Source organism: Pseudomonas paraversuta, from assembly GCF_904063065.1.
Lineage (GTDB): Bacteria > Pseudomonadota > Gammaproteobacteria > Pseudomonadales > Pseudomonadaceae > Aquipseudomonas > Aquipseudomonas paraversuta.
Genome location: NZ_CAJFCL010000002.1, coordinates 1 through 57,671 on the forward strand (window position 1 = coordinate 1; position 57,671 = coordinate 57,671).

Annotated in this window: 24 protein-coding genes and 1 pseudogene (1 of these 25 running past the window's edge); 18 read left to right on the plus strand and 7 right to left on the minus strand. The window is 64.4% G+C overall.

The genetic code is table 11. The features are described 5' to 3' along the window. Positions 1 to 127: 127 nt before the first annotated feature. Together JQ845_RS03300 and JQ845_RS03305 are read right to left on the minus strand one after the other, a co-directional pair. Positions 128 to 190, minus strand: a pseudogene (locus tag JQ845_RS03300) (urease subunit gamma); the annotation flags it as partial. A 471-nt stretch (positions 191 to 661) separates the two neighbouring features. Continuing rightward, positions 662 to 1,762: an FUSC family protein gene (locus JQ845_RS03305; protein ID WP_003444962.1), complete on the minus strand. Its 1,101-nt coding sequence runs from the start codon at positions 1,760 to 1,762 to the stop codon at positions 662 to 664. Between the two features lie 344 nt (positions 1,763 to 2,106). On the opposite strand from JQ845_RS03305, the gene JQ845_RS03310 reads away from it, so the two are divergent. From JQ845_RS03310 to JQ845_RS03335, 6 genes are all read left to right on the plus strand, one after another. After that, positions 2,107 to 3,015 (plus strand): LysR family transcriptional regulator, encoded by a 909-nt coding sequence (locus tag JQ845_RS03310; RefSeq protein WP_203008281.1) that lies wholly within the window; start codon positions 2,107 to 2,109, stop codon positions 3,013 to 3,015. A 190-nt stretch (positions 3,016 to 3,205) separates the two neighbouring features. After that, positions 3,206 to 4,753 (plus strand): MFS transporter, encoded by a 1,548-nt coding sequence (locus tag JQ845_RS03315; protein WP_003444960.1) that lies wholly within the window; start codon positions 3,206 to 3,208, stop codon positions 4,751 to 4,753. After that, entirely contained in the window at positions 4,750 to 5,814 is a 1,065-nt protein-coding gene (locus JQ845_RS03320; RefSeq protein WP_003444959.1) for an HlyD family secretion protein, read from the plus strand. The genes JQ845_RS03315 and JQ845_RS03320 overlap by 4 nt, the downstream gene beginning before the upstream one ends. Continuing rightward, a complete protein-coding gene (locus JQ845_RS03325) occupies positions 5,811 to 7,241 on the plus strand; it encodes an efflux transporter outer membrane subunit (RefSeq protein WP_203008283.1) in 1,431 nt (476 codons plus the stop codon). Before JQ845_RS03320 ends, JQ845_RS03325 begins: the two co-directional genes overlap by 4 nt. A gap of 898 nt (positions 7,242 to 8,139) precedes the next feature. Further along, positions 8,140 to 9,459 (plus strand): MFS transporter, encoded by a 1,320-nt coding sequence (locus JQ845_RS03330; protein WP_003444956.1) that lies wholly within the window; start codon positions 8,140 to 8,142, stop codon positions 9,457 to 9,459. Positions 9,460 to 9,566: 107 nt separating this feature from the next. Continuing rightward, complete coding sequence (locus JQ845_RS03335; protein ID WP_003444954.1) at positions 9,567 to 9,770, plus strand: MbtH family protein; 204 nt, start codon at positions 9,567 to 9,569, stop codon at positions 9,768 to 9,770. 389 nt (positions 9,771 to 10,159) lie between these two features. On the opposite strand, the gene JQ845_RS03340 is transcribed toward JQ845_RS03335, so the two are convergent. The 4 genes from JQ845_RS03340 to JQ845_RS03355 all read right to left on the minus strand — a co-directional run bounded on the left by JQ845_RS03340 (position 10,160) and on the right by JQ845_RS03355 (position 16,505). Beyond that, positions 10,160 to 12,331 (minus strand): TonB-dependent siderophore receptor, encoded by a 2,172-nt coding sequence (locus JQ845_RS03340; protein WP_203008285.1) that lies wholly within the window; start codon positions 12,329 to 12,331, stop codon positions 10,160 to 10,162. A gap of 100 nt (positions 12,332 to 12,431) precedes the next feature. Further along, on the minus strand, positions 12,432 to 13,451 hold the full coding sequence (locus JQ845_RS03345; protein WP_003444950.1) for a GNAT family N-acetyltransferase: 1,020 nt from the start codon (positions 13,449 to 13,451) through the stop codon (positions 12,432 to 12,434). Between the two features lie 161 nt (positions 13,452 to 13,612). Then, on the minus strand, positions 13,613 to 15,601 hold the full coding sequence (fhuB, locus tag JQ845_RS03350) for a Fe(3+)-hydroxamate ABC transporter permease FhuB (RefSeq protein ID WP_010657198.1): 1,989 nt from the start codon (positions 15,599 to 15,601) through the stop codon (positions 13,613 to 13,615). After that, on the minus strand, positions 15,594 to 16,505 hold the full coding sequence (locus JQ845_RS03355) for an ABC transporter substrate-binding protein (RefSeq protein WP_202210841.1): 912 nt from the start codon (positions 16,503 to 16,505) through the stop codon (positions 15,594 to 15,596). Before JQ845_RS03355 ends, fhuB begins: the two co-directional genes overlap by 8 nt. A 193-nt stretch (positions 16,506 to 16,698) precedes the next feature. Here JQ845_RS03355 and JQ845_RS03360 point away from each other — a divergent pair, with 193 nt between their 5' ends. From JQ845_RS03360 to fhuF, 10 genes are all read left to right on the plus strand, one after another. Next, positions 16,699 to 18,351 (plus strand): cyclic peptide export ABC transporter, encoded by a 1,653-nt coding sequence (locus JQ845_RS03360; RefSeq protein ID WP_010657196.1) that lies wholly within the window; start codon positions 16,699 to 16,701, stop codon positions 18,349 to 18,351. Positions 18,352 to 20,115: 1,764 nt separating this feature from the next. Beyond that, entirely contained in the window at positions 20,116 to 20,874 is a 759-nt protein-coding gene (locus tag JQ845_RS03365) for a thioesterase II family protein (RefSeq protein ID WP_127196411.1), read from the plus strand. A gap of 39 nt (positions 20,875 to 20,913) precedes the next feature. After that, a complete protein-coding gene (locus JQ845_RS03370; RefSeq protein WP_003444936.1) occupies positions 20,914 to 21,894 on the plus strand; it encodes a TauD/TfdA family dioxygenase in 981 nt (326 codons plus the stop codon). Positions 21,895 to 21,943: 49 nt separating this feature from the next. Next, positions 21,944 to 26,416 carry a condensation domain-containing protein gene (locus JQ845_RS03375; RefSeq protein ID WP_203008295.1) on the plus strand — a complete coding sequence of 1,491 codons (4,473 nt, stop codon included), beginning with the start codon at positions 21,944 to 21,946 and terminating at the stop codon, positions 26,414 to 26,416. 10 nt (positions 26,417 to 26,426) lie between these two features. Next, on the plus strand, positions 26,427 to 29,573 hold the full coding sequence (locus tag JQ845_RS03380) for a non-ribosomal peptide synthetase (RefSeq protein WP_203008297.1): 3,147 nt from the start codon (positions 26,427 to 26,429) through the stop codon (positions 29,571 to 29,573). Between the two features lie 48 nt (positions 29,574 to 29,621). Continuing rightward, positions 29,622 to 37,346, plus strand: coding sequence for a non-ribosomal peptide synthetase (locus tag JQ845_RS03385; RefSeq protein ID WP_203008299.1), 7,725 nt, complete (start codon positions 29,622 to 29,624; stop codon positions 37,344 to 37,346). Beyond that, positions 37,343 to 49,657: a non-ribosomal peptide synthetase gene (locus JQ845_RS03390; RefSeq protein WP_203008300.1), complete on the plus strand. Its 12,315-nt coding sequence runs from the start codon at positions 37,343 to 37,345 to the stop codon at positions 49,655 to 49,657. Before JQ845_RS03385 ends, JQ845_RS03390 begins: the two co-directional genes overlap by 4 nt. A 1-nt stretch (position 49,658) precedes the next feature. Next, the gene (locus JQ845_RS03395) at positions 49,659 to 53,717 is read left to right on the plus strand and encodes a non-ribosomal peptide synthetase (protein WP_203008302.1); all 4,059 of its coding nucleotides are present in this window, start codon (positions 49,659 to 49,661) and stop codon (positions 53,715 to 53,717) included. A gap of 73 nt (positions 53,718 to 53,790) precedes the next feature. Then, complete coding sequence (locus JQ845_RS03400; RefSeq protein ID WP_203008305.1) at positions 53,791 to 55,140, plus strand: lysine N(6)-hydroxylase/L-ornithine N(5)-oxygenase family protein; 1,350 nt, start codon at positions 53,791 to 53,793, stop codon at positions 55,138 to 55,140. Positions 55,141 to 55,225: 85 nt separating this feature from the next. Continuing rightward, positions 55,226 to 55,990: a siderophore-iron reductase FhuF gene (fhuF, locus tag JQ845_RS03405; protein WP_203008308.1), complete on the plus strand. Its 765-nt coding sequence runs from the start codon at positions 55,226 to 55,228 to the stop codon at positions 55,988 to 55,990. Positions 55,991 to 56,005: 15 nt separating this feature from the next. Here fhuF and JQ845_RS03410 read toward each other — a convergent pair whose 3' ends face one another. Then, on the minus strand, positions 56,006 to 56,773 hold the full coding sequence (locus tag JQ845_RS03410; RefSeq protein WP_003444899.1) for an ATP-binding cassette domain-containing protein: 768 nt from the start codon (positions 56,771 to 56,773) through the stop codon (positions 56,006 to 56,008). A gap of 187 nt (positions 56,774 to 56,960) precedes the next feature. Between JQ845_RS03410 and JQ845_RS03415 the strand changes: the two genes are divergently transcribed. After that, entirely contained in the window at positions 56,961 to 57,455 is a 495-nt protein-coding gene (locus JQ845_RS03415; RefSeq protein ID WP_010657397.1) for a sigma-70 family RNA polymerase sigma factor, read from the plus strand. Positions 57,456 to 57,478: 23 nt separating this feature from the next. After that, on the plus strand, positions 57,479 to 57,671 hold the beginning of the coding sequence (locus JQ845_RS03420) for a FecR family protein (protein WP_203008311.1). It continues 779 nt past the right edge of the window; the window shows 193 of its 972 coding nt (coding positions 1-193); its start codon is at positions 57,479 to 57,481; its stop codon lies off the right edge, out of view.

Here is a 57,671-nt window from a genome sequence, read left to right on the forward strand (position 1 = left end):
GAGCACGAGGTCGGCAGCCTCGCGTTTGAATTCAGCGGAAAAGGTACGGCGTTGTTTGGTCATCTGACACCTCGATCTGGCGAGTATTCTCGCCTAAAAGGGTGTCCGGTTTCATTAGACCACTACACAATGCCACGTCCGACAAGGTGTAAATCATCAGTTTGTCGATTTCTCTCGGGGTGAGCTGCATAAGCCCTCCTATCTACAGTGCGGTAAAAAATTTAAGTTCTGGAGTGCCGGTCGGGCAGAGGTGCAGGCAAAAACGCTGCGCACGTTGAACGCTTGCGAAGGTGGGTAAAAGGTGTGGCGGGGTGGCGAATGCGAGATTTGTTTTCATGGGGCTCAACCGTTCAAATCCTTGTCAGACGGGCGCGAACAGAGCCTAGACCATAATTTTCGACTGGCCAGAAGCTTGAGGAGGGGGGGCAGATATTGATAGAAGTCTGGTTGACTTCTTATAACTATTTAAAAAACAGAGGGTTACGAAGGTATTGGCGAGATTTCAAGTGCCTTTGGTACCCGATAACCCATTGTTTTGAGTGAAGAATTATTAATCTTTAGTGCGATATGTCATTTAAATGAGTCATGGGTTGCTGAAAAATAGCGGGCGGATCGCCTGTTAGCCTCCAGATAGACGATTGCGCACCCAGAGTGCCTGGCGCTATTTATGGGCTTGAAGGGGATTTTTCAGCAACAGATGCCGATGGCCTTTTTGGTAAAGCGCAGCATGCAGCTGGTCGTTGAGATCGGTCAGTTGCCGGAGCATTTGCAGACTCAGCCAGACAAAGGCATAAAACTGGGTTTCGTTGACCTTGCCATCGATGCACTTGAGCACCAGCTCTTTCAAGTCGTTGGCTTTCTGGCGCAGTTCACCGCTGATCTGGTTATCCGAAACACCGTTGCACAGCTTGTCCTGCAGCGACTCGAGGGCCTGCGGGATCAAGCGATTAAGGTCACGCAGGGCGGGCTCGCTCTCAATCAGCTTATGCCCTTCATGGGACGCCCAGTAGGCATCAATCATCAGGCTCATGGTGGTGAACAAATTGCGGTGCAGGGTCTGCATGGAGTTGAAAACTTCGGGCTTCAAATTGCTTTCGTTGCTGGCCGCCGACACGTAATTGCGTAGCTTGACCACTGTGTCCAGCTCGTCTTTCAACTTGTCATCCAGATTGGGCCGTTCCAGCACCAGCGGGGAGAAGTACGCTTCATACAACTCGCTGAGTTTGCCCAGGCTTTCGCTGAATTTGATTCGCATGTCGGTATACGCCCGTTGCGGATAAATACTGGTGAAGAGCATGGCCAGTACCGAACCTGCCAGTACATAAAGACTGCGGGTGATTGCCGACTCCATGTCGTTGGGCGGTGCGCAACTGACCACCGCCAGGGTGGCGCCGATCAACAGGGCCATATAGGGGTGTTTACCCAGGGTCAGGTAACCGGCGATAAACATCGTGACCGCGCTCCACGCCAGCATCGCGGGAAACGAGTAGAGCTCCATGTACAGCCCCGCCAGCCCGGACAGCGCACCAATGACGGTGCCGAAGGTGCGCTGTACGGCACGGGAAGACACATTGCCCCAGTAAGGTTGGGGCCCCATCACGATCAGCATGGTGATCAGGGCGTAAGACGCGCCGTCGAGTTTGAAATAGCGGATGGCAACGAAGGTGGTCAGAAAGGCGAGGCTGATTCGCGCGGCATGAATCCAGCGGCTGTATTTACAGAGCAGCCGCTCCAGTTTCGAAATTTTATTGCCTAGCTGCATAAAGCCCCCAAACCCTGTAATGGAATGCGCACGGAGCGTAGTTCAGGAACAGTCAGGCCACCACCGGCAACGGGGTTGCCATGGCGCGATAAGAGGGGGGGATTCGGGGGAAGCGTTGTGGCGTGGTTCAAGAAATAAAAAAGGCCATTACCATCATGGGGATCCGGTAATGGCCAAAAATCTCAACCAAAGAGAGCGTCAGGCCTCGGCCTGACGGGAAACAATGTATCAATCTTTAACTTAGTTAGCTACCTAACAAGTGGCGATACAGTTTTACCTGTCATGCAACAATGCAGAATTGCCCGTCTAGCGATCCGGCGCGTTAAACGCTACCCTTTGGCCCCATGCAAATACCTGACTTGAATCCGCTGGTTGCCCTGAATGTCTTGCTCGAAGAGGGCTCGGTAGTGGGCGCCGCCCGGCGCATGAACCTGAGTGCTCCGGCCATGAGCCGCACCTTGACCCGCATTCGCGATGCCTTGAACGACCCGATTCTGGTGCGTTCGGGACGTGGCCTGGTGCCCACCCCCCGGGCGCTGGAATTGCGCGAGCAGGTGCGGGGCGTGGTGGAGTTGGCCCACGGTGTCTTCACCCAGAGCCAGGACAGTGATCTGCGCCTGCTGGAGCGCACCTTCAGCATTCGCGCCAATGACGTGTTTTTCGGTGTGTACGGGGGTGCCTTGCGTCAGCAAATGGCCCTGGAGATGCCCAAGGCGTCGCTGCGGGTAGTACCTGAAGGCTTCACCGATGATGAAGCCTTGAGCGAAGGGCGCATTGACCTGGCCATCTGTGCCACCAACAAATTCAGTTCAGACATCAAGGTCCAGCGGCTGTTTACCTGCCCCTTTGTGGGGCTGGCGCGGGAAGGTCATCCGATCTTCGATCAGCCCATCACCGCGCAACGCTTTATCGCCTTTGACCACATCAGCGTTTCGCGCCGGGGCCGGGCTCGCGGGCCGATTGATACGGTGCTGGCCGAGCAGGGGCTGGAGCGCCGGGTGTCCTTTACCACGCCCACTTTTTACTCGGCGATTTTTGCCCTGGCCGGCGCGGATTTGATCTTGCCGCTGATGCCCCAGGTCTTGCTCAAAACCCTGGCCCCAATGGGCTTGAAACTGCGTCCTTTTGAATTGCCGATCCCCCTGCAACCGGTTGAAATCTTTCAAGCCTGGCACCCGCGTCTGGACAACGACCATGCCCACCGCTGGCTGCGCCGCACCCTCAAGACGTTCTGCGATAACGCCGTGGCCTGAGAGATCCTCGCTTCAGGCACACGCTTGCTCTCGATCTGGCTGTGGATTGCGTCCGACGCACTCCATAGTTAGCTATTTATCAATTTTTATAGCATTGCCTGCTGGTTAAACTTTTCGTCATCTAAAAGACGGAGTCAGCCATGTATTGGCGTTTTAAACGTGGGCGTCATTTGGCGCCGGAGGGCGGGGCATGACCTCGCTGACCGCCGGTTCCACGATTGCCGCGATGTCAGCCAAATCCCCCCCTGCCAATGCTGCTTTTGGCCTGCGGATTTTTACCGGGCTGGTAGGGGTATTGCTGGCGGTGCTGGTCTCGGGGTTCAACGAGAACGTGACCAAGGTGGCAATGCCCGATATCCGTGGCGCCATGGGCATTGGCTATGACGAGGGCACCTGGTTGCTGGCGGTGTACAGCGCCACGTCGATCAGCGCCATGGCGTTTGCACCCTGGTGTGCTGCGACATTCTCCCTGCGCCGTTTCACCCTGTGTGCCATAGGTGCCTTTTTGCTGCTGGGCATCCTCTGTCCGTTTGCCCCTAACGTTGATGTACTGATGGTGCTGCGCACTTTGCAGGGGTTTGCCGGTGGCGCGTTGCCGCCCATGCTGATGTCGGTGGCGCTACGGTTTTTACCGCCGGGCATTCGCCTATACGGCTTGGGCAGCTATGCGCTGACCGCAACCTTCGGCCCCAGCTTCGGTACGCCACTGTCCGCATGGTGGGTGGAATATGCCGGCTGGCAATGGGCGTTCTGGCAGATTGTGCCGCTAAGCCTGCTGGCAATGGGCTGTGTGGCCTGGGGTCTGCCGCAGGACCCGCTGCGCCTTGAGCGCTTCAAACAGTTTGACTGGCGCGGCCTGCTCCTGGGGTTGCCGGGCCTGATCATGCTGGTTCTGGCGCTGGAACTGGGCCAGCGCCTGAACTGGTTGGAGTCGCCGATGATCCGGTTTTTCATCTTCGGCGGCGGCACGCTGCTGGTGCTGTTCTTTATCAACGAATGGTTTCATCCACTGCCGTTCTTCAAGTTGCAATTGCTGAAAATCCGCAATCTGGCCCACGCCTTGCTGACCCTGGGCGGGGTGCTGTTTGTATTGCTGGCAGTGATCAAGATTCCCTCCAGCTATCTGGCCCAGATCCAGGGCTATCGCCCGCTGGAAACCGCTCCGGTGATGTTGCTGGTGGCGCTGCCGCAATTGCTTGCGCTGCCGCTGGTGGTTGCCCTGTGCAACCTGCGCCGGGTTGATTGCCGCTGGGTTCTGGCCATAGGTCTCGGGTTGTTGGCACTGGCCTGTGGCATCGGTTCACAAGTGACGGCGGCGTGGAGCCGGGAGAACTTCTACCCGTTGCAGGCGATTCAAATCATCGCCCAGCCGATGGCAGTGATTCCTTTGTTGATGTTGGCCACCGGTGGCCTGAACCCGGCCGACGGGCCGTTTGCCTCGGCCTGGTTCAATACCGTCAAAGGCTTTTCGGCAACGGCCGCGGGCAGCCTTCTTGGGGTGTTGACGCTCAACCGCGAGCACTTCCACTCGACGATGCTGATCGATCGCCTGGGTAACTCGCCGCTGGTGGCTGGCAGTACAGATCTGGCACACCGGATACACCAGCAGGCGGTGGTCCTGACCTCTTCAGACCTCTATCTGTACATGGCCGGTCTGGCGCTGTTGTTAATTGTATTAATTCCTTTTGGCCCGACGCGGATCTATCCGCCGGGCACAGCTGTTGGAGCCGTGAAATGACCACAACAATCGGGCGCAAGCCCTGGGTACTGGGCAGTGCGGGCCTGGTGGCGATAGTCGTGCTGTACGGGCTATGGCAACTTATCTTTGCTACCAGCACAGTACAAAGCACCAATGATGCCTTTGTCAGTGCCGACTACACCTTGATCGCGCCAAAAGTCGCAGGCTTTATCGATGAGGTGCTGGTGCAAGACAACCAGCCGGTCAAGGCAGGTCAGTTGCTGGTACGCATTGATCCCCAGGACTACCAGACCAATCTGCAAGCAACCCGGGCCAATGTGGCGACGGCCCAGGCACAACTGGCCAACGCGCTGGCCATGCTCGAGCGTCAGCGTTCGCTGATCGAGCAGGCCAGTGCCACGGTTGACGCTGATCTGGCCCAGGTTGAGTTTGCCCGGCATGAATTGCAGCGCTATGAACATCTGGCCGGGCAGGGCGCGGGCACGCTGCAAAACTCGCAGCAGGCAAAAAACCGCTCACAGATCGCCCGTGCCGAACTGGCTCAACACCGTGCTGCGCTGGAGGCTGCCCGCCAGCAAACCCGGGTGCTGGTGGCGCAAACCACTGCTGCCCGGGCTTCGGTACAGCATGCCGAAGCCTTGCAGGCCCGGGCCGAGCTGGACTTGTCCCACACCCGCCTGGTGGCGCCCTTCGATGGCGTAGTGGGCCGGCGCAGCGTGCGCCTGGGTGCCTATGTAAAACCGGGTGACTCAGTGCTGGCGGTGGTGCCATTGGCCCAGGCGTATGTGGTCGCCAACTTTCTGGAGCGCCAACTGACCCACGTCAGCCCGGGGCAACGGGTCACGATCAAGGTCGACAGCTTTCCCGGCGAAACCCTGCTCGGTGTCGTCGACAGTATTGCGCCGGCCACAGGGGTAACGTTTTCGGCCATTGCCCCGGACAACGCCACTGGCAACTTCACCAAGGTGGCGCAGCGCATTGCGGTGAAAGTCACTCTGGACCAGGGACAGTTGTCAGCCGGGCGGCTGCGTCTGGGAATGTCGGTGGATGCGTCCATCGACACCACAGCCACTGCCAATGAACAGGTCAGTGTGCGATGAAGCCTGGTTTTCTGGTCTGCGCTGTGGCCTGTTACAGCGCGCTGGCTTTGAGTGGTTGTGTACTGGGGCCGGATTTTCAGGCCCCCGTGCCGCAACTGGCTGAGCGTTGGGCTCCGGTGGCAAGTGAGCAGGGTCATAGCCGCACCGTCGAGTCTGCGGTAGACCCGCGCTGGTGGGACAGTTTTGGCGATGCGCAATTATCGGCCCTGGTGCAAGAAGCACAGCAGAGCAACTTCGATGTGCAGCTGGCTGCCAGCCGGCTTGAGCAGAGCCGGGCCATTCGCCGGCAAATCGCGGCTGACAGCCTGCCTGCGGTTGACGGGTCCCTGGCTTACAGCCGTAGCCGCAATAGTCAGCAGGGTTTGAACGACCCCTCGGGCCATAGTGGCAAACAGGCGTTCAACCTGTGGAATGGCGGGTTGGGGCTCAGTTGGGAAGCCGACTTGTGGGGCCGGGTCAAACGCTCTGTGGAAGCGGCCGATGCTTCTGTGCAGATGGCCGAAGAAGACCGCCATGGCGTGCAGTTACTGGTGATCGTGCAGACCGCACAGCACTATATCCAGTTGCGAGCCACCCAGCAGGCACTGGCAGTGGTGCAGCAGAACCTGCAGATTGCCCGGCGAAGCCTGGAGTTGACCCGTTTGCAGGTAAAAGAGGGGGTGGCCACCGACCTCGAAGTGTCCGAAGCGGCGGCCCAGGTGGCAGAAATCGAAGCGCGAACGGCGCCTTTGCAACAGCACAGCGCGCAGTTGATCAACGCCCTCAGCTTGCTGCTGGCCCGAGAGCCGCGGGCGATGGCACAGCAACTGAGCGAACCCCAGGCGGTTCCGGCCTTTGGGGCTGATGTACCGGTCGGTCTGCCCAGTGAACTGGCGCAGCGGCGTCCTGATATCCGCCGTGCCGAGGCCCGTCTGCATGGGGCTACAGCCTCGATCGGGATGGCCCGGGCGGATTTTTATCCGCGTATCACCTTGTCCGGCAGCCTCGGGTTTCAGGCGCTGCAACTGTCGGATCTGGGCAGTTGGGGTTCGCGCAGTTTTGCCTTTGGACCGAGCTTGAGCGTACCGCTGTTCGAGGGCGGACGTTTGCAAGGGGCGTTGCAATTGCAGGAAGGACGCCAGCAAGAAGCGGCCATTGCCTATCGCAAAACCGTGTTGCGGGCCTGGCACGAAGTGGACGACGCGATGGTTGCCTATCAGGCCGGTCAGCGCCGGCGCGACAGCCTCACACAGGCGGTGGAGCATAGTCAGCATGCACTGGACAGTGTTCATCAACAGTACGCCCAGGGCACGGTGGATTTTCTGAACGTATTGACCGTACAAAATGCATTGCTGGCCAACCAGGCCGCGCTGGTCGAGAGCACGGCCCAGGTGTCGTTGTCATTGGTGGATGTATACGCCGCGCTGGGCGGAGGCTGGCAGGGATAGCATGCAGCCTGGGCAGCCATCGCCGGCAAGCCGGCTCCCACGGGGCGTATTGGCCCATGGCTTGTGTGCACTTGTGGGAGCTGGCTTGCCAGCGATGCAGTCGCCCGGGTTTGTCTGAAGCATCGCCGGCAAGCCGGCTCCCACATGGGCATATTGGTGCATTGGCCCATGGTTTGTGTGCGCTTGTGGGAGCTGGCTTGCCAGCGATGCAGTCGCCCGGGTGTGTCTGATGCATCGCCGGCAAGCCGGCTCCCACATGGGCATATTGGCGCATTGGCCCATGGCTTGTGTGCAGTTGTGGGAGCTGGCTTGTCAGCGATGCAGGCGCTGCGGTGTGTCTGAAGCATCGCCGGCAAGCCGGCTCCCACATGGGCATATTGGTGCATTGGCCAAGGGCTTGTGTGCACTTGTGGGAGCTGGCTTGCCAGCGATGCAGGCGCCCGGGTTTGTCTGAAGCATCGCCGGCAAGCCGGCTGCCACAGGGGCATATTGGTGCATTGGCGCAGGGCTTGTGTGCAGTTGTGGGAGCTGGCTTGCCAGCGATGCAGGCACCCGGGTTTGTCTGAAGCAGCACCGGCAAGCCGGCTCCCACATGGGCATATTGGTGCATTGGCCAAGGGCTTGTGTGCACTTGTGGGAGCTGGCTTGCCAGCGATGCAGGCACCCGGGTTTGTCTGAAGCAGCCCCGGCAAGCCGGCTCCCACATGGGCGTATTGGTGCATTGGCGCAGCGCTTGTGTGCAGTTGTGGGAGCTGGCTTGCCAGCGATGCAGGCACCCGGGTTTGTCTGAAGCAGCACCGGCAAGCCGGCTGCCACAGAACAGGGGCAGATTTGCTATGCTCGCGCCCTCGACTTCAAGCGCCAACATAGGCGCGTCCAGTTCACATTGAGCGTAATTATGTCTGCCGATACCCAAGCCACAACGGTGCGTTTTTCCCGTTCCGACTACCGAACCCTGGGGCTGGCAGCTCTGGGCGGGGCGCTGGAGATCTACGATTTCATCATTTTCGTGTTCTTTGCCCTGACCCTCAGTCAACTGTTTTTCCCGCCGGACATGCCTGAATGGCTGCGCTTGCTGCAAAGCTTCGGCATTTTCGTGACCGGCTATCTGGCACGTCCGCTGGGCGGAATCCTGATGGCGCACTTTGCCGACCATCTGGGGCGCAAGCGGGTGTTCAGCCTCAGCATTCTGATGATGGCACTGCCGTGTCTGCTGATCGGCATCATGCCCACTTATGCCGATATCGGTTATTTCGCGCCGCTGATCCTGTTGGCCCTGCGCATCCTGCAGGGGGCGGCAGTCGGCGGCGAGGTGCCCAGCGCCTGGGTGTTTGTCGCCGAACACGCGCCGGCCGGGCGCCGGGGCTTTGCCCTGGGCTTTTTGCAGGCCGGGTTGACCTTCGGTTATCTGATCGGCGCCTTGACCGCGACACTGCTGGCACAACTCTTTACCCCGGCAGAAATTCTCGACTACGCCTGGCGTTTCCCGTTCCTGCTCGGCGGTGTGTTTGGTGTGATTGGCGTGTGGTTGCGCCGCTGGCTCAGTGAAACCCCGGTATTTCTGGCTTTGCGCGAACGCAAAGAGGGCCGGGCAGAGTTCCCGCTGCGCACCGTATTGCGCGATCACCGGGCGTCATTGCTGCCGGCGGCATTGCTCACCTGCGTGCTGACCAGTGCCGTGGTGGTGTTTGTGGTGATCACCCCGACCGTGATGCAGCAGCGCTTTGGCATGACGGCCAGCCATACCTTTGCCCTGAGCAGTCTGGGCATCGTGTTTTTGAATATCGGTTGTGTACTGGCCGGGCTGATCGTCGACCGCATTGGCGTATGGCGCAGCATCGTGCTCTACAGCGTGCTGCTGCCGCTGGGCATTGGCCTGCTGTACGCCAGTCTGGTGGGTCAATGGGCCTTGCCCGGCCTGGCATACGCCTTCGCCGGTCTGACCTGCGGAATTGTCGGGGTGGTGCCTTCGGTCATGGTCGGCCTGTTTCCGGCGCCGATCCGCGTCTCGGGGATTTCCTTCACCTACAACATTGCCTACGCATTGTGGGCCAGTACCACGCCGTTGCTGCTGATTGCGCTGATGCCGTGGAGCGCCTGGGTGTGCGTGATGTTCTGCGCGATGATGGGCCTGGTCGGGGTATTGACGGCCCGTCGTTATGGCCTCAACCGTGACAATCTGGTTGAGCGGCGCCTGGTGGCCAAGGCTGAAATGTAACGGGGCGAATGGGGGCGGGACTAATTTCAGGGCTGTGTCGAGCGTCTTCCATGGGCAGGCCTGTGTTTGTGACACCGGTCTGCCCAACTATCTGCAGGAGACAACCGATGGCATTTGACCGTGAAGACACGCAGTTTCTGGTGGTGATCAATGGGGAGCAACAATACTCGATCTGGCCCGAGTTCAAGGCCGTGCCGCAAGGCTGGTCAGCGGTAGGCGTCGCGGCCTCCAGGGCCGAGTGCCTGGCATACATCGAAGCCAACTGGACCGACATGCGCCCGGCCAGCCTGCGCGAAGCGATGCAGGCCTGACGCTGGACCGACACAGCTCGCGAGCAAGCTCGCTCCTACAAATAACAACGCCGCTGACCCGAAACGGACCGCGGCGTTTTTGCACATCCAACACCCGGCCCCCCTGTAGGAGCGAGCTTGTCTCGCGAGCTTTTCAGCAAAGAACAACGCCGCAGCCCCCCGAAACGGGCCGCGGCGTTTTTGCACATCCAACACCCGATCCTCCTGTAGGAGCGAGCTTGCTCGCGAGCTTTTCAACAAAGAACAACGCCGCCGCCCCCCGAAACGGACCGCGGCGTTTTTGCATATCCAACACCCGATCCTCCTGTAGGAGCGAGCTTGTCTCGCGAGCTTTGCCATACGCACACAGCTCGCGAGCAAGCTCGCTCCTACAGAATGCGGTACCTCGTTTACCAGCGGTAATTGACCGAACCGATCAACGTGCGCTCGTCGCCATAACGGCAAGAAACGTTGCAGAACAGGTACTTCTCATTGGACAGGTTTTGCGCCTTCATGGCCACGGTCCAGTTGTCGTCGACTTCGTAGCTGACTTTTGCGTCGAACAGGGTGTAGGCGTCAACCTTTTCGTCCAGGTCCGAGCTGGAGGTGCGGCTGGTGCCCATGTAGCGGGCGCCACCGCCGAGCACGACCTTGGGCAGACCCAGGGCGCTCAGGCGATAGTCGGCCCACAGGCTGGCCATGTGGTAAGGCACGCCGTCGATGCGGGTACCGACCCGGCTGGCCACGGAGTCTTCGGTAATCTTGGCATCGGTGTAGGTATAGGAGGCGGTGGTGCTGAGGTTGGCGGTGATCTCGGCTTTTGCCTCCAGCTCGACACCCCGGGAGCGGGTCTCACCGAACTGCACGGTGTTGCCGGTGAGGTCGGTGCTCAGGGAGTTTTTCTGCTTGAGGTCGTACACCGCGGCGGTCAACAGCGCATTCATGCCTGGCGGGGTGTAGCGCACACCCATTTCGTACTGTTCGCCTTCGGTTGGCTCGAACGAGGTGTCGGCGTTGGCGTTGAACACGTTGGCCGGCAAGAACGACTGGCTCCAGCTGATGTAGGGCGCCAGGCCGTTGTCTGCTTCATACACCAGGCCTATGCGGCCAGTGGCTTTCTTGTCTTCCCGTGGCGTGCGCTTGCCGGTGGCATTGGCATAGGTTCGGCTCTCGGCCCAGTCCTGGCGACCGCCCAGGACCAGAATCCACTTGTCGTCGAACTTGATCTGATCCTGGAGGTAAAGACCGGTCTGCGAACTGTGCAGGTCCGATCCGCTATCGGCCGAGGTAATGGTGGTCGGTGCGTCGTACACCGGTGCGTCCGGGTTGAATAGCGAAGTGGCGCCAGCGTAGCGATGCGAGTCGTAGGTCTTGTGGTAGTAATCCACCCCGGCCAGCAGAGTGTGCTGCCAGCGGCCGCTGTTGAGGGTCCATTGCACGTTATTGTCGCTGGTCCAGCCTTCGGAGTGCTCACGGCGGATGCTCGCCCTGCGGGCCAGCAGTCCCTGATTGCGCAAGGCGGCGCTGCCGGTATCGGCAATTTGCATGTAGTCCCAGCTAAGGTTTGCATCGAAGTGGCGCAGCGAATGCAGGACTTTCAGGTCAGGGGTGAAGCTGTGTTCGAACAGGTAGCCGATGGTGGTCGAGTAGTTGTTGTAGTGATCGAAGCCGCGCTCGCCGGTGAACAAATCGCGGTCGACCTTGGGGTAAAGGGTGCTGGATGACGTCGTCAGGTCGTAGTCCAGCGGCGGCGCGAAGCTGGTGCGGGTTTCCTGGTAGCTGGCGAGGAAGGTCAGCGAGGTGTCCTCGTCCGGACGCCAGGTGAAGGCCGGCGCGATGTAGCGACGGTCATCGGGAGCGTCGACGGTCTGGGTGTCACTGTCGCGCCACAGGCCCGTGAGGCGGTAGGAAAACTGCCCCTGGTCGTCCAGCGGGCCGCCCAGGTCGAAGCTGTACTGCTTGCGCGCATGGCTGCCGTATTCGACGTTGACTTCATGCAGCGGGACATCGGTCGGGCGCTTGGTGATGGTGTTGATCAGGCCGCCCGGCGACAGTTGGCCGTACAGCACTGAAGACGCGCCCTTGACCACTTCCACGCGCTCCAGGCCGTAGGGTTCGATGCCGCCGTCATACACGCTGCCTTGCAGTTTCATGCCGTCGCGCAGAATACCGCCGGTGCCCGAGCCCACGTTGAAGCCACGGATCACGAAGTCATCGCCCACGCGGCTGAAACCCCCCGGCTGGGTAATCACCCCCGGGGTGAAGCTCAGGACTTCGGCCAGGGTATCGGCCTTGCGTTGGTCCATTTCATCGCGGGTGATGATCGACACCGACTGCGGGATTTCCTTGATCGCCGCGTCGGTTTTGCTGGCGCTGGTGCTGCGCATCGCCACCGGGCCACTGACATGGCCGGTGGGGTTCTCGACGGCTTTGGCATTGATGCTGGTTTCTTCCAGCATCAGCGCGCCCCCGGGCGCTGCGGTAGCGGGTTGCTCGGCGGCGAAGGCGGTGCTCAGTGGCAGGCCACTGAGACACAGGGCCAGCACCAAGGGATGGTAGGCGAAGAGGTTTTTTGCGTGCATGGAGGTTCCGGAGTGAGAAGTGATTATTTTTTTAGTTGATTAAGGGCAGGTCGCGCGCTACCCGATCCCCATCAGGCAGCGTGCGGCCAAATGCGATGGATCAGGGGTGGTAGTCGTCGAAGAACGTCTCGCGTTCAAGGCGCAGCAGGGCGGCTTTCTTGTGGGGCAGGGTGATGGTCTTGAGCCTGCCGAAACCCTGGGACTCAAGGAAACCGATCTGCCGGGTATGGTCGATCCGCGGTTCGCCGAGGATGCGCTGGGTGCGCGGCTCGTCGATGAACATGTAGTGCATCAGCGAGCGGAACCAGCCCTTGAGCTTGCCGGCGCTCTGGTGCTTGCTCTCGCCGACCACCACGTGCCAGCCACGGTCGTGGTCCTGTGCATCGTAATAGGGGGCGATGCGGTCTTCCTTGCACCAGTAGATCTCGAAATAGGCAAACGGCTCGTCGTTGTAGCTGCCGATCAGTGGCAGCACCCGCGGGTCATCCAGCATCTGTTGCAGGTACGCGGCATGTTCATCCAGGCTGCCGGTCTGCTCCCAGAAGAACGCGACCTGCTCCAGGTTCATCCAGCGGTTGAAACGCTCCAGGTCCAGACCGATGTCCACGGTGCGCAAGCTGAAGGTGGTGTTCAGGCCGGGCAGTTCGCGGCGATAGACCTCGCCGTGGGGAATGGGTGGCCGCTGCGGGTGGCGCTTTTCCCCGCTGAAGGTGTAGCGCAGCGGCATGCCGGCGGCGGAACTGGTAGTAAGCCAGGGCAGCGGGTGTTGCCAGAAACTGCTGCGCGAGCAGGCCAGGCGTGCGGTATGGCCATCATGACCGAGCAGGGTGTCGAACACCCCCTGGCGTATGGCATCCCGTGCGCGGTCGAGGGAGAGCGGGGCACTGACTTCCAGCAGCGGGACGCGGGACGAATTGCAGAAGACCTGGCCCAGCAGTGCCAGCAGACCACTGACCGGGAACGCTTCGGGCAGGCTTTCCAGTTGCACATGGGCATCCTGGCGGCGGAAATACACCGGGGCAACACCCTCGATGGTCAGGCTGGCGTTACCATCGTCCGCCACCCGGGCGATCACGCTGCGGCCGTCAGCCAGAAGAAGGGTGAAGTTAGGCGTGGTCATGATGCTTCTCCGTTAGTGTTTTCTCGCGTATGCCGGCCCGAAAACAACTGACCGGCAGTGGCCGGCGCAGTTGGTGCAGGCGAAGCTTAGGTAAAACTGTAACGAATGGGAATCAGAACTATTTAGATTTTATTTCTTGACGGATTCTGTCCTGCTCCGGATCAGCGCTTGCGCGCCAGCAACCACATGAAATACGGGCCGCCGATGAAGGTGGCGAACATCCCGGCGGGGATCTGCCACGGGAACACCAGGTTGCGCCCCAGCCAGTCGGCCAGCACCAGCAGCGTGCCGCCCAGCAGGGCCGAAAGCAGCAATTGTGCGACCGGCCGTTGTGCGCCCAGCAGGCGCGCCATGTGCGGCGCGATCAGGCCGACGAAACTCAGCGGCCCGACCACCAGGGTGGCCGCCGCGGTCATCACCGCGGTCAGCAGCAACAACAGCAGACGGCTGCCGCCCAGGGAAATCCCCAGCGCCCGGGTGCGTTCGGCGCCCAGCGGCATGATCGCCAGCCAGCGGTTGCACAACGGCGTGACCAGCAGGAACAGCGCGGCCAGGGCGCAGATGATCACTGCCTGGCTGGCGTCTATGCGATAGGTTGAGCCGGTCATCCAGCTGAGCATCAGCAGTACCCGGGAATCGCCGCTGACCATGAACAGCGCGGCAAAGGCGTTGAGCAATGTGCTCAGGGCCACGCCGGTGAGCAGCATGCGGTCGGGGGCGAAGGCGCTGCGCCAGCTCAGGGCGACGATGGCCAGCAAGGCGAGCAGGGCGCCAAAGGTGGCCGCCAGCAACAACAGCAAAGGGCTGAAGCCGGGCACCAGCAGCAGGGCAAAAATGCCGCCCAGTGCGGCACCGGAACTCACCCCGAGCATCTCCGGACTGGCCATGGGGTTACCGGTCATGCGTTGCATCAAGGTCCCGGCCAGGGCCAGCAGGATGCCGGCGCCAAAGGCCGCGGCAACCCGGGGCGCGCGCCATGGCAGCAGGGCGTCGAACTCGGCGCCGCTGCTGAAATACCAGCCATCCGGCCCGCGGCCCCAGGTCAGCGCAAGGAACAGGGCAATGGCCAGCACTGCGAGCAATATCCAGCTGGTGCGTTTGAGCCGGGCGACCTGAGCGGTTGCGCGGGCGGCTGGCGGGTTGAGGCGGGTTTCATGCAGGCGGCTCAGCAGCACCAGCAGCAGTGGCGCACCAAGGAACGCAGTGAGGATGCCGGTGGGGATCTCGCCCCCCAGCAGCGGCGCCAACGCCTGAACCACCTGGTCGGCCAATAGCAGCAGCAAGGCCCCGAACAAGGGTGCCCAGAGCAAACGCTGGCGCAGGGTGCGGGCGCCGGCCAGGCGGGCCAGGGCGGGAGCGGCCAGGCCGACAAAACCTATCACCCCGACACTGGCGATGGCGCTGGCACTCAAGGCCACGGCCACGGCCAGGGCCATCAGGCGCAGGCGGTTGGGCGACAGGCCCAGGCTGCCGGCCGCTGCATCGTTGAGGCCCAGCAGTTGCAGCGGCCGGGCCAGCAGTGCGGCGAGCAGTGCAGCCACCCCAAGGCGTGGCGCCAGATGATACACATCCTGCCAGCTGTTCTGGTTCAGCGAGCCCGATTGCCAGATGAACAGATTGCTCAAGACTTCATGGTTGGCCAGCACCAGCAAGGTGCTCAGGGTCCCGCAATACAGGTTGATGATCAGCCCCGAGAGAATCAGCGCCACCGGCGACAGGCGCCGGCTCCAGGCCAGGCCCAGCACCGCGAGCATGCCCAGGGCGGCGCCGGCCAGGGCCACGCCTTCCTGGCCGCCGTCCAGCAGGCCCGGGGCATAGATTGCGCAGGCGGAAAGGGCCAGGTAGGCACCGGAAGCCACGCCCAGGGTGGTCGGTTCGGCAATGGGGTTGCGCAGCACTTGCTGGAATATCACCCCGGCCAGGGCCAGGGCCGCGCCCACCAGCAGGCTGATCACCAGCCGTGGCAAAAAGCTGTAGCGCACCAGCAGGGCGGGCAGATCCTCGGGTGACGCCGGGCCGATGGCAGTGCTCCATGAAACATGGGCCAACAGCGAATTGCCCTGGTGGACGCTCAGGGCCAGGGCGATCAATAGCAGGCCGAGGGCCAGCCAGACCGGTTGCCGGCGCAGGGGTGAAGTGGGTTCAGGCACGGTTGGATTCCATGGCGAGCAGTTGTTCGGTGATGGACAGGGCCAGGCGCTGCGCGGTCAGCAACCCGCCACTGGGGTAGAACCGTGGCAGCCCCAGGGCGCGGCCTTCGTGGATCATCGGCAAAGCGCGCCAGATCGGACTGTTGTCCAGCCGGCGCTGGGCGGCCAGAGCTTCGCGGGGGTTGGTGTAATACAGCAGCGATGCGTCGGGTTGCTCAAGCAGTGTCTCGATGCCCACCGCGGGGCTGCCGCCCCAGGCATTGGTGCGGCCCTGATAGGCATTGCGCAGACCCAGGCGCTCGAGTACGGCCTGATACATGCCCTTGGCACCGAACAGCAACAGGTGGCGACCGTCCGGGTTGAGGCGCGCGATGTACACCGGGCGCTGGCTGACCGGTGCCAGCCTGACGCGCAACTGCTCGAGCAGGCGGTCGGTCTGTTCCAGCAATGCCTGTGCCTCGGCGCGCCGGTTCACCAGAGCGCCGAGCTCCAGCACTACCTGGCCGGCATTGCGATAGGGCTGGGCGTTCGCGCTATAGATATCGAAGCTGCGCAACGGCGCGATACGCGAGAGCAAGGTGCCTTCCAGCTGCCAGGAGGTGCCGATGATCAGCTCCGGCGCCAGGCGTTGCAGGTACTCCAGATTGGGCTCGATGCTCGGGCCCAGATCCAGCACATCGTCGGGCAATTCCGGGCTGGCGACGAACTCGCGATAATACCCGGCGTTGACCACCGCCCGGGGCGCCACGCCGAGGCCGAGCAGGCTTTCGGTAAGGGCAGGCTCGAAACTGACAATATCGACTTTCGGCAGTGTCGGATCGCCAGCGCGGACCACAGGCAAGCCGCACAGCGCGACCGGCAACAATGCGAGGCCGGTCAGGGCCCGACGGCGGGTAATGGGCATTGCAACAGACTCCGAAGCAGACAGGTCGCCCTCAGGCGAGAATGAGAGTCTATAGCAACAGCACCTAATTCCCAATACCTGCAATAATGCCGCGTCCTAAAGAATCCGCCACAGGCTTCGTCTATTCCGGGAACCCAATTTATCGATGGCGGCGGCGTGACGGCCTGCGCCAGCCGACCCCCAAGGAGACACCATGTCATTGTTCGGTATGCTGGTTCGCACCTCGCACACACGGCTGGCCGTGGCCATTGGCGCGAGCCTGGTCTGCGGTCTGGCCAACGTGTTGCTGGTGGCGCTGATCAACCAGGCCCTGAATGCTCCACTGGACGGCCTGGCCAGCTATGCGCTGCCCTTCGTGCTGGTGATAGCCCTGGTGATGGGCAGCCAGGTGCTGTCCAGGGCGTTGTTCGCCTACCTCAGTCAACAAGGCCTGGCCACCCTGCGCATGCACATTTCACGGCACGTGGTTGCGGCGCCCCTGCGCGGGCTGGAAAAGGCTGGACGCGGACGTATCCAAGCGGCCCTGGCCGACGACACCACCACCTTGTCGAACTTCTTTACCGGCTTCCCGATGCTGGTGACCAGTGCCGTGGTGGTGCTCGGTTGCCTGGGCTACCTGGCATACCTGTCGTGGGTGATATTTCTGGTTTCGGTGTTGGCCATCGGCCTTGGCTCCCTGGGCTACCACCTGTGCCATTCCCACATGCTGCAGTACTTCCGCAAGGCCGGTGCCAGCCAGGACGAACTCTTCGGTCATTTCGACGCCATGGTCTCGGGGGCCAAGGAACTCAAACTCAACCGCTCCAAGGCCCGGCGTTTTCTCGATGAAGTGCTGGTCAGCGCTGTCGAGCAAGTGCGCCGCAACCGGGCCAAGGGCCTGATGCTGTTCGCCATTACCGGTGGCTGGGGGCGTTTGCTGTTTCTGGTGCTGATTGGTGTGGTGCTGTTCCTGCGCCTGTGGGTGCCTTCCGACACGGCGGTGATCACCGGCTACGTGATGGTTTTCTTGTACATGATGGGCCCTCTGGAAGGCGTGCTGCTGAACCTGCCGCAGATGAGTCAGGCACGGGTCGCCAGCGCACGGATTGAAGCGACCCTTGCGCAACTGGAAGCCGAAGCCCGCTCGCAAACGCCGGCGCCTGCGGTGCAGGCCAAGGGCGTGACCCTGGAACTGGATGGTCTGACCCATGGTTATTTCAGTGAGCGCGAGGATGAAGTTTTTACCCTTGGCCCGGTCACGCTGACCCTCAAGCCTGGCGAGATTACCTTCCTGGTCGGAGGCAACGGCAGCGGCAAGACCACCCTGGCCAAGCTGATTGCCGGCCTGTACGTGCCGGAAAGTGGCGAAGTGCGGGTCGATGGCCGACCTGTGGCGGCGGACGGGCGGGACGATTATCGCCAGCTGTTTTCGGCGGTATTCTCGGACTTCCACCTGTTCGACACCCTGCTCGAAGCGCCGGATTCCAGCCTCGACAGCCAGGCATCTGATTGGCTGGCCAAGCTGCACCTGGAGCACAAAGTCAGCGTCAGCAATGGTTCGTTTTCCACCCGTGAACTGTCCCAGGGCCAGCGCAAGCGCCTGGCGTTGATCGTTGCCTGTCTCGAAGGGCGGCCGGTGATCATCTTTGACGAATGGGCGGCAGACCAGGACCCGGCGTTCCGTGAAGTGTTCTATTGCGAACTGCTGCCTGAGTTGCGGGCCCAGGGTAAGACGTTGCTGGTCATCTCCCACGATGACCGTTATTTCCATCTGGCCGATCAGTTGATCAAGCTTGAGCGTGGGCAGATTGTCAGCTCAGGTAGTCGCCAGTCGAGTCCTGCGGTGTGTCAGGTACACCGCGGGTGAGGGGGTTACGGGCGTTGCCCGATCGCAGCTTCGTAGGGCTCGTCAACGACTGCACAATGTTCCCGAAGAGTCCGGTAGTCGCTGTTTTGATGTTTGCTTTTTGCTTTTGAAAACGATGTCCCTGCAGCCACTCGATAGTCGAAACGACGCGGATGCCCATCACAGAAGGCCGAACGCAGGTGCTGTTGTGGGGGTGGCGAGGCAGGACGCCGAGCCAGCCGTGCCGGGCCATGGATGGCCCGTCACGGCGTGCCCCCACAACAGTGCCGGAGTGAGGGCGCCGGGCGAGCCTAGGCGAGCTCGGCCGTATGGTAGGGCGCAGACTTTTTGGTTCCTTTTGGGGCGTTTGCCAAAAGGGACTCGCTGTAAGAGCGAAACCGATATTTCAGTTAAACGCCTGTAACGGATATGTACGCGGTACTGCAGTTAAAACTGAGCGTACATATCCATTCTATGTATCACGGCTTTTTACGGGTTTCGCCCTTACGGCGAGTCCCTTTTGTCAAACAGCCACAAAAGGAACCAAAAAGGCCTTGCCCCAGCGTACGGCCTTCGCTGCGCTCAGGTTCCCTCGCTCCGGTCCTGCTCCGTGGCCACGCCGTGACGGGCCATCCATGGCCTAACACGGCTCTCCCGGCATCCATGCCGGGAGGACCACTACGCAGAACCTCCGCTCGGCCTCCCGAAGGGGCTTGAAGATCAAGATCAAGATCAAAATCAAAAGCAGATCAAAAGCAGATCAGAAGCAGATCAAAAACGACCTTGTAGGCGCTGTTTTGATTTTTGCTTTTAAAAACGATGTCCCTGCCGCCACTCGATAGTCGAAACGACGCGGATGCCCATCACAGAAGGCCGAACGCAGGTGCTGTTGTGGGGGTGGCGAGGCAGGACGCCGAGCCAGCCGTGCCGGGCCATGGATGGCCCGTCACGGCGTGCCCCCACAACAGTGCCGGAGTGAGGGCACCGGGCGAGCCTAGGCGAGCTCGGCCGTATGGTAGGGCGCAGACCTTTTGGTTCCTTTTGGGGCGTTTGCCAAAAGGGACTCGCCGTAAGGGCGAAACCCGTAAAAAGCCGTGATACATAGAATGGATATGTACGCTCAGTTCTAACTGCGGTACCGCGTACATATCCGTTACAGGCGTTTAACTGAAATATCGGTTTCGCTCTTACAGCGAGTCCCTTTTGTCAAACAGCCACAAAAGGAACCAAAAAGGCCTTGCCCCAGCGTACGGCCTTCGCTGCGCTCAGGTCCCCTCGCTCCGGTCCTGCTCCGTGGCCACGCCGTGACGGGCCATCCATGGCCCAACACGGCTCTCCCGGCATCCATGCCGGGAGGACCACTACGCAGAACCTCCGCTCGGCCTCCCGAAGGGGCTTGAAGATCAAGATCAAAATCAAAAGCAGATCAAAAACGACCTTGTAGGCACTTCGGCGTTTGCCAAAAGTGCCTCGCCGTAAGGGCGAAACCCGTAAATCGCCGTTGTGCATTGAACGGATATGTACCTAGTTCAAGCAACTGGAATACCGCGTACATATCCGTTCCAGACGTTTAACTGAAATACCGCGGTTTGAGGGGTTGCGGGCTTTGCCCGATCGCCGCCTCGCACAGCTCGCCAGCAACTACAGACCAGGCCAGGTCTGGTGCCCTGCAAATAACAATATTTATCAAAGACAGTTAATTCCCCAGGTATTTCTTTCGTTCTTATTAGCAGTGTTCCAGGCAAGGCCGGCCCGGCTTGTCGACTGCTTTTAAGGAGATCCGCAGTGTCCGTCGCCCCCGATCGCATCCGCCTGTTCTGCTTCGCCTGTTCCGGCGCGAGTGCCATGGCCTTCGCCCCGTGGCGGGCTGTATTGCCGGCATGGCTCGATGTGCAGCCGGTCGAACTGCCCGGCCACGGGGGCCGTGGCGATGAACCGTTGCAGGTGGATATGCCCGTCCTCGCCGCCAGCCTGGCGGCCGAACTGGCGCCGATGATCAACGGCCCTTACCTGATGCTCGGCCATAGCGTCGGCGGCGTGGTGGCCCTGGAGGTGGCCCACGCCCTGGTCGCTCTGGGGCTCGAACCGCCCGAAGCCCTGATCGCCGTGGCCAGTACCGCCCCCGGGCAGCGCGACGGTAATCCCGATGCGCAACCCATGACCGATGCCGAACTGATCGCCGAGTTGCTTCGCCTCGACGGTACACCCCGGGCAGTACTCGACGATCCGCAATTGCTGGCCATGGTGCTGCCGGTGCTGCGCGCGGATTTCCTCCTCGGTGACCGCTATCAGCCGCCGCGCCGTGGGCCTTTGCCTTGCGCCCTGCATGTGTTCGGCGGGCGTGACGACAGTGTCGCCGTCAGTGCCCTGGCGGCCTGGGAAGCCGAATGCAGCGGGCCGTTCCATTTGCAGATCTGCGACGGCGGGCACTTTTTCCTGCATCGCCAGCGCGCCGACTTCCTCCAGCGCCTGCTCGCGCTGTGCCTGGATTTACGCCAGCAGGCATCGCGTCTCTCGCTCCCTTCATTGCGCGCCCTGGGTTGATCCGGGTCGTACCGCCGTCCTTTTTTCGCGGAGTCTTCCATGCTTGATTCACGCTTCGATATCCGGCCCCTGCGCCATGCCGATACCCCCTTGCCGCTGCTGATTGAAGCCCGCGAGCCCGGTCTTGAACTGGCGGTCTGCCTGCCCGCGCTGCGGGCGCTGATCGAGCAGCAACTGCTGGTCGCCGGTGGCGTATTGCTGCGCGGCTTCGAGGTGCAGACCGCCGAGCGCTTTCGCTCTTTCGCCACCGGCTTCGGTTCGGACCTGCTGACCTACGAGTTCGGTTCCACGCCGCGCAGCAACGTCACCGCCGGCATCTACACCTCTACCGAATATCCGCCGCACCAGCACATCCCGCTGCATAACGAACAGGCCTACACCCGGGACTGGCCAATGAAAATCTGGTTCTTCTGCCAGCAGGCATCTCCCGTAGGCGGTGCCACGCCGATTGGTGACAGCCGGGCAATTTATCGCCGGGTCGGTGAACAGATTCGCCAGCGCTTCGCCAGCAAAGGCCTGATGTACACCCGCAACTACGGCAACGGCCTGGACGTGTCCTGGGAGCAGGTATTCAACACCCAGGACCGCGCTGTCGTGCACGCCTACTGCGAGGCCCACGGCATCAGCCTGGAGTGGAAAGACGACGGCGGCCTGCGCACGCGCCAGGTTTGCCAGGCGGTGGCCACCCATCCGCGCACCGGCGACGCGGTGTGGTTCAACCAGGCGCACCTGTTCCACGTTTCCAACTTGCCCGAGGAGGTGCGCGAAACCCTGCTCGATCTGGTGGAGGAAGAGGACTTGCCGCGCAACGTCTATTACGGCGACGGCAGCCCGCTGGAAGAAAGCCTGCTGGAGGACATTCGCGGCGTGATGCAACAGGAACAGGTCGAATTTTCCTGGCAGGACAATGACGTGCTGATGCTCGACAACATGCTCACCGCCCACGGTCGCGCACCGTTTCAGGGGCCACGCAAAGTGGTGGTGGCCATGGCCGAACCCCACGGCGCCGACGTGCGCTGAGTACCCCTCGATTTTTTTCTGACTTTTTGCGATTGCAGGAGGACGCCCCATGGCCATCCCACATCAGCCTCAACCCCAATCCCTGATCGAGATGCTGGCGCAGCGCGCCGAGCAGCAAGGCGATCAACTGGCCCTGCGCTTTCTCGGTGACGGTAACCAGACCACCGAGCTGTACACCTACGCCCAGCTGGATGCCCGGGTCCGGCACCTGGCCGCCTGCCTCGGGCAGCACGCCGGGGAGGGCGACCGGGTGCTCCTGCTGCTGACCAACGGCCCGGACTACATAGTGGCCTTTTTCGCATGCCTGTATGCCGGGCTGATCGCGGTGCCGGCCTATCCGCCGGAGCGCAATCGCCAGTTCCACACCGAACGCCTGCAAGGCATGGCCATGGATGCCGAGCCCTCGTTGATTCTCTGCGAGCATGCTGCCCTCGACGCTTCCCGGTTGCTGCGTGACGGCCTGACCCTGGCGTCCTTGCCGGCCCTGGCCAGCGTCCAGGATCTTGAAGCGCAAGCGCCCCGGGCCTGGCAACCCCGTGCCGTGCCGGGCGATGCCATCGCCATGCTGCAATACACCTCCGGCTCCACCTCCGAACCCAAGGGCGTCGAAGTCACCCACGCCAACCTGCTGGACAATCAGTGCCTGTTGCAAATGGGCTTTGGCACCCGCCCGGGGGATGTCTTTGTCAGCTGGCTGCCGCTGTACCACGACATGGGCCTGATCGGCGGCATGCTGCAACCTATCTATGCCGGGGTGCCGCTGGTGTTGCTGACCACCCAGCACTTCCTCGCCCGGCCGGCGCGCTGGCTGGAAGCTATCCACCGCTACGGCGGCACCCTCAGCGGCGGCCCTGACTTTGCCTTCCGCCTGTGTACCGAGAGCGTGCGCGACAGCCTGCTTGCCGAGCTCGACCTGAGCCAGTGGCGGGTTGCGTTTTGCGGTTCCGAACCGGTGCGGGCCGACACCCTGGCCGACTTCGTTGAGCGCTTCTCGCCGGCAGGGCTGGCGGCAACCACCGTACATCCATGCTACGGCCTGGCTGAAGCGACCCTGATGGTCACCAGCAACACCCGTGGCGGCCCGTACTACACCCTGCATGTGGACCATGAGCAATTGGCGCTGGGCCGGGTGGTCCCTGACCCGCACGGCAGCGAAATGGTCAGCAGCGGCGGTTTGCTGTTCGATGATCAGGTGCGCCTGATGGACCCGCAGACCCTGCAACCGGTGGCTGAAAACAGCGTGGGTGAAATCTGGGTGCGCGGGCCCAGTGTGGCCCGTGGCTACTGGCGCAACCCCGAGGCCACCGCCCGTACCTTCCTCGACCTGCCCGACGGCCGCTGGCTGCGTAGCGGCGACCTGGCGTTCCTGCATCAGGGCGGTCTGTTCATCACCTCGCGGGCCAAGGATGTGATCATCATTCGCGGCCAGAACCGTTACCCGCAAGACATCGAAAAAGCCGTGGAGCAGGGCGTCGAAGCGGTGCGCAAGGGCCGTGTCGCAGCGTTTCCGGTGCAGGTCGACGGGCGCGAGTGCATTGGCATCGCCGCCGAGATCGGGCGCAGTGTGCAAAAGAAATTCGACCCTCAAGTATTGATCGAAGCCATCGACCGGGTGGTCAGTGAAACCCAGCAGGAACCGGCCAGCGTCATTGCCCTGCTCGAGCCGGCGGCCTTGCCCAAGACCACCAGCGGCAAGCTGCAACGCTCGGCCTGCCGCCAGCGTCTGGAGACCGGTGAACTGGGCGCGTATCACGTCTATCGCCGGCCCGTATTGAGCCGCAGTGGGGCCGCGCCGGCAGGTGCCGCGCCCCTGGGCCACACCGAACAGCGTCTGGCGGCGATCTGGTCCGAGGTGCTGGAAGGCGCCGAGATCAGCCGCGACGACATCTTTCTCGCCGTAGGCGGGCATTCCCTCGCCGCCGTGCAAGTCCTGGCGCGGGTGCGCACCGAGTTCAACGTCGAATTGCCCCTGAGCGCGCTGTTTGCCGCCAGCCCCCTGGCCCGGCTGGCGGCCATGGTTGACGCTGCACCACGTCTGGCCGCCGGCGTACCCTTGCAGGCGCTGCATGTCAGCGGCCCGCAGGCCATGTCGCCGGTGCAACGCAGCCTGTGGCTGGCCCAGCAGCTGGGCGGGGAGCAGGCCGGGGCGGCCTACAACATGGTTGCCCAGTTGCGTCTGTGTGGCGAGCTGCGGGTGGACGCCCTGCAAGCGGCATTGGCCGGTGTGCTGCAACGCCAGGCGAGTTTGCGCAGTGCCTTTGTGCCGGGCCCGGATGGCGTGGCCCTGGTGCACTGTGCGGGTCAGGTGGAACTGGCCTTGCCGGTGCTTGACCTCAGTGGTCTGCGCGATGGCGAACAAACCACCGCCCTGGCGGTGGCCGAGGCCGAAGCGGCGGGGCAGCCGTTCGACCTGCAGCGCGCGCCACTGTTACGCGCCACCCTGCTGCGCCTGGGCGCTCAGGAATATCGCTTGCTGTTGAGCATGCATCACCTGATCGGCGATGGCTGGTCGTTCGGCGTGCTGGTCCAGGAACTGGGCGCGGGGTATCAGGCGCAACTGGCCGGCAGCCAGTCGGCGCTGGCGCCGTTGAGTATTCAGTACAGCGACTATGCGGCCTGGCAGAACGCCCGGGCCGGCAGTGCCGAGCGCCAGCGCGAACGCGATTTCTGGGCCGACTATCTGCAAGGCGCCCCGCAGCAACTGGCCTTGCCCACTGACCGTGCGCGTCCCTCGGCCCCGCACACTGGCGGGGCCAGCGTGGCCTTCCAGCTCGACGCCGAACAGGTCGGGCGTCTCGAAGCCCTGGGCCGTGCCCACGGCGCCAGCCTGTTCATGGTCCTGCGGGGGGCTTTCGACTGGCTGCTGCATCGCCTCACCGGCCAGGACGATTTGATCTATGGCACCGATATCGCCGGTCGACCGCGAACCGAGCTGGAACAGCTCATCGGCTTCTTCGTCAACATCGTGCCGCTGCGCGCCCGGGTGCGCCCGCAGCAATCGTTCAACCAATGGCTGGCCCGGGTCAGCGAGGATTCATTGAGCCTGTTCGAACAGGCGGACTTGCCCTTCGAACAGATCGTCGATGCCAGCGCCGTGCCCCGCCAGCGCAACCCGCTGGTGCAGGCGCTGTTCGTGCTGCACAGCATGCCCCGGGGTCAGTTCGCGGTGCCGGGGCTGAGTGCCGAACTGCTGGCCGCGCCCGCCCAGACCTCGAAGTTCGACATGGCCCTGTTCCTGACGCCCAACCCCCGGGGGCTGGGCGGCGAGTGGGTATTCGCCACGGCGATCCTCGATGAGGCGCGGGTGCGCTGCTGGGTCGAGGCCTGGGTCGATCTGCTGGGTCAAATCCTCGCCGACCCCGAGCGTTCCCTCGACAGCCTGACCCTCGGCGCCTTGCAGCCCGCGGTTGCAGCGCCGGTCAGCGGGCGCTCGCGGCTGGAGGCCAGGCGCGACAAGCTGAAGTCCTTTGCCCGTCCGAGCACGCCGCCGGTGGCGGAGGCTGCCGTGCGCTGCACGCCGCTGAATGCCGGCTGCGAGTTGCCGCTGGTGATCGAGCCAGTCAGTGCCGATCTCGACCCCTGCGTGTGGGCCAGCCTCAACCGAGAGTTCATTGAAACCAGCCTGCGCCGGCATGCCGGCCTGCTGTTCCGTGGCTTCGGCCTGAGCACCGCGCAAGACTTCGAAGCCTTCGCCGAGGCCATCCAGCCGGGCCTGTATGGCGCCTATGGCGACTTGCCGAAGAAAGAGGGCGGGCGCAATACCTACCGCTCCACGCCATACCCCGAGCGGCAGATGATCCTGTTCCACAACGAAAGCGCGCACCTGCGACGCTGGCCGCGCAAGCAGTGGTTCTTCTGCGAGCAGCCATCGCCGGTGGGCGGTGCCACACCTATCGTCGACTGCCGGGCGATGTACCGCGCCTTGCCGGCCGCGCTGGCCGAGACCTTCGAACGCAAGGGACTGTTGTATGTGCGCACCTTCACCCCGGGCTTCGATGTGGACTGGCGCGACTTCTACAAAACCGAGCAGCGTGCCGTGGTCGAGGCCACCTGCCGCGAGCAGGGCGTGGCGTTCGAATGGCTGGCCAATGGCGGCCTGCAGACCCGCACCCCTTGCCCGGCAGTGATCCGCCACCCCTACACCGGGGAAAAGTCCTTTTTCAACCAGGTCCAGCTGCACCACGACTATTGCCTGCAAGCCGACGTGCGCCGCGACCTGCTGGGCATAGTCGGTGCCGGGTACATGCCGCGGCAGGTGTATTTCGGTGATGGCACGCCCATCGATGACCTGGTCATGGAACAACTGGGCCAGCTCTACGAAGCCTGCGCGGTGCGCTTCGACTGGCAGCGCGGGGATGTGGTGATGCTCGACAACATGCTGGTGGCCCACGCCCGGGACCCGTTCGAAGGCCCGCGGCGGATCGTCGTGGCCATGGGCGAAATGACCGACCGTAGCGTGTTCGATGACGCTGCCCAAGACAACGAAGAGCGCTCGGGCCAATCGGCCGGGCTGCCTGTTTAAGGACACTGTGATGAATGATTTGAGTCTTGATTTGACCGCACCACAGACCCTGGCCCTGAGCCCCGAGCAGCGTGCCTGCCTGCTCGGCCATGATCCGGCCCGGGCTGACGCCGGCAGCCATCGACTGCGCCTGGCGCTGACTGCGGCACAGGTGCCGGCGGACATCCAGGCGGCCCTGCAAGGCTATTCGGCGAGCCAGCCGATTCTCGCCGCCTGCTGGCTGCAAGTACCGGGGTTGCGTGGTTGGCGTCAGGCCTTGCCCAATCAGGGTGGGGCAATACGCTGGGTCGGGCTGGACACCCAGGCAGCGGCCTTGAACCTGGCCCCGGACGAGGTGCTGGCGGTCAGCCAGCGTACCCTGGCCAACGGCGGGGTCGAGCTGGAATTCGTTGCCGCTGCCCTGGCCCTGGACCCACCGAGCCTGGAGCAACTGGTGGCTGAGGTATTGGCGCTGGCCAATGGTGAGGCGCCGACCTTCAACGAAGTGGGCTACGAACACTATGTGCAATGGCGCCAGGACATGGCCGCCGATGCAGACGCTGCCCAGGGCCGTGCCTATTGGCAACACGCCGGGGTTGATCCGGCCCGGGGTGACGCCCTGCATCTGGGCCTGCGCGGCAACCCGCAGCCCTCAGGGGCGCTGCGTCAGACCCTGCAGCTGGAAGTGCCGCTGTCGGATCTGGGTGGCGCCCTGGCCCTGGCCGACTTCCTCGGCCAGCCTCTGGACTTGGTGCTGCAAGGCTTGTGGTGGGTGCTGCTGGGGCGCCTGAGCGGTCAGCGCGGTTTTGTCGCTGGCTGGTTGCATGATTGCCGCAGCGACTACGACCACTTCGAGAACACCCTGGGGGTGTTCGAAAAAATCCTGCCGTTGCGGGTCGAGCTGGACCCGGCGCGCCATCTCGGCGAATGGTTGCAACAGGCCGAAGAACGCCTGGGGGATCATCTGGGCTGGCAGGAGTACTGCCCGATCGAGGCGCCCACCAGCGCCGCGCCGCTGCTGGCGGGGTTTGTCTTTGAACAGGCGCACATCGATCCACGCCAGGTGCTTGCCTATCCGCACCGGGGGGCCTTCGAATTGTTGTTGAGTGCCCGGGTCCGGGGCCAGACCCTGTTCCTGAATATCCAGGCCAATGGCGCGGCCTACAGCGCCGCCAGTATCGAGGTGCTGCTGGAACAGTACCGCACCCTGCTGCAACAGCTGCCGGGTGATGGCGCCGTGACCCTCGACGACCTGGAGCCGGTGGGCGCCCGGGAGCGCCAGCGGCTGTCGGGCCTGGCCCCGCAGCAGCCGGTGCAGAGCAATGAGGGGCTGGCGCAGTGTCTGGCCCGGCATGCCCGGCAAACCCCGCAGGCCATGGCCCTCAGCGATGGCCGGCAGCAGCTGGATTATGCCGGCTTGCAGCAGACCGTCACACGCATGGCCGGCTGGTTGCAAGGGCAGGGTGTCGGCGTGGGGCAATGCGTGGCCATCGAGACCGAGCGCTCGTTGCAAGGGGTGCTGCATATCCTTGCGGTGCTGGTGGCCGGGGCTTACTACTTGCCGCTGGAACCGGCCTGGCCGGCGGAGCGCCGTCACGATCTGTTGACCCGCGCCGAACCGGCACTGGTGCTGTGCGATCCGGCGTCCAGCAGTGCTCGCGGCCCCTGGCCGAGCGCCAGTCTGGAGCAGGCGGGCAGGGATGCCGAATTGCCGTTCCAGGCACCGCAACTGACTGACCGGCACCTGGCGTACCTGCTATTTACGTCCGGCTCGACCGGGGCACCCAAGGGCGTGCTTGTGGAGCACGGCGCGCTGGGCAACTACGCCCGCTCGGCCAGCGCAGCCCTCGGTCTGCAAGCCGGCATGCGCCTGGCACTCACCAGTCCGCTAAGCGTCGACCTGGGCCACACCTTGCTGTTCGGCGCCTGGCAGGTCGGCGCCGGGCTGGTCATCGCCGCCGCGGAGGATCTTGTGGATGGCGCGGCATTCAGCCGCTTTTTGCTTCGGGAACGACCGGACGTGGCGAAATTCGTGCCTTCGCACCTGGCGGCCTTGCTCGAAGGACATACCCCGCCGTTGCCCGAAACCCTGATCCTGGGGGGCGAAGCCACGCCGCAACGTCTGGTGGAGCAACTGTTCAAGCGGGCGCCGGGCTTGCGCCTGTTCAACCACTACGGCCCCACCGAAACCACGGTCGGGGTGATGTTTCACCCCCTGCGGGCCGACGCCCCGGACCGCGATGAGCGGGTGCCCCTGAGCCGTATCCTTGACGGCAATCGCGTGTACCTGCTGGACCAGCGCCTGCGACTGGTACCCACCGGTGCCCTGGGTGAGCTGTACATCGGCGGAGCCCAGCTATGCCGTGGCTACCTGGGGCAAGCCAGTGCCGAGTGCTTTATCGAGGATCCGTTCCTGGCGGGGCAGCGTCTGTATCGCTCCGGCGACCTGGGCCGTTATCGGGCCGAAGGCGGCCTGCAACTGGTTGGCCGTCAGGACCAGCAGGTCAAGTTGCGCGGCCAGCGCATCGAGCTGGGTGAAATCGAGGCGGCGCTGCTGGCCTTGCCCGGGGTCGAACAGGCTGTGGCCCGGCTGTGGTCGCCCGGCGATGGCGCGGCCAGCCTGATCGCCTATGTGGTGCTCAACGAGGATGCCGCTGAGGGTGCCCTGGAACAGTTGCCCCGGGCCCTGGCCGCGCGCCTGCCTGAAGCCCTGTGCCCGGCGCGCTTGCTGGCCATGCCGAGCCTGCCCCGTCTGGCCAACGGCAAGGTCGATCGCTCTGCCTTGCCCGATCCGGGCCAGCAGGTACCCCGGCAACCGGTACGGGCCCCCACCAGCGAACTGCAAGCCTGCCTGCGCGATGCCATGGCCGAATTGCTGGAGTGCCCGCCGGACACTTTGGGGGTGGACCACGACTTCTTTGAGGCCGGTGGCCACTCACTGCTGGTGATCAAGCTGGTGGCACGCCTGCGAACGATGTTCAAGCTCGAAGTCGCCCCCGGGCTGGTGTTCGATCATCCCAGTGCCGCCGGTCTGGCCGAGGCCCTCGGTGAACTTGCAGAGCCCCTGCGCCTGGAAAAGATCGCTCGCCTGCGGCGCGAGCTCGACAGTCTCAGCGATCAACAACGCGCCGAGCTACTGGCCCAGGCCCGCGCCGCCCGGGGCCTGACGACCCACTGAAAACAGGCCGGCTGAGGCCGGCTTTTTTTATTCCGCACTGGATTGACCATGACCGATATCGACCGCGACCTATTGCTTGCCCTGTTACTTGATGATGACGCGCCAGCCGCACCCGTCGGGCCGGGCCGGCGCACCGAGCCGGGGCCGGCGCCGCTGTCATTCGCCCAGCGCCGCTTGTGGTTTCTCCAGCAGTACGAAGTACAGAGCCCGGCCTATAACTCGGCCCGGGCGCTGCGGATTCAGGGCCGGCCGGATGTCGGGGCCCTGGAGGCCGCCTTGCGCCGCCTGATCGAGCGCCATGCCAGCCTGCGCACCCGCTTCGTGCTGGTGGATGAGCAGCCGCTGCAGGTCATCGAACCCGCTTTGGATTTTCATCTTGAATGCGTGACCCTGGCGGCCGGCGCCGACCTGCAAGCCGAACTGCGCCAGCGGGTTGCCGTGCCGTTTGACCTCGGTTGCGCACCGTTGCTGCGGGCCAGCCTGTTGTGCGACGGCGAGGGGGCGGTGTTGCTGTTGTGCCTGCACCACATCGTTGCCGATGCCTGGTCCAACCCGTTGCTGATCGCCGACCTGGGCCGGGCCTATGCCGCGGCTCTGGACGGCAATGACCGGCCGTTGCCGGGTTTGTCCCTGGAGTACGCCGACTACGCGACCTGGCAGCGCCAGCACTTTGCTGGCCAGGGCGCTGCTGCAGGCCAGGGCTACTGGCGCCAGTACCTGGGCCAGGAGGTGCCGGTGCTGGAATTGCCCAGCGACCGCCCGCGCAGCGCAGCGCCACGGTTGCAGGCTGCGCGCCATGATCTCCGGCTGCCGGACGCTGTGGCCCGGGCGCTGCGTGAATGGTGCCGGGCGCAACATTGCTCGCCCTTCGTGCTACTGCTGGGGGCCTGGCAAGTACTGCTGGCGCGCTACAGCGGCCAGCGCGATTTCGCGGTCGGTGTGCCCAACGCCGCACGCAGCCATGCCCAGGTCCAGGAGATTGTCGGGTTCTTCGTCAACACCCAGGTCTATCGCGCCCGGCTCGATCCGCAACTGACCACCCGCGAGCTGTGCAGCCGCCTGCGGGATGAAAGCCGGATTGCCCTGGAACACTCGGACTTTCCCTTCGAGTGCGTGCTGGACGGTCTCAACCTGACCCGCGACCTGCGCCACACGGCGCTGTTCCAGGTGCTGTTCAACTTCCGCCACTCACGGGACGCCCAGCCCTTGCAGTTGCCGGGGCTGGAGGTGGAGGTGCTGGATGTCGAGCTGGAAAGCGCGCGTTTCGACCTGACCCTGGATGTTATCGCCGGCCCAGACGCCATCGATTGTCGTCTGGAGTATGTGACTGAGCTCTACGACGCCCCGACCATTGAGCGCCTCGGCCAGCACCTGTGCCAGCTGCTGCAGGGCATGCTCGCAGCGCCCGACCGTCCGGTGTTCAGCCTGCCGTTGCTGGACGCTGGCGAGCAGGCGCAGCTCGCTACATGGAACGCGACAGCGAGCCGCTACCCCGAGTACCCGAACCTTCCTGCCCTGATTGCGCAACAGGTGCGTGCCACCCCCGATGCCCTGGCACTGGTGTATGGCCACACGCAACTGAGCTATGGCGAGCTGGATGCCCGGGCCAATCAGCTGGCCCACTGGCTGCAAGGCCAGGGCATTGCTCCGGACGTGCCGGTGGCGGTGTGCGCCGAGCGCTCGGTGGAATTGGTGGTGGCGCTGTTGGGGGTGATCAAGGCCGGTGGCGCGTACCTGCCCCTGGACCCGGATCTGCCCCTTGAGCGTCTGCAAGGGATGCTGGCCGACAGTGGCAGCCCGTTGTTGCTGACCCAGAAATACTTACTGGAGAAGTGGTCCGGCGCTACCGATGTACCGGTACATGCACTGGGAAACCTGGCGCTGGCGACCCAGCCGCAGACCGCGCCCCGGGTCGATATCGCCCCGGAAAACCTGGTGTACTGCCTGTATACCTCGGGTTCCACCGGCAAGCCCAAGGCCGTCGGTAATCGCCATGCCGGGTTGCTCAATCGCCTGCAATGGATGCAGGACGAATACGGATTAAATGCCAGCGACCGGGTGCTGCAAAAAACCCCCTATAGCTTCGATGTCTCGGTCTGGGAGTTCTTCTGGCCGCTGCTCAGCGGCGCGGCACTGGTGATGGCGCCGCCGGGTGCCCACCGTGATCCACAGGCCTTGCGTGAACTGATCGTCGCGCACGGCATCACCACGCTGCACTTCGTGCCGTCGATGTTGCAGGCCTTTGTGTCTGCCGGCGAACTGCCCCTTTGCACCTCACTGAAGCGGATCATTTGCAGCGGTGAAGCCTTGCCGGCCGAGTTGCAGCGTCAGGTGCTGGGACAAACCGCCAGCCAGTTGCATAACCTCTACGGCCCGACCGAAGCGGCCATCGACGTCACTTTCTGGGCCTGCCGCCAAGACGGCAACAGCGTGCCCATTGGCCGCCCGATCGCCAATACGCAAATCCATATTCTCGATGCCGAGCTCAATCCTGTGCCGGTGGGAGTGGCAGGTGAGCTGTACATCGCCGGAGTCAATCTGGCCCGGGGTTATCTGGGTCGTCCCGGGTTGACCGCCGAGCGCTTTGTCGCCAATCCCTACGGCGCTCCCGGGGAGCGCATGTACCGCAGTGGCGACCTGGCACGCTGGCGCGCCGACGGTGCCATCGATTACCTGGGCCGTCTCGATCATCAGGTCAAATTGCGCGGCCTGCGTATCGAACTGGGGGAGATTGAAGCGCTGTTGCTGAGCCATGCCAATGTTCAGGAAAGCGTGGTCATAGCCCGGGACGACAAGCTGATCGGCTACTGGGTGGGCGCTGCCATCGAGGAGGATGCCCTCAAGGCCCATCTGGCCCGCCACCTTCCTGAATACATGGTGCCGTGGCGTTTGCTGCAGTTGGAGGCGATGCCGCTGTCGGCCAACGGCAAGCTGGATCGCAAGCAGTTGCCGCAACCCCAGGGGCAGGTGACCGAAGACTATGTGGCACCCGCCAGCGAAATCCAGCAGACCCTGGCGACCATCTGGGGCGAGGTGCTGGGTCAGGAACAGGTCGGGATCAGCGACAATTTCTTCGAGCTGGGGGGCGATTCCATTCTGTCCCTGCAAGTGATCAGCCGGATGCGCCGCGCCGGTTGGCAGCTCAATCCGCGGGACCTGTTCGAGCATCAAACCATCGCTGCCCTGGCCCGTGTCGCTGTGCCTCTGGAGCAGGCCAGCGCTGACAGCGGTCCGGTTCAGGGCGCGGCCCCGGTCACCCCGATTCAGGCGCATTTTTTCGCCCAGGCGGTGCCGGTTGCGGGCCACTGGAACCAGGCATTATTGCTGCGCCCGCTGCACAGCCTGGAGCCTGCTGCTCTGGATGAGGCACTGACCGCGCTGTTCGCCCACCACGATGCTTTGCGCCTGCAGTTCCGGCAGCTGGACGGGCAGTGGAGCGCCAGTCATGGCACCGACGCCCCCGGGTTGCTGGAGTGCTTGACCCTGAGCCGGCCTGAGGCGATCAGCGCCGTATGCGAAGCGGCCCAGCGCGGTTTTCAATTGGGTCAGGGGCCTTTGTTCAAGGCAGTGCTGATGCAACTGGGCGATGGCCAGCAACGGCTGTTGCTGGTGGCCCATCACCTGGTGGTGGATGGCGTGTCCTGGCGCATCCTGCTCGAAGATCTGGCACAGCTTTATACCCAGGCGCTGGCCGGTTCAGCGCTGCATCTGGCTGCGCGTACCAGCAGCTTCAAGGCCTGGGGCGAGCACCTGGCAAGCTGGCAGCGCCAAGGGCTGGGCGACAGCGAGCTGGCCTACTGGCAAGCGTATGCCGAGACCACGGCAACCCCGTTGCGGGTGCCGCGCCCCCAAGGCAGCCGTGCCCTCGGCGCGACGGCCCGGGTGCAGGTGCAGCTCGACCCGGCGCGGACCCGCGCCTTGCTGGGGACGGCCCACGCGGCCTATCGCACGCGGATCGACGAACTGCTGCTGGCCGCGCTGGCCCGTACCCTGTGCCAATGGAGTGGTCAGCCGGCACTGGACATCCTCCTGGAAAGTCACGGCCGCACACCGGGGCCCGATGCCCCGACCCAACTGGACCTGAGCCGCAGCGTCGGCTGGTTCACCGCCCTGTACCCGTTGCGCCTGGCCCCCGGCAGCCGCGCACCCGGTGAAGCGATCAAGGCGATCAAGGAACAAGTGCGCCAGGTGCCCGGCCAGGGCCTGGGCTACGGCGTGTTGCGCTATCTGGGCGAGGACGATCTGGCCCGCCGGCTGGCGTGCCGCACGGCGCCGCAAATCACCTTCAACTATCTGGGGCAGTTCGACCCGGGCCGCCTGGCCGACGGCCTGTTCGACCTGGCCGGAGAACACCTCGGTGCGTCCCTGGACCCGAGTGCCGATGCCGACAGCGAATGGGTGATCACCGGTCAAGTGCGCGACGGCTGCCTGCAACTGAGCTGGCGCTATGGCTGCGAGCGTTTCGACAGCGAGCTGGTGCAAGGTCTGGCCGAGGACTACCTGGCGAGCCTGGGCACGCTGATCGACCATTGCCTGAGCCCCGGCGCTGCCGGGGTCACACCCTCGGACTTCCCGCTGGCGAGCATCAGTCAGGCGCAACTGGACGCACTGCCGGTGGCCGCCGCCGACCTCGAAGACCTTTACCCCTTGTCACCGCTGCAACAGGGCATGCTGTTTCATGCCCTGCAAGGCGCCGCGGGCAGTGCCTATGTCAATCAGGTCTGCGTGCCGCTGAGCGATGTCGATGGCCTGCGCTTCGCCGCAGCCTGGGAGCGGGTCAGCCATGAGCACGGGATCCTGCGGGCCGGTTTCGCCTGGGAAGGCGACTTGCCCCAGCCCCTGCAATGGATCCACCGCCAGTTACCTTCGCCGGTGCGCCATCTTGACTGGCGCGAACGCGGCGCCGAACAGGCGCGCCTGGAACTGGCCGAACTGGCCGATGCCGAGCGCGATCAGGGCTTCGACCTGCGCCGGCCACCGCTGCAACGGGTGTTGCTGGTGCGTCTGGGCGAAAGCGCCTACCAATTGATCTGGACCCGCCATCACATCCTGCTCGATGGCTGGGCCACGGCGCGCCTGATCGAAGAAGTGCTGTTGCATTACCGCGGTCAGACGCCCGCGGCGGGGGCCAGCCGCTACCGCGATTACCTGGCCTGGCTGGGCCGTCAGGATGGCGCGTCGAGCCAGCAATTCTGGAGCCAGCAACTGTGCGAGCTGGAGCAACCGACCCTGCTGGCCGATGCCTTGCCGGCGGTACCGGCCCGCAGCGGGCATGGTGACCTGCGCCTGCAACTGGCCCCGGACGTGACCTCGGCGCTGGGGGTGTTTGCCCGACGCGAGCGGGTGACCCTCAACACCTTGCTGCAAGGTGCCTGGAGCCTGTTGTTGCAGCGCTACAGCGGGCAGCGCAGCGTGGCTTTCGGCGCCACTGTGGCCGGTCGCCCGACCGCCCTGGCCGATGCCGAGCGCGTGCTGGGGCTGTTTATCAATACCTTGCCGATCATTCAGGCGCCCGGGCCGCAGCGCTTGCTGGGGGACTGGCTGCGGGATTTGCAATCGCTGAACCTGGCGGTACGTGAGCATGAACATACGCCGCTGTTCGATATCCAGCGTTGGGCCGGGCAGGGTGGCCGGGCGCTGTTCGACACTGTGCTGGTGTTCGAGAACTACCCGGTGGACAGCGCCCTGCGCAGCGGCAGCGGCGTGCAATTCGGCCAGGTGATTTCGCGGGAAACCACCCATTACCCCTTGACTGTGGTGATCCACGCGGGTGACACCCTGGACCTGCAATTGAGTTACCTGTTGAGTGCCTTCGACCCTGCCAGCGTGGCGCGCCTCGGTGAGCATTTGCAGAACCTGCTGCTGGCCATGGCGGCCGAGGCGCAGGGGCCGTCAAAGGTGCGCCTTGGCCAGTTGCAGATGCTCGATAACGCAGAACAGCAGCGGCTCTCGCAGTGGAACGCGACCCGGTTCAACTATGCGCAGTACCCGAGCCTGCCAGCCTTGATTGCCGAACAGGTGCGCGCCACCCCCGATGCCCTGGCGCTGGTGTATGGCGACACGCAACTGAGCTATGGCGAACTGGATGCCCGGGCCAATCAACTGGCCCACTGGCTGCAAACTCAGGGCGTAGGCCCGGATGTACCGGTGGCGGTGTGTGCCGAACGCTCCGTGGAGCTGGTGGTGGCACTGCTGGGGGTGATCAAGGCCGGTGGCGCGTACTTGCCGCTGGACCCTGATCACCCGCGGGAACGCCTGCAAAGCATGTTGACTGACAGTGGCAGCCCGTTGTTGCTGACCCAGGCACACCTGCTGGACAGCTGGTCCGGTGCTGCCGGTGTACCGGTGCATGCGCTGGAAAACCTGGCGCTGGCGACTCAGCCGCAGACTGCACCCAAGGTCGATATCAACCCGGAAAACCTAGTGTACTGCCTGTATACCTCGGGCTCCACCGGCAAGCCCAAGGCTGTCGGTAACCGCCACGCCGGGTTGCTCAATCGCCTGCAATGGATGCAGGACGAATACGGATTAAATGCCAGCGACCGGGTGCTGCAAAAAACCCCCTACAGCTTCGACGTCTCGGTCTGGGAGTTCTTCTGGCCGCTGCTCAGCGGCGCGGCACTGGTGATGGCACCGCCGGATGCCCACCGTGATCCACGGGCCTTGCGCGAACTGATCGTCGAGCACGGCATCACCACGCTGCACTTCGTGCCGTCGATGTTGCAGGCCTTTGTGTCTGCCGGCGAACTGCCCCTTTGTACTTCGCTGAAACGGATCATTTGCAGCGGCGAAGCCTTGCCGGCCGAGTTGCAGCGTCAGGTGTTGGGACAAACCGCCAGCCAGTTGCACAACCTTTACGGCCCGACCGAAGCGGCCATCGACGTCACCTCCTGGGCCTGTCGCGAAGACGGCAACAGCGTGCCGATCGGGCGTCCGATCGCCAACACGCAAATCCATATCCTCGATGCCGATCTCAATCCTGTGCCGGTGGGGGTGGCGGGCGAGCTGTACATCGCCGGGGTCAATCTGGCCCGGGGCTATCAGGGCCGTCCGGCACTGACTGCCGAACGCTTTGTCGCCAACCCCTACGGCGCTCCCGGCGAGCGCATGTACCGCAGTGGCGACCTGGCACGCTGGCGTGCCGACGGTGCCATCGACTACCTGGGTCGTCTCGATCATCAGGTCAAGTTGCGCGGCCAGCGAATCGAGCTGGGCGAAATCGAGGCAGTGTTGCTGGCCCATGCTGCGGTGCACGAATGCGTGGTGATAGCCCGGGACAATCAGCTGCTCGGCTACTGGGTCGGCACCGACGCCGACGAAGCCGCGCTTAAATTTCATCTGGGTCAGCACGTTCCTGAATACATGGTGCCGTGGCGACTGCTGCAATTGCCGGCGATGCCGCTCTCGGCCAACGGCAAGCTGGATCGCAAGCAGTTGCCGCAGGTCGAGGCGCAAGCCGCTGCCACTGGCTATGTCGAGCCCCGCAATGACGCCGAGCGCGCCCTGGCCAGAATCTGGTCCGAGGTGCTGGGTGTGGAGCGGGTCGGTGTGACGGATGACTTTTTCGAGCTGGGCGGGCACTCGCTGCTGGCGACCCGCCTGGCCTCGCAGATTCGCCACCAGTTAGGCGTACAGATTCACCTCGGCGCGGTGTTCGAAACACCGACGGTCGAGGCGCTTGCTCGGCACCTGGAGCACATTCCGGCGCACGCCCCCGAAGATGAGGTGGACGCCATGACCCAATTGCTGAATGAACTGGAGCGCATTGAATGAATGACCTGAGCCAAGCCCGAGGCCCCAGCCACCGTGACGATCCGTTGCGCCCGCTGGCCGAACGGCTCAATGCTCTTCCAGGGGAAAAGCAGCGGCTGTTCCTGCAACAGCTGCGGGAAAAAGGCATCGATGCCCGGCGTCTGCCAATAGTCCCGGCACCTGCCGGGGCTGCGGGTGCGCTGTCCTACAGCCAGCACCGGCTGTGGCTGCTGTGGCAACTGGAACCGACCTCAAGCGCTTATCACATTACCGGCGGGCTGCAACTCACCGGGGAACTCAACGAGGCGGCGCTGGACGCTGCCCTGGCCGATATCGTCGCCCGCCACGCAGTACTGCGCAGCGACTTTCCCGAAGAGGGCGGCGAGCCCCGGGTGCGGGTACATGACGCCGCTGAGTGCGGGCTGGTGTTCGCTCGCGAAGACCTCAGCGAATTGTCGCCCCGGGCCCGGGACGCAGCCTTGATGCGCCTGGCCCAGGATCAGGCGCGACAACCCTTCGACCTCACCCTGGGGCCTTTGCTGCGCCTGTGTCTGGTGCGTTGCGCCGAGCAGCGTCACGCCTTGCTGGTGACCCTGCATCACATCGTTGCCGACGGTGTGTCGATGGAGCTGTTTGTCCAGGAAATGGCCAGCGGTTATGCCCGTCACCTGGGGGGCGACGCCAGCCCTTTGCCCGACCTCGATGTGCAATACAGCGACTATGCGCGCTGGCAGCGGCTGTGGCTGGAGTCCGGCGAGAGCGAGCAGCAACTGGCCTATTGGCGCGAACGCCTGGGCAGTGAGGAACCGGTGCTGGAGTTGCCGGTGGACCACCTGCGTCCCGGCTTGCCCAGCTACCGCGGGGCGCGGGTCGGCAAGACCTTGCCCGATGCCACCAGCAGCCGCTTGCGCCAGTTCGCCCGGGAGCAACAGGCCACGCCGTTCATGGTTCTGCTGGCCGCCTACGGTGTGTGGCTCAGCCGTCTGTGCGGCCAGGGGCAATTGCGGGTCGGGATCCCGGTGGCCAATCGTCAGGCGCAAGCGACCCAGGGTTTGATCGGTTGCTTCGTCAACACTCAGGTCTGGCCGCTGCAGATCTCGCGCCGCCAATCCTTTATCGATCAGCTCAAGGCTGTGCGTGAGCAAGCGTTGCAGGCCCAGGCCCATCAGGACCTGCCTTTCGAACAATTGGTCGAAGCGCTGCAACCCCAGCGCAGCCTTGGCCGCAACCCGCTGTTCCAGGTGCTGTACAACCACTTGCAGCGCGGCGACAGCCAGTTGCAGGCGGGCGGGCTGGTGTTCGAGCGCCTGGAGCAGGCTGCCGAAACCGCTCAGCTGGACCTGGCCCTGACCACCGAGGAAAACCCTCAGGGTCAGATTACGGCCACCTTCAGTTACGCCACCGACCTGTTCGAAGCGTCCACCGTGCACGCCTGGCACACGCATTTTCTGTACCTGCTCGAGCAATTGCTGGAGCAGCCGCAACGCGCGCTGCATGAACTGCAGCCGCTGACAGCGGCGGAGCAACAGCAACTGACAGGCTGGAATGCCACCCGCGAAGACTATCCGCAGTACCCGAGCCTGCCAGCCCTGATCGCCGAACAGGTGCGTGCCACCCCCGATGCCCTGGCACTGGTGTATGGCGACACGCAACTGAGCTATGGCGAGCTGGATGCTCGGGCCAATCAACTGGCCCACTGGCTGCAAGGCCAGGGCATTGGTCCGGACGTACCGGTGGCGGTGTGCGCCGAGCGTTCCGTGGAACTGGTAGTCGCGTTATTGGGGGTGATCAAGGCCGGTGGCGCGTACCTGCCACTGGACCCGGATCTGCCCCTTGAGCGTCTGCAAGGGATGCTGGCCGACAGTGGCAGCCCGTTGTTGCTGACCCAGAATCACTTACTGGAGAAGTGGTCCGGCGCTGCCGATGTAGCGGTGCATGCACTGGAAAACCTGGCGCTGGCGACCCAGCCGCAGACTGCACCCAAGGTCGATATCAACCCGGAAAACCTGGTGTACTGCCTGTACACCTCGGGCTCCACCGGCAAGCCCAAGGCCGTCGGTAACCGCCACGTAGGGTTGCTCAACCGCCTGCAATGGATGCAGGCCGAATACGGATTAAATGCCAGCGACCGGGTGCTGCAAAAAACCCCCTACAGCTTCGACGTCTCGGTCTGGGAGTTCTTCTGGCCGCTGCTCAGCGGCGCGACACTGGTGATGGCGCCACCGGGTGCCCACCGTGATCCACAGGCCTTGCGTGAACTGATTGTCGCGCACGGCATCACCACGCTGCACTTCGTGCCGTCGATGTTGCAGGCCTTTGTGTCTGCCGGCGAACTGCCCCTTTGCACCTCACTGAAGCGGATCATTTGCAGCGGTGAAGCTTTGCCGGCCGAGTTGCAGCGTCAGGTGTTGGGGCAAACCGCCAGCGAGTTGCACAACCTCTACGGTCCGACCGAAGCGGCCATCGACGTCACCTCCTGGGCCTGTCGCGAAGACGGCAACAGCGTGCCCATTGGCCGCCCGATCGCCAATACGCAAATCCATATTCTTGATCCCGATCTCAATCCGCTGCCGGTGGGCGTGGCTGGCGAGCTGTACATCGCCGGGGTCAATCTGGCCCGGGGTTATCAGGGGCGTCCTGCGCTGACCGCCGAACGCTTTGTCGCCAATCCCTACGGCGCTCCCGGGGAGCGCATGTACCGCAGTGGCGATTTGGCGCGCTGGCGCGCCGATGGCGCCATCGATTACCTGGGCCGTCTCGATCATCAGGTCAAATTGCGTGGTCTGCGTATTGAACTGGGGGAGATTGAAGCGCTGTTGCTGAGCCACGCCAATGTTCAGGAAAGCGTGGTCATAGCCCGGGACGACAAGCTGATCGGCTACTGGGTGGGCGCTGCCATCGAGGAAGAAGCACTCAAGGCCCATCTGGCCCGCCACCTCCCGGAATACATGGTGCCGTGGCGTCTGCTGCAATTGCCGGCGATGCCGCTGTCGGCCAACGGCAAGCTGGATCGCAAGCAGTTGCCGCAACCCCAGGGGCAGGTGACCGAAGACTATGTGGCACCCGGCAGCGAAATCGAACAGACCCTGGCGACCATCTGGGCCGAGGTGCTGGGCCAGGATCAGGTAGGGCTTGGCGACAACTTCTTCGAACTGGGCGGCGACTCCATCCTGTCCCTGCAAGTGATCAGCCGGGTGCGTCAGGCCGGCTGGCAACTGAGCCCCCGGGACCTGTTCCTGCACCCGACACTGGCGGCCCTGGCCCGGGCGGCGCGCTGCGTGACCCAGGGTGGCGAGCTGCAGCAGGCGGTAACGGTCGGCCCGGCGCCACTGACACCGATCCAGCAGTATTTTTTCGGCCAGGATATCCCGCAGCGTCAGCACTGGAACCAGTCGGCGTTATTGCGTCCGTTGCAGGCGCTGCAGGTCGAACCCCTGCGCGCCAGCCTGGCGGCCTTGGCCCAACAGCATGCCAGCCTGCGCCTGCGCTACGAACAGGACGCCATGGGCGTCTGGCAACAAGGCTACAGCGAGCACTGCGCCGAGGACTGGCTGGTGGAAGTGGATGCCCCGGACGCCGAGGTGTTCCTGCGCGAGGCCGAGCGCTTGCAGACCAGCCTGGATCTGGGCCGCGGCCCTCTGCTGCGGGCCGCCTTGCTGACCCTGGGGGATGGCAGCCAGCGCCTGCTGATCGTGGTTCATCACCTGGTGGTGGACGGCGTGTCCTGGCGTGTCCTGGTGGAAGATTTGCAGCAGGCCTATCGCCAGCTGACGGCCGGCCAGAGCGTGACCCTGGCACCGGTGGGCGCCAGCTTCGCCCAGTGGGGCCAGCGTTTGCAGGCATTCGCCGCCAGCCCGGCGCTGCTCGATGAACTGCACTACTGGTGCGCGCAGACCGCAGGGCAGCCGCTAATGGCTTTGGGCTGTGAAGGCCAGGCCGTGGAGCGCCGCCTGCGCCTGCCGGCGGAACTGACCCGGCGTTTGCAAAAAGAGGCGCCGGCGGCCTATCGCACGCGTCTGGATGAATTGTTGCTGGTGGCCCTGGCCCGGGTCCTGTGCCGCCAGAGCGCACAGGACGGCCTGAGCGTCGAGCTCGAAGGCCATGGCCGCGATGCGTTGCCCGCACCTTTCGGCGAAGGCCTGGATATCGAGCGCAGCGTCGGCTGGTTCACCAGCCTGTACCCGGTGCGTCTGAGCCCGGGCCCGGGGGATCTGGGCTCGGCGATCAAGGCGATCAAGGAACAACTGCGTCAGGTGCCGAACAAGGGCATCGGCTACGGCGCGTTACGCTATCTCGGCCCGGCGTCTGCCCGGGCATTGCTTGAGGCACAGCCGCGGCCACAGGTGATGTTCAACTACCTGGGGCAGTACGACACCAGCCTCGATGGCCAGCGCCTGTTTGCCCTGGCCGGCGAACCCCAGGGCCGCCAGCGCGACGATGCTGCACCGCTGAGCCATGCCTTGACCCTCAACGCCCGCCTGGTGGAAGGCCAGTTGCAATTCGACGGCCGCGCCGATGCCCGGCACTACAGCGCTGCGCAGCTGGAAGCCCTGCTGGACGACCTGCGCGCCGAGCTGAGCTTGCTTGGCGCCTATTGTCTGATCCCGGAAAACGCCGCGCTGACCCCGGCCGATGTGCCGCTGGCGGGCTTGAGCCAGGCCCGGCTCGACGCTTTGCCCCTGGCGGCCCGCGATGTCGAGGACCTGTACCCGCTGTCGCCGCTGCAACAGGGGCTGCTGTTCCACAGCCTGCAAGGGGATGCCCGGTCGGCCTACGTCAACCAGATCGACGTGGTGCTCGAAGGCCTCGACCTGCAACGCTTCCTGCAGGCCTGGGAAACCACGGTTGAGCAACACGCGACCTTGCGCAGCCTGTTCCTCTGGGAAAGCGGGCTCGATACGCCGTTGCAAGCTGTATTGCGCCGTGGCCCGGCCGTAGCGCAATTGCACGACGCCCGCGGGCTCAGCCAGCAAGAGCTGGATGATTGGGCCCGCCGCGAACGCGCCGAAGGTTTCGTGCTGGACCGCTTGCCGCTGCAACGGGTGCAGTTGCTACGTCTGGACGCCACTCGCTGCCGGATGATCTGGACCTTCCACCACATCCTGCTGGACGGCTGGAGCAGCGCGCGACTGATCGGCGAAGTGCTGCAACATTACGCCGGTGAACGGCCGCGGGCACCCCGCAGCCAGTATCGCGACTACATCGCCTGGCTCGGCGCCCAGGATGAACAGGCGGCCGAGGCCTGGTGGCAAGGGCGTCTGGCAACCCTGGATGGCCCGACCTTGCTGGCCCAGAGCCTGCCGCCCCGGGACACCCGGGACCTTGCTCAGGCCCTCGGTCACGGGGTGATCCGTGGCGGTCTGTCGGCGCCAGACAGCCAGCGCCTGCGCCAGTTTGCCCGGCGCCAGCGGGTGACCCTCAATACCCTGGTGCAGGGCGCATGGATTCTGCTGCTGCAAACCTACACCGGCCAGTCCCGGGTGGTGTTCGGCACCACGGTCTCGGGCCGTCCTGCGGCCCTGGATGATGCCGAAGCGGTGGTGGGCCTGTTTATCAATACCGTGCCGGTGATCGCTGGCGGTGCTCCGGCACAGCCGGTGGGCGACTGGTTGCGCGAGCTGCAGGCCAGCAGTGCCGATGCCGGCGAGTTCGAGCACACTCCGCTGGCCGATATCCAACGTTGGGCGGGGCTCAGCGGCCAAAGCCTGTTCGACAGCCTGCTGGTGTTCGAGAACTACCCGGTCGATCACGCCATGCGCCAGCGCAGCGGCGTGCGTATCGAAGCCTCCAGCACCCTTGAAGCCACCCACTATCCGTTGTCCCTGGCGATCTTCGCCGGCGAGACCCTGGACATCACCTTTGGCTACCGCCGTGATGCGTTCGCCCCGGAGCGGGTCGAGGCCCTGGCCGGACACCTGCAGCAGCTGTTGCTTGGCCTGTGTGCCGATGCGCTGCAGCCGTTGGCCGCACTCAGCCCGCTGAGCGCGGGCGAACAGGCTCAACTCATGGCCTGGAGCCGCTCGGACTACGCGGCCCCGGCCTTCACCAGTGTCCAGCAGCGTATTGCTGCCCACGCTGCGGCCGATCCGCAACGCATTGCGCTGATTTGCGAGGGGCAGCAGTTGAGCCGTGGCGAACTGGAGGCACAGGCCAACCGCCTGGCCCATGCCTTGATCGCCCGTGGTATCGGACCCGAGGTTCGGGTCGGGGTCGCTTTGCAGCGTTCCAACCGCCTGCTGGTGGCGTTGCTGGCAGTGGCCAAGGCCGGTGCGGCTTTCGTCCCCCTGGCTCTGGATTACCCGCGCGAACGTCTGGGCTTCGTCCTGGCCGACAGCGGCATGAGCCTGTTGCTCACCGAGGGGATGGCCCTGGATCGCCTGCCGCAAACCCCGGGTCTGGCCATGCTCGACCTCGACCGACTGGATCTGGACAGCTACAGCGATCAGGCGCCCGGGGTTCAGGTGCATGCCCAGAATCTCGCGTACCTGATCTACACCTCCGGCTCCAGCGGCACGCCCAAAGGCGTGGCCGTGGCCCATGGCCCGTTGGCCATGCACTGTGATGCCACTGCGCCGCTGTACGACATGAGCGCCGAATCCCGGGAGTTCCACTTTATCTCCTTTGCTTTCGACGGTGCCCATGAGCGCTGGCTGACTGCACTGACCTGCGGTGCCAGCCTGGTGCTGCGCGACGAAGAACTGTGGTCTGCGGCGCGCACCCTGCAGACCCTGGAAGAGCAGCAGGTCACCAACGCCGGCTTCCCGCCGGTGTATCTGACCCAACTGGCCGCCGAAGCCCGGGCCCGGGGCCGTGCCCCGGCGCTGGATCTGTACTCCTTCGGCGGTGAAGCCATGCCCCAGGCCAATTTCGAGCTGATCCGCCAGACCCTGGCGCCGCGCACCCTGATCAATGGCTATGGCCCCACTGAAACCGTGGTCACCCCCCTGGTGTGGAAAGTGCCGGCCAGTCAGGCCTGCCTGTCGGCCTACGCACCCATCGGCCGTCCTGTCGGCGACCGGCGTGCCTACATTCTCGACGCGCGCCTGCAGCCGGTGCCGGCCGGGGTCAGTGGCGAGCTGTACCTGGGCGGCAGCGGTCTGGCCCGGGAATATCACCGCCACCCGGCCATGAGCGCCGAGCGCTTCATGCCTGACCCGTTCGGCGCACCGGGGGCGCGCATGTACCGCACCGGTGACCGGGTGTTGTGGGGCGTCGACGGGGTGATCGAATACGTCGGCCGCATCGATCAGCAAATCAAGATCCGTGGTTATCGCATCGAACCCGGGGAGGTCGAGGCGCATATCCAGCAACACCCGCAGGTGCAGACGTGCGTGGTGCTGGCCTTGCCTTCACCCACCGGCCCGCGACTGGTCGCCTATGGCGTGGCCAGCAGCCCGGCCGCCGAGCCGGGCCTGGAAGCGCGGGTCAAGCAGGCCCTGGCCGGGCATTTGCCGGACTACATGATTCCGGCCCGGCTGATCTGGCTGGAGCAGTTGCCGGTGACGCCGAACGGCAAGCTCGACCGGGCGGCCTTGCCGACCCCGGACTGGCAGGTGCAGGACGGCGAATTCGTCGCCCCCCTGGGCGAAGTGGAAACCGTGCTGGCCGGGATCTGGCAGCAGTTGCTGGGTACGGCGCGGGTCGGCGCCAGCGACAACTTTTTTGAATTGGGCGGCGACTCCATTGTTTCCCTGCAACTGGTGGGGCGTGCCCGTCAGGCCGGGGTGCTGTTGACCCCCAAGGATGTTTTCGAGCAACAGACCATTCGTGCTCTGGCCCAGGTGGCCAGGGTTGCGCCAAGTGTGGCCCGGGTCCAGGGCCCGGTGACCGGGCCGGCGGCCCTGACGCCGATCCAGGCCTGGTTCTTCGACAGCCCGATCACGGTTCGCCAGCACTGGAACCAGTCGGTATTGCTGCAACCGCGGGAAAACCTCGACCCGCTGCTGCTGGAGCGCGCCCTGCAAGCGCTGCTGGCCCAGCACGATGCCTTGCGCCTGCGCTTTACCCGGGACGCCCAGGGGGTGTGGCAGCAAAGTCACGCCGACACGGCGGCGGTACCCCTTGAACAGGTACGGGTCAGCGCCCCGGCGCAACTGGCCAGCGTTTGCAGCATTGTTCAGGCCGGCTTGAACCTGAGTGAAGGCCCGCTGTTGCGCGGTCTGTTACTGGACACCGGAGATGGCCAGCGGCTGTTGCTGGCCGCCCATCACCTGGTGGTGGACGGCGTGTCCTGGCGCATTCTGCTGGAAGACTTGCAGCGCGCTTATGGCCAGCTGCAGGCCGGCCAGACGCTGGATCTTGGCAACAAAAGCAGTGCTTTCCAGCGCTGGGGCGAAGTGCTGCAGGCCGAGGTACCAGCACGTCTGGCCGAGCTGGACTTCTGGCGCGCCACCCTGGCCCCGGGGGCGGTCAGTCTGCCCTTGCTGGACCCGGCGGGCAGTCGCCGCCGCGATCAGGTGCGCGAGTGCCAGGTGCGGCTTGACCAGTCGTTGACCCGGCAGTTGCTGACCCGCGCACCGCTGGCCTATCGCAGTCGCGTCGATGAACTGCTGCTCACCGCTCTGACCCGGGTGGTGCTGCGCGAAACCGGTGGCGAAAGCCTGCTGGTCGGCCTCGAGGGCCATGGCCGCGAAGTGCCGGCGGGCTGTAGCGATGTGGACCTGAGCCGCAGCGTGGGCTGGTTCACCAGCCTGTATCCGGTGCGCCTGCAAACCGACCCGGGCGTGGCTGCGGGGGTGGCGATTCGCGGGATCAAGGAACAACTGCGCCAGGTGCCCGACCAGGGCATGGGCTACGGCTTGCTGCGCTATCTCGGCGAGCCCGGGGTGCGCGCCGAGCTGGCTGATGCCGCGCAACCGTCGATCACCTTCAACTACCTGGGCCAGACCGATCGCGGCCTGGATCACCAGGCCTTGTTCAGCATCGCTGCCGAGCGCGGCGGTGACGATCAGGCGGCCGATGCACCGTTGGGCAACGAATTGATCATCAATGCCCAGGTGCGCCAGGGTGAATTGCAGATGAACTGGCAATACAGCGGCGCGCGGCTGTCCAGGGCCTGGGTCGAGGGTCTGGCCGCTGCTTGCCGGGATGAGTTGCAAGGCTTGATCGAACATTGCCTGAACCCCGACGCGCAACGCTTCACGCCGTCGGACTTCCCGCTGGCGGCGCTGGATCAGGAGGCCCTGGAGCGCCTGCAACTGCCCGCCGATACCGAGTTGCTCTATCCGCTGTCGCCCTTGCAGCAGGGCATGTTGTTCCATGCCTTGCAGGCCCCCGGCGAAAGTCATTATCTCAACCAGTTGAGCCTGGCCATCGACGGCCTCGACGCCACGCGCTTCGCCCAGGCCTGGGACAGCACCGTGGCCCGGCATGACGTATTGCGTACCGGGTTCCTCTGGGAAGGACTGGACCAGCCATTGCAGGCTGTGCGCCGCAGCGTGCCGTCGCCGGTGCGCCTGCTCGACTGGCGCGAGCGCAGCGACCGGGTCACGGCGGTGGAGGATCTGGCCCGGGAAGAGCGCGAGGACGGTTTCGACCTCGCCCGGGCGCCCTTGCTGCGGGTGTTGCTGGTGCGCCTGGAGGATGAGCGCTACCAATTGATCCTCAGCAGTCATCACCTGTTGCTCGATGGCTGGAGCTCGTCGCGGCTGATCGCCGAGGTCTTGCAGCACTACCGGGGCACACCGCCCGCCGAAGTGGCGGGGCGTTTCGTCGATTACCTGCAGTGGCTGCAACAGCGTCACCCGGCCCAGCGTCAGGCCTTCTGGCGTGAGCGTCTGGCCGGGCTGGACGCGCCGACCCTGCTGGCCAATAGCGTCGAGGGTGCAGCCGTGGGCAGTGGTCACCGCCAGCACCACTGGCAGTGCGATGCGCAGCAGACCGCGCGGCTGGTGGCCATCGCCCGTCGCGAGCGGGTGACCCTCAACACACTGGTGCAAGGTGCCTGGAGCCTGTTGCTGCAACGCTACAGCGGCCAGGCCACGGTGGCGTTTGGCGCCACGGTGGCCGGGCGACCGGCGCAACTGGTGGATGCCGAACGTACCCTGGGGCTGTTCATCAACACCTTGCCGGTGATCCAGACGCCGCCGGCGCAACAGCCCCTCGGGGATTGGCTGCGCCAGTTGCAGGCCTTCAACAGCGCGTTGCGCGAGCATGAACACACGCCCCTGTTCGAGATTCAGGGCTGGGCCGGGCAGGGCGGGCAGGCCCTGTTCGACACCTTGCTGGTGTTCGAAAACTATCCGGTGGAACAGGCCCTTGGCGAAGCCAGCGGTCTGGCCTTCTCGCCGCTGCAGCGCCACGAAACCACGCACTACCCGCTGACCCTGGTGATCCATGCCGGTGCGCAGTTGCAGATCGAATTCAGCTATCGCCGGGACGCCTTTGCCGAAGCCGACGTGGTGCGCTTCAGCGAGCACCTTGGCGGTTTGCTGCAACAGTTCGAAGACAGCGCCCGGCCCCTGGCCAGCCTGACATTGCTGAGCCCGGGCGAGACCCGCCAGATTCAGACGTGGAATGCCACCGCCAACCGCTACCCCGAGCATCCGCACCTGGCGGCGATGATTGGCGAACAGGTGCGCGCCACCCCCGATGCATTGGCACTGGTGTATGGAGACATGCAACTGAGCTATGGCGAACTGGATGCCCGGGCCAATCAACTGGCCCACTGGCTGCAAACTCAGGGCGTAGGCCCGGATGTACCGGTGGCGGTGTGTGCCGAACGCTCGGTGGAGCTGGTGGTGGCATTGCTGGGGGTGATCAAGGCCGGTGGCGCGTATCTGCCGCTGGACCCGGACCACCCGCGGGAGCGGTTGCAAGGGATGCTGGCCGACAGTGGCAGCCCGTTGTTGCTGACCCAGGCGCACCTGCTGGACAGTTGGTCCGGCGCTGCCGGGGTACCGATGCATGCACTGGAAAACCTGGCGCTGGCGACTCAGCCGCAGACTGCACTCAAGGTCGATATCGGCCCGGAAAACCTGGTGTACTGCCTGTATACCTCGGGTTCCACCGGCAAGCCCAAGGCCGTCGGCAATCGTCATGCCGGGCTGCTCAATCGTTTGCAATGGATGCAGGCCGAATACGGCCTGAACCCCGGCGACCGGGTGCTGCAAAAAACCCCTTACAGCTTCGACGTCTCGGTCTGGGAGTTCTTCTGGCCGCTGCTCAGCGGCGCGGCCCTGGTGATGGCACCACCCGGTGCCCACCGTGATCCGCAGATATTGCGCGAATTGATCATCGAGCACGGCATCACCACGCTGCACTTCGTGCCGTCGATGTTGCAGGCCTTTGTGTCTGCCGGAGAACTGCCCCTTTGCACCTCACTGAAGCGGATTATTTGCAGCGGTGAAGCCTTGCCGGCCGAGTTGCAGCGTCAGGTGCTGGGGCAAACTGCCAGCCAGTTGCACAACCTCTATGGCCCGACCGAAGCGGCCATCGACGTCACGTCATGGGCCTGCCGCGAGGACGGCAACAGCGTGCCGATCGGGCGCCCGATCGCCAATACGCAAATCCATATTCTCGATGCCGATTTGAATCCTGTGCCGGTGGGGGTGGCCGGCGAGTTGTACATCGCCGGGGTCAATCTGGCCCGGGGTTATCTGGGTCGTCCCGGGTTGACCGGGGAACGCTTTGTCGCCAATCCCTACGGTGCTCCCGGCGAGCGCATGTACCGCAGTGGCGACCTGGCGCGCTGGCGCGCCGATGGCGCCATCGACTATCTGGGCCGTCTGGATCATCAGGTCAAGTTGCGCGGCCAGCGAATCGAGCTGGGAGAGATCGAAGCAGTGTTGCTGGCCCATGCCGCGGTGCACGAATGCGTGGTGATAGCCCGGGACAATCAACTGCTCGGTTACTGGGTCGGCACTGAGATCGACGAAGCGGCACTTAAATTTCATCTGGGTCAGCACGTTCCTGAATACATGGTGCCGTGGCGCCTCCTGCAATTGCCGGCGATGCCGCTGTCGGCCAACGGCAAGCTGGATCGCAAGCAGTTGCCGCAACCCGAAGGGCAGGGCGCGAGCAGCGGCCATGTAGCGCCGGGCAGCGATGCCGAACGGGCGCTGGTGGCCATCTGGCTCGAAGTACTGGGGCTGGAGCAGATCGGCGTCACCGACAGTTTCTTCGAACTGGGCGGGCACTCCCTGAGCGTCATGCAAGTGCGTGCCCAACTGCAGCAGCGCCACGGTTGTCACCTGCCGATCAACGCCTTCTTCGATCACGTCACCGTGCAGAAGTTGGCCCTACAACTGCCGGGCGATTTGTTCGCTGCGGCGGTCGAGCATCGCGAGCGCCTGGATGACATGGCCCGCTGGCTGGATGAAATCGAGGTTTGAGATGAGTATTGATCCGCACCAAATCGCCCGGCGTTTCGCCGAACTGTCCCCTGAGCGGCGCCAGGCTTTTCTCGCCAGGCTCGAGGAAAACGGCATCCGCTTTACCGACCTGCCGATGGTCGCGCTGCCCCGGCCGGATGCCTCACCGCTGTCCGCCGCCCAGCGCGGCCTGTGGATTGCCTGGCAGCGTGAGCCGGACAGCCCGGCCTATAACCTGGCGGGGGGCCTGCGTCTGGGGGGGCTGCTGAATGTCGAGGCCCTGGAGCAGGCTTGCAACGACTTGCGCGCCCGTCACGAAGCGCTGCGTACCTCCTTTACCCAGGACGCCGACGGCGAACCGCAGCAACGGGTCAACCCGCAGCAGTTCCAGCCACTGGTCTGCCTGGAACTGGACGAGGGCGCATCGCGGCAAAGGGCCCAGGCGCTGACGTGCCAGGCGTTTGACCTGCTGGCCGAACCGGCGCTGCGACTGGAACTGCATCGCCTTGATACCCAGCAGCACCGGCTGGTGATCGTGCTGCATCACATCCTTGCCGATGGCTGGTCCATCGGCCTGATCATCGAAGATCTGGCCACGGCCTATGCCGCGCGCTGTCAGGGGCAGGCCGCGCAATGGCCGGCGCTGACCGTGCAATACGCCGATTACGCCGGCTGGCAACAACGCTGGCTGGATGCGGGGGAGCAAACCCGGCAACTGGATTATTGGCGCAAACAACTGGGGGACGATCACACGCCCCTGGCGCTGGCGCTGGACCGCCCCCGCAGCGCGCTTCGCGAGTCACGCGGTGCCAGTGTGCGCGTGCAATTGCCCGGCGATACCAGCCAACGCTTGCGCAACCTGGCCAAGGCCGGCGGCGCCACCACCTTCATGGCCATGCTGGCGCTGCTCAACCTGTTGCTCGCCCGCCACAGCGGCGCCGACAGCGTGCGCATCGGTTCGCCGCTGGCCAACCGCTCGCGGGCTGAAACCCAACGGGTGGTGGGCTACTTCACCACCCTCAGCGTGTTGAGCAACCGGGTCGATGAGCGCTGCAGTTTTACTGCGCTGCTGCATCAGGTGCGCGGCACCTTGCTCCAGGCCCAGGAACATTCCCAACTGCCATTCGACCAGCTCTTGCAAGCGCTGGCGCCACCCCGCGAGGCGGGCACTCACCCGCTGTTCCAGGTCAAGTGCACCGAGCAGTCGGCCAGCCGCCCGCAGCGCTTCGCCGATCTGTCCATGGGGCTGGACGGGCTGGTGGCGGGGGAAGTGCATTTCGACCTGAGTGTGGACTTCACAGACCGCGCCGATGGCATCGAAGTGCTGATCGCCTATGCCTGCGACCTGTTCGATGCCGGGCGCATCGAAGCCCTGGCGGATGAGCTGCGGGTGCTGGCCGAAGCCGTGAGTCTGGCGCCGGAGCAACCCTTGCTGGAACTTGCCGTCAAGTCTGAATACCACGCCGATGCACCGGCAATCGCCACTGAGGATGTGCTTGATGCCTGGCAGCGCCAGCATCTGCTCAGCCCTGACGCCGCAGCCGTGACCTGCAACGGTCTGACTTTCAGCCGCGGGCATATTGACCGCGCCGCCGAGGCCCTTGGCCAACAGCTGCTGGCCCGGGGCGTCGGTCCCGGTGACCGGGTGGCCTTGTTGACCGGACGTACAGCGGGGCTGGTGACCGGCATTCTGGCCACCCTCAAGTGTGGCGCCGCCTATGTGCCCGTGGACCCGCGCTGGCCGGCCGAACGCCGCTCGGCAGTCCTGGCCGACAGCGGGGCGTGTCTGGTGCTGGGTGCCGATCCCGGGGAGCCGGGTCTGGACTGGCTGGCGCTGGAGGCGGATTTAACCCTGCCCACGGCGCTGAGGGCCTGGCCAGCCCGGGTGCCGCAGTTGCCCGCTTATCTGATCTACACCTCAGGTTCCAGTGGCACGCCCAAGGCCGTGGTCGCCAGTCGCGGCAACCTGGCCGCCTATGTCGCGGGGCTCAGCCAGCGCCTGCAATTGCCGGCCCGCAGCAGCTTCGCCATGGTCTCGACGGTGGCCGCCGACCTCGGGCACACGGTGCTGTTCAGCGCCCTGAGCCAGGGCGGGGTGCTGCACCTGGCCGACGATGATCAGGCCTTCGACCCCGATGCCTTTGCTCAATGGCAAAGCGAACAGGGAGCCGACGTGCTGAAAATCACCCCCAGTCATTTGCAGGCTTTGCTCAACGCCCGCGACCCGGCCCGGGTGCTGCCGCGGCACAGCTTGATCCTCGGCGGCGAAGCCACGTCCTGGGGGTTGCTGCAGCAGATTCGCCAGCTGGCCCCGCAGTTGCGGGTGTTCAACCACTACGGCCCCACCGAGACGACTGTGGGGGCGCTGTGCCAGGACGCCGCCGCTGCCGACCCGCTGCGCGCCCGCACCTTGCCCGTCGGCACTCCGCTGGCCGCCGTTGTGGCCCGGGTACTGGATGCTTATCTGAACCCGGTGGGGCGAGGGGTGAGCGGTGAACTGTACCTGGGCGGCCCGGGTGTTACCCAGGGCTACGCGGGCCGCCCGGGGCTGACTGCCGAGCGCTATGTGCCGGACCCGTTCGGCGCACCCGGTACACGCCTGTATCGCAGTGGTGACCGGGTACGCCGGCTGGATGACGGCAGCCTGGAATACCTGGGCCGCAGCGATGACCAGGTGAAAATCCGTGGTTATCGGGTCGAGCCCGGCGAAGTCAGTGCCGCGCTGCGGCGTCTGGCCGGGGTGCGGGATGCGGCCGTGATCGCCATGCCCGGGGAAGAGGGCGGCGATCAACTGCATGCCTGTCTGGTGCTGGAGCCGGGCATCGCTGTGCAAGCCCTGCGCGAGTCCCTGGCCAGGCAATTGCCGGACGCCCTGGTGCCGTCCCATTGGACAGTGCTGGAGCAGCTGCCGCTGACTGCCAACGGCAAGCTTGACCGGCACGCCCTGACCCTGGCGCAAACGGTCCGGCCCCTGGGCGAGGGCCCGCGCGGTGCGGTGGAAGAGGCGCTGGCGCAGCTGTGGAGCGATTTGCTGGGGCAGGCGGTTATTTGCCGCGACGCCTCCTTTACCGAACTGGGGGGCGACTCGCTGCTGAGCCTCAAGTTACTGGCGCGCATCCGCAAGCAAGGCCTGCAGGGTGAGCGCAAGCTGACCCTGGCCGACTTGCTCAATGCCCCGAGCCTGGCGGCGCTGGCCGAACGTCTGGCGCCACCGCCGGTGAACGACCCGGAGGTGGTGTTCCTGTCGCGTTCGGGGCGTGGAGTGCCGCTGTTCTGCCTGCCGGGGCTGATCGTCAACAGCAGTGAATTCAAGCCGCTGGTGGATGCCCTGGGCGGCTCACGGCCGGTGTATGGATTCGTCAGTCACGTCTACACCGAGCAACGCTGGCGTGGCTATGATCTGCCCGCGCTGGCCCGGGAGTACGCCGACTACATCGCGCGCACGGTCAAGGGCGGGCGCTGCGCCTTGCTCGGCTGGTCGTCCGGGGGCGAGCTGGCGCTGGAAACCGCGCGCCTGCTGCAAGGACGGGCGCAGGTCGAGTTCCTTGGCCTGGTGGATGTATTTGAGTCGGTGCCGTTTCACCCGCGCCAGGCCCTCGACGAGGGCGCACATGCCCGGGCACAACCGTTGCTGGAAAGCTGGCTGGCACGCTCGGCCATGGCCAGACAGTGGCGGCAATTGTTCGCGCTGATGGACCAGCGCGAGCGTGATGCCCTGACCGAGCATGTGCTGGCCCACGACGGGCAATTGCCCAGCGACGGACCGGACTTGCTGTCCCGGGAATTCGAACAATGGGCCTTGCTCGACAAACGCTTGAAAGCCGCCCGCCATGTGCACGTGCCGTTGCCGGTGGCGGCCCATGTCTGGCAGGCCGCCGATTCCCTGACCCGCAGCGAGCGCCTGCGGGACTGGAGCGCGCTGGTGGAGGTGATCGAGCACAGCTGTGTGGCCGATGCGCACCATCTGGACATCATCCGTCACCCGGTCTTCATGGCCGATTTTGCCCGGGCTCTGGCGGCTCTTGAACTCAATGGCCAGGCAGAGGGGGTTAAATTCGCCGAGGCCGCAAGCGTCTTCTAAAGACACATTCTCCAGCGGCCGGACCCGGGTCCGGCCACCGCTCTCTCACTCTCTACAGGAAGGAATCGGTCCCATGACCCAGCACTTCAACCCGACGGCCACCCACGACCTGATCGGCATCGGCTTCGGCCCTTCCAACCTGGCCCTGGCCATTGCCCTGCAAGAGCGCGCGGAGCAGGGCGGCAAGGCATTCGACGCGCTGTTCCTGGAGCGCCAGCCCGACTACAACTGGCATGGCAATACCCTGGTGGCCCAGAGCGAACTGCAGATTTCGTTCCTCAAGGACCTGGTGACCCTGCGCAACCCGTCGAGCCGCTTCTCGTTCGTCAACTACCTCAAGGCCCATGGCCGACTGGTGGACTTCATCAACCTGGGCACCTTTTATCCGTGCCGCATGGAGTACAACGACTATCTGCGCTGGGTCGCCGTGCAGTTCGCCGGGCAGAGCCGCTATGGCGAGCAAGTGCTGCGTGTCGAGCCGGTGGTGGAAGCGGACGGCCGGGTGCAGCGGCTGAATGTGATCAGCCAGAACCAGCAAGGCCGTGAAGTGAGTCGCCAGACCCGCTCGGTGATCGTCAGCACCGGCGGTACGCCGAAGATTCCCCCGGCCTTTGCCGGGTTCAAGGACGACCCCCGGGTGTTTCACCATGCGCGCTACCTGTCGGCCATGGCCACCCAGGCGTGCAACCGTGGCGAGTCAATGCGGATTGCCGTGGTGGGTGCCGGGCAGAGCGCCGCAGAGGCCTTTATCGACCTCAGTGACAACTACCCGAACGTGCAGGTCGACATGATCCTGCGCGCGGCCGTGCTCAAGCCCGCCGACGACAGCCCGTTCGTCAACGAGATCTTCGGCCCCGATTACACCGACCTGGTGTTCAATCAGCCGGAAACCGAGCGCGAGCGGCTGATCCGCGAATACCACAACACCAACTATTCGGTGGTGGACCTGGACCTGATCGAGCGCATCTACGCCATTCTCTATCGCCAGAAAGTCAGCGGCAGCGAGCGCCACGCCTTCCTCTGCCGGCGCATGATCGAAAGCGCCATTGATGTGGATGGCCGCGTGCAGTTGCAACTGCGGGATCTGGCCACCGGCAGCAGCGAGGCGCGGCGTTACGATGCGGTGATCCTGGCGACCGGCTACGAACGTCGCTCCCATCGCGAGCTGCTGGCTCCGCTCAAGGACTATCTGGACGATTTTCGGGTCGATCGCGACTATCAACTGCTGGCGCGCCCGGAACTGGAAACCCCGGTGTTTATCCAGGGCTTCAGCCAGCATTCCCATGGCCTGAGCGACACCCTGTTGTCCGTGCTGCCGGCCCGTTCGGGGGAAATTGCCGCCGCCCTGGAGCAACGTCTGGATGGCATTCGCCAGCCCCATTCGGGCCAGGAAGCACGGGCCCTGCACAGCATTTCGGCCTGATGGCTGAATCCGGGCGGCGGTTCGGGTATGCTGGGTGAATGATGCTGTTTCTCATTTACCTTTTTGAACAGGGTGCCAGGGGCTGATGATCGACGTGCTTGCACCGCTGTTTCGCGGTGATTTTGAAGCCTACCGGGAGGTGCTGGTGCTGGCCGACGATCCTCGTCCGGCCATTCCCTGTGACGTGCTCCTGGCGCCTGCGGCCTTCAGCGACGTGCTGGGCGGTTTTGCTCAGCGCTATAACGGCGACGACCGGCGGGCCCTGGCGTCTTTGTGGGCCAAGCACTACATCGTCAAGCTGTTGCCGCCGGTGATGGGCGCCACGTTATTGCTGCGCTGGCGCCTGCCGCTGGCCCTCGCCGACACCGCCGTGCTGCTGGACGAGGGGCATCTGCCCCAGGGCTTTCGCCTGTCGGGCAAGGGCGAGCCGTTCGCGCCCCAGGTGAGTGATCCGTTCGAGCTGTTCGCGGGCTTGCTGGACGACCATTTGCAGCCGCTGTTCCAGGCCATGGCCAGCCAGGTCAAGGTTTCACCCAAGGTGCTGTGGAGCAATGCCGGCAACTACTTCGAAAATCTGCTCAACCTGATGGCCAGGGCCGGCATGCCCGCCGAACGCCTGGCTGCGGGGCGTGCGCTGCTGGAAACCCGGGTCCGCCCCGATGGCAGCCGCAACCCGCTGTTCCAGCCGGTGCAGTACCTGCCGGTCACCGACGAACAGGGCCAGCCGACCATGCGCCGCGAGCGCAAGGTCTGCTGCGTGCGCTACCTGCTGCCGGAACTCGAGCTGTGCGGCAACTGCCCGTTGAAGGTCAAGCCGTCCGGCAAGCCTTCTTGCGTGCGGGCGGGATAAAAATCCGCCACCGGCTCAGTAATGAAAACTGATTGCCGAGCCGTCGTGGGGGTGGGGCATGACGCCCATACGGATGCCGTAGATGGATTCCAGCACGGCACTGTTCATCAGCTCTGCCGGTGGCCCCTGGATCAGTAAACGGCCGCTGTGCAACGCCACCAGGTGGTCGCAGTAGCGCGCCGCCATGTTGATTTCATGCAGCACCACCACCACCCCCAGATCCAGTTTGTGGCTCAGTTCGCGAATCAGCCCCAGCACCTCTACCTGATGTGCGATGTCCAGTGCCGAGGTCGGTTCGTCGAGCAGCAGGTAGCGGCTGTTCTGTGCCAGCAACATGGCCAGCCAGACCCGCTGGCGTTCGCCGCCGGAGAGGTTGTCCACCAGGCGCTCGGCATAGGCGCCGGTGTGGGTCAGTGCCATGGCCTGTTCGACCTGGGCGTGATCCTCCTCGCTCATGCGTCCCAGGGCGCCATGCCAGGGATAGCGGCCAAAGCGCACCAGTTCGCGCACGGTGAGGCCGTCGGCGGCCGGCAGTTGTTGCGGCAAGTAGGCCACCTGGCGGGCGAATTCGCGGTTTTTCCAGGCCGGCAACGGCACGCCATCGAGTTTCACTGTGCCCTGGCTCGCGACTTGCTGGCGGGCCAGCAACTTGATGAGGGTCGATTTCCCCGAGCCGTTATGCCCGATCAGGCCGATGATCTGGCCATGGGGCAGGGTCAGGTCCAGCGGGTACAGGAGGGTGCGCTCGGGAATGTCGAAAGAGACGGCCTGCAACTCGAACATGGGAGGGTCCTGGGGCAAAAGGAGCCTAATCTAGAGCAAATAAGAACCATTATCAAAGATTGTATGGCGCAAACCGCTGCCGGTGACGGTTGTCGGGCAGGCGGGGGCGGCAGCGCCATGGGCAAGTCATTGCCTGTATTAATAGGAAGCATTACTATTCGCACCCCCACCTTTGTAGTCCAGAGCGATGACTCGTAAAGCGCCCCGCCGGGCGGGTTTTCTTGAATATTACGATGAGTTGATCGGGACCTGGACCCGCCGTCTGCGCAATCGTCAGCAGGCGCAGGATCTGGCTCATGACACTTTTGTCCGGGTGTTCGAATCCGGCCCGGATGCGGTCGAGCAGCCCCGTGCCTATTTGCATCAGACCGCGCGCAATATCGCGGTCGACGGTTTTCGCCGGGAAGAGTTACGCGATGCCAAGGAGCAGGCTGCCGTTCCCCCAAGCTCGTGCGAAACGGGCGATCCGGAGCAGTACATGCGCGCTTACCAGTTGGCCGAGGCGGTTGAAAGAGCCTTGCAGGAACTGCCGCTCAATTGCCGCAAGGTGTTTGTCTGGCAAAAGATCGAAGGCCTGACCCAGGCCGAGATTGCCGAGCGCCTGGGGCTGTCCAGGAACATGGTGGAAAAGTATATGATCCGCACGCTGCGCCATCTGCGTGAGCGGGTGGAGGCGCCGTGACGACATCAGATAAGGACAGGATGATGGATAGCCGTGACTGTACGGGTGACAGCGCGAGCGTGCGCGATGCCGCCGCGACCTGGTTTGCGCGGGTGCAGGCACAGTCCCTGAGCCCTGCCGAACAGGCCGAATTCGAGGCCTGGCGCACCCGGGATGCCAGCCATGAGGCTGAGTACCAATGGCTGGCAAGCCTGTGGTCGGCCACCGATCTGCTGC

Bases quoted from the DNA above. Each gene is read 5' to 3' on its own strand.
- JQ845_RS03305 (WP_003444962.1), bottom strand. From the start codon at position 1,762: ATGCAGCTAGGCAATAAAATTTCGAAACTGGAGCGGCTGCTCTGTAAA.
- fhuF (WP_203008308.1), top strand. From the start codon at position 55,226: ATGATCGACGTGCTTGCACCGCTGTTTCGCGGTGATTTTGAAGCCTAC.
- JQ845_RS03340 (WP_203008285.1), bottom strand. From the start codon at position 12,331: ATGCACGCAAAAAACCTCTTCGCCTACCATCCCTTGGTGCTGGCCCTG.
- JQ845_RS03400 (WP_203008305.1), top strand. From the start codon at position 53,791: ATGACCCAGCACTTCAACCCGACGGCCACCCACGACCTGATCGGCATC.
- JQ845_RS03355 (WP_202210841.1), bottom strand. From the start codon at position 16,505: ATGCCCATTACCCGCCGTCGGGCCCTGACCGGCCTCGCATTGTTGCCG.
- JQ845_RS03320 (WP_003444959.1), top strand. From the start codon at position 4,750: ATGACCACAACAATCGGGCGCAAGCCCTGGGTACTGGGCAGTGCGGGC.
- JQ845_RS03390 (WP_203008300.1), top strand. From the start codon at position 37,343: ATGAATGACCTGAGCCAAGCCCGAGGCCCCAGCCACCGTGACGATCCG.
- JQ845_RS03385 (WP_203008299.1), top strand. From the start codon at position 29,622: ATGACCGATATCGACCGCGACCTATTGCTTGCCCTGTTACTTGATGAT.
- JQ845_RS03380 (WP_203008297.1), top strand. From the start codon at position 26,427: ATGAATGATTTGAGTCTTGATTTGACCGCACCACAGACCCTGGCCCTG.
- JQ845_RS03335 (WP_003444954.1), top strand. From the start codon at position 9,567: ATGGCATTTGACCGTGAAGACACGCAGTTTCTGGTGGTGATCAATGGG.
- JQ845_RS03370 (WP_003444936.1), top strand. From the start codon at position 20,914: ATGCTTGATTCACGCTTCGATATCCGGCCCCTGCGCCATGCCGATACC.
- JQ845_RS03345 (WP_003444950.1), bottom strand. From the start codon at position 13,451: ATGACCACGCCTAACTTCACCCTTCTTCTGGCTGACGGCCGCAGCGTG.
- JQ845_RS03325 (WP_203008283.1), top strand. From the start codon at position 5,811: ATGAAGCCTGGTTTTCTGGTCTGCGCTGTGGCCTGTTACAGCGCGCTG.
- JQ845_RS03395 (WP_203008302.1), top strand. From the start codon at position 49,659: ATGAGTATTGATCCGCACCAAATCGCCCGGCGTTTCGCCGAACTGTCC.
- JQ845_RS03360 (WP_010657196.1), top strand. From the start codon at position 16,699: ATGTCATTGTTCGGTATGCTGGTTCGCACCTCGCACACACGGCTGGCC.
- JQ845_RS03375 (WP_203008295.1), top strand. From the start codon at position 21,944: ATGGCCATCCCACATCAGCCTCAACCCCAATCCCTGATCGAGATGCTG.
- JQ845_RS03410 (WP_003444899.1), bottom strand. From the start codon at position 56,773: ATGTTCGAGTTGCAGGCCGTCTCTTTCGACATTCCCGAGCGCACCCTC.
- JQ845_RS03310 (WP_203008281.1), top strand. From the start codon at position 2,107: ATGCAAATACCTGACTTGAATCCGCTGGTTGCCCTGAATGTCTTGCTC.
- JQ845_RS03330 (WP_003444956.1), top strand. From the start codon at position 8,140: ATGTCTGCCGATACCCAAGCCACAACGGTGCGTTTTTCCCGTTCCGAC.
- JQ845_RS03315 (WP_003444960.1), top strand. From the start codon at position 3,206: ATGACCTCGCTGACCGCCGGTTCCACGATTGCCGCGATGTCAGCCAAA.
- JQ845_RS03415 (WP_010657397.1), top strand. From the start codon at position 56,961: ATGACTCGTAAAGCGCCCCGCCGGGCGGGTTTTCTTGAATATTACGAT.